A 50,264-nucleotide genomic window follows, 5' to 3' on the forward strand; every position below is an offset into this window, starting at 1 on the left:
ACAGACAAAGACACCGGAGAAAAAGAGATCAGGAAGATCCCAATGCTGAGATATTACAACGTATTTCATATTTCACAGGTTGAAGGTGTTGAGCCACTAGCGAAACCTTTTGAAGATGTGAAACCGATCGAAGAAGCGGACAGAATAATAACTGATTATGTGAAAAGAGAAAACATTGATTTCGAAGAGTGTGCAAGCAATCAGGCATATTACAGCCCGTCATTTGACAGAGTTGTGGTTCCAATGAAACAGCAGTACAAGAACATCAACGAATATTACAGCACAACATTTCATGAGCTGACACACAGCACCGGACACAAGAACAGATTAAACAGATTACAGACCGGAGCAGTTGCAGCTTTCGGATCAGAGACTTACAGCAAGGAAGAGTTGGTTGCAGAGATCGGAAGCGCATCCCTTATGAATATGTTAGGAATTGAAACGCCTAAGACATTCCGTAACAGTGCAGCATATATTCAGAGTTGGTTGAAGGTTCTCAGGAACGACAACAAGTTTATAGTATCAGCAAGCAGCAAGGCAGAAAAAGCAGTTAATTACATAACGGCAGAGTAATAGAAACAGGAGGGTCAGCAGTGATCCTCCTTTTTTAGTTCGTTGTATTCCGTTTGGTTGTGTCTGGCTGCGTTCCTGATCTCTGGTGTGGTTTGTGTTCCGGTTTGGTTTTGGATCGGCAGCAGGTTACACTTCCAGACTGAGAAAAGCATAAGGCTTGTAAGATGTTTCTATTCACTGTTAAGAATATAACGAAGTTGGCAAAGTTGACAACAAACCACAGGAGCCACAGAAAGCACAGGGATAGTATGAGGAATACAGGCCACAAGATCACAGGGATCAGAGCTATAGAGAAGGTCACAAGCTTATATCTAAAAGAGCATAGCATATAAGGATTAAAGAGCTTTGAGAGGATCAGAGAGAACAGAGAAGCCAACAGACAGCAGGAGAAGCAAAGGAAGAAGAAAAACCAGAGAGCTACAGCAGACAGCAGACCGGAACCAGATACAAACATTGTTTGTAGCAGGTACAGAGAGCTTGCAGCAGATCACACACAGGCCACCGGAACAGGCAGCAGGAGAGCCAACGGAACAGGTCACCAGATCACAGGTGTAGCAGATCAGACGTACCTCACAGTTAAGGACTTTATGAGAGATGATAGAGCAGGAACGGACGTTACCGGATGCAGTCGAACAAGTACAGGCCGGATGATCTCAGAGCCATTACAGTTCGATATACTCATCATAGAGCAGCACTATAGACGCAATACAGAACAGCAGGAAAACAAGTGCTTTTCCGGTACAGGATCAGGTAGCAGGTACAGAGATCACAGCATAGAAGGAAGAGTAAGAAAAGGCTTGTTTATCAGTGTTTAGGGCTACAGTTGCAGGAAATACAGTGCTTTTACAGGGGGACGGACTGAAGGACAGAAACGCTTTATTCTATAGCTATGGGACTGCCTGAGATGATTTTATCAGGAAAGATCAGAGAGAAGCAAGAGAACCGGAACCGGATCAGACGGAACCAGATCAGCAGGAGGGGGAGAGGGGCAGCAGGTGACAGGGGTGCTTTCAACTTAGAAAGGGCTTGTTATTTCTGGTATTGCCCGGATGTGGTATGTTTTTATACTGACCTGAAAAATAAAGCTGAAAGCATACAGAAGCCGAAAGGGTGTCCACTGAATGGACTCCCCTTTCCATAATGTGAGCGGGGTGAACGAAAAAGGATGCAAGAAATGTTTGCAACCTTTAAAACCGATCATACCAGTATTATGGACGGTTGTATGTACCCGCCTACGATAAAGGCGTGTAGCATAATTGGTAAATCTGTTCGGAATAATCTTCCAACAGGCTTTACTGGGACTTTGTTGGAAGTTGCCCCCAACATTCTTAGGGGGTACGTGTGAAATAACAATCATAAAGTTATAGATAGGTTCGGAATAATCTTCCGATCCCTCCACTATAAAAAGTCAAAGTAAATAATACTTACGCTGAAGCGTATCCGTGTATTTGGTACACCGGAAGATCCGCTGTTCCTGGCCAGAGACGTTGCAGAGTGGATTGATTACAGTAAAAGACCGGACGGAAGTTATAGGATGGACAAAATGCTTCAATCTGTAGAAAGTGAAGAGAAATTTAAATATTTTGTACCCGCTCAAAATATGAGCGGGTGCCTCCGCCCCAATACAGAATACTGGTTCCTTACCGAAGATGGCCTTTACGAAGTTCTCATGCAGTCCCGGAAACCAAAGGCTAAGGAGTTCAAGAAAGAAGTCAAGAAGATCCTGAAGAGTATCCGGAAAACTGGCGGATATATTGTGGGAAACCGTCCCGGGGGCACTTCCAACTTTACAGAATGATTACATTATATAGGAAGAAACTAGATTCAAAAAAACGAGCAGAAAAATTTTGAGAGTGCAGCAGTGTTTTCTGATCTGTAAATAAGTGCTGCCCTGTGAGTGTCCTATAGTCCTGTAAGCCGGGTTCTCTGTCAGACGATAACTTCTCCGCCGGATCAGTTAGGATGGATTACAGAGCTATCAGGTGAGCTACAGTCCACAGATCGGGGTAAGCAAATGTGCCGGGTAAGTAGAGTATCAGGAGCAGGTTGGAGAGTGATCTGATTCAGGAAAGGCGTAGCAGTTAGAGTAATAGCGTTACTCGGTCCGTCAAAATTCCACTGTGACCGGAGAAAGAGCCTGACATGGACTGGAATTTATGTGGCTGGTACTGGCGCATCAACATATCGTGACCGTTAGAAAGCAGAGAAGTTTCTTATATAAAAGGCTGAGATTGAATTTTTCAGTGACTTTATGATCGGATTGAACTATAGGCTTCTAAGGCACGTATTCGATTAGAAACAGATCAGAGGTGCTGTATGGATACTTGTTCGGAGAAGTGTACAGAGTGCCCTGTACGGGCTGCCAGATGCTCTGAAGGCCACTGTGACGGGTAAGGTTGGGACGTTGCGGAGGGTGAGTTGGGAGTGGGTGTCAGGGAAGCTGGGGTGGATGTTATGGACGTATTCTTTTGAAAAAATTTAAAAAAATTTTCATAGGCCTGTAACGCGCGTATATGGGGCTAGAATGGATTTTAAGGTTTAGACGGATAACTTCCCATTGAGAAGATTACAATGGATTTTTGTATCAAAAAGATAAAGAAAAGTCCTTAAAACATGGGTGAAAAATTGCTTGGGTAAGTGTATAGCAAAAGGTTAAAAAGACAGTTATTACAGTGATAAAAAAACCACTTTCTGACTATTGACAAATTTGCATATAAATGTTAGCATGACTTACACAACACAACAAGAACAAATGTTTGTAAAAATATATGGAGGAATGAGAAAATGAAAGAGATGGATGAATTTCAGCAGTTTGCAGAAGAACTTGAAGATGAAGAGTTTATGGATGATCTGGAAGAGTATGATGAAGATATTGAGGATGAAGAAGATACAGAGTTAAAAATCTCTGATCTTACCGAAGAAGAATTGCAGGCTTTACAACTTTTACAAGAGCTGGCAAGCGTTTCAGAGAAATTATGGAATGCTCACATAGCAAAGTTATTGGAGTACAACAAAACTCATGAAGTAAAGATGAAAGAAGAAACTGTAACAATAGAAGATGGAGAAACGTATATAGTATATTCAGCATATCTTCCAGACGAAAAGGAAGAAGATGGAATCTGGGTTCCGCTTGGAGCTATTCCGGTAGAAGCTGAAAACGTAAAAAGCAGACGAGGGCCACGAAGCTTGGCAAAGCCTACATTCTGGAAGTATATTAAGAAACCTGCAAATGCTGAGGCAAGAAAACGCTTGGAAGAACAAATTGATCCGAAGTTAATATGTCCAATGAATGCCGTAGTGAGTGTCTTTGATGAAATGGAAGAAAGATCAAGCAAAAAAAGGACTAAGACAATACCGATAGAAGAGTTTTTTGCTCCCGTTAAAGGTCGGGCGGAATCTCGTCATACTCAGAAAATTAGAGAATATGCTGAACGGTTGAATGCCATTATCACAAGAAATCGCATTGAGCAAGCAAAGAATCCTTACAAAAAAAGCAAAGATACTTATGTTCTTCTTGTCGAAGAGATAAAAGAAATTCAAAAAGATATGAAGAAATCTATTAGAAAAATGAATCAAAAAACTATGAGCCAGTCAATAAAGTTGGCAATGGGATGTGGGGAAAGAGTTACACCGGAAGTAAAAAAGACATACAGCAGAGTCGGAACACATATTTTAAAGCTTCTTTACGATTATGATAAGGATTTATTCTTGTCATGCTTTAAGAAATTAGATGATGGGAAGGAGGACATGACGGGGACGGATGCTGATGGCAGGTAGTGCAGTCACCGGAAGCTCGCAAAAAGCGCGTAGGTCAGTTGCAAAAATCGTCAAGAAACACTGATAAAATAAGGCTTTTTCGATGGTGCATTAATGAATGCTATATGAGAGGAAAACTTTTTCACTTTGACATAAGAAAATAGGACTATAATACACTGCTACAATGACGTAAACTCGTCTTTTTATGAGGAAAAGTGGAATTGTTGAATCTTACTATCGTGTTAATCGGATAGAAGAAAAATTTATATTTATCAAGATTCGAAGTGTCCTGTTGTTCCGGGCACTTCATTTAGTTTAAGGAGGAATGAGGACAATGTCAGAAAGAAAACATGTAATTCTAAAAGTATCACCGGAGTTCCACAAGGAGCTGAAGATTTTTGTGGCACTGAAGGGAACTACGATGCAGGATTATCTGTTCGATCTGGTAAAAGCAGATATGAACAAAAGTGTCAAAACTACGCAGGAATAATCAGAAAGCAGAGGTAAGAAGTAATGAAAAATCAGAGAGAACAGAAGATTAGATGCACAGCAATTAAGAGCAAAAGAATTGCCTGTAAGCTTAGAAAAGAAGGATTCCCGATTAAATCCGTGGAACCAGACAGGGATAACCCGGAACGAGATGTCTATGTCTTTGAGATGACACTGGGATTTCAGGACGCACTGGACAAGATTCTGGAAAAAAGATACGAGAATAAAGAAAAATGGCAGCAGAGAAAAGCAAACCGGGAGATGGAACAGAAAAAAACGATTCATGAAAAAAATAATAAGGAATAAAAGAAAGTTGGAGGATACAGGCCATGAGCGATTATATTTATGTAGAAGAGAAACTGATTGATAAGTTGGAAAAAGTTGGAGTTACCAACGGTAAGGTTATTATGCTGTACGCAAAGATACAGGCATTGGCAGAGGAAAGAGGTTATACAACGGCTGGTGCCCCATATTTTTGCAGGATATTGAACATAACAGACCGACAGACCAGAAGATATCTGAGTGAGTTGGAGAGTGCAGGATGTATTACAAGGTTTGAAAAGAGAAATGGAGCACATACGGAAGCAAGACTGATATATCCGAAACTTTTTGTCACGGAAGAGGATGAATATGACCTAGGACAAGATTGTCCAGAGCGGACAGAAATGACCAATGACCTAGGACAAAAATTGTCAGACCCCGGACAGAAATGTCCAAAACCTAGGACAGAAATGTCCAAAACCCCGGACAAGAATGTCCAAAACCTAGGTCAAAAATGTCACCCAGTAATAGTAAGTAATAGTAAGTATCATAATAGTACTAGAGGTACCGCTGGCGCTCAGAGGGACGCTTCGCTTGTAGAGGTCGCTGACGCTCCGGACGCTTCGCTTGATATGGTCGCTAACGCTCCTGGTAACTCCGCTAACGCTGCGCGCTTGCGCTTGCCTGTTGCACCAGAATGGCCAGCAGAATGGATTGAAAAAGATATACGGAAATTGGATCTTAGATTTGATGGAAGGATACCTGATAATGAGATGCTGGGTATTATTGCTCGTACTTATAGACAGCATATTAATAATGATGAACTTGACTACAAAGAAATTTTTATAGAAATGGTTAAGGAGTTTACAGGTGGCATTTATAATTGTAATAAGGATGAGGTTAAAAAAGTTTGTGCTTATATCTGTGGGGTTCCCGAGAATACTTTTGTTCCTAGGGTTGATCCCAAGCCAGATGATCTTTCTTCAGATACAGATATTGTAGATTCTGGATCGGTTAGTCCTGATCTGATTGATTCTGGATTGACTGATCCTTCTACAGATATGGTTTCTACAGATATTACAGATCCTGATTCAGTTATTGATCCTGTGTCGGATTCTTCTGCTGATCCGGGTCCTTCAGATATTACAACTTCTTCAGATACGAAGGATTCAGATACGATTGTACCTATTAATCAGGATAATATAGATATTTCTGGTTCTAATCCGGGTGATGCAGCATAATGGATCAGGTTTTTGTTTTTACATATGATTGGAGGTATTGCCACTATGGGTAACACATTTACATCTTGGAGTGGTTTGGTTTTGGCACTTCAACAGGAGGTTGCGGAAGCTACAGCAGAAGTAATTGACGCTTCTATGGATGATTTATTTATGAATACAGATCAGTTTTACAGTTCTTCAGAAGGAAGATATACACGTACCGGGACATTGCGTATGTCTCCTGAGAGTGAGTTTTCTGGCGGAGGTTCTGTATCTTCCGGGGAGATCCGGCTGAATACCGGGCACAGATATTCTCCTTCTGGAAGAGATACACAGACTATTTATAACTATGCTGAGGATGGAGGGCTGCTTGGTAATGGAGGATTCTGGTCACGGACGATGAATCAGGTTCCACGGCATATACAGGAATCTTTCGGTAGCAGGTTTTCCTGATTTTGGGACTGAGAACTGATTTTTTTTACATAGATTTTAACTGATAATTTTACAGATTTTATATAAGAATATAAGGAGAATACGATTATGACAAACAAATTAATGGATATGGATAAAATTGCAGACAAATACTTTGATCTTGAGATGGCTACCGATGAAATTTTTATGGATATGTTGAACCGTTGGGATGGCTTTACAGAGACTGACCGTAAGCTTGTATGTAAGGTTCTTGCGGAACAGATCAACGAGTATGCTTTATATAAGATTCTGGATGGACTGAGTTACGATCTGGATGTTGCAGATATGGAAAAAGATCTGGAAGAACAGGAACACTACGAGAGGAAAGAAGATATAAAGAGATGTGTTTGCAACCTGATTGATCTGATATAAAAATTCTTGATTAATCACGATTGGATTATAATGATTATTAATAATGAATTTAAACTTGAGGGACTGTCCGCGGTGGCAGTCCTTCTTATTATATAAGGAGTAAGATAATGGCTGATGATTTTAGAGCGAAAGTAACCGCTGAGTTAGATACGGCGGAAGCAGAGAGTAAGCTGAACGCTTTTCTGAACGAGAAGCGAAAGCTGAAGATTGATGTGGAAGTGAATCAGGATTCTGCAAAGAAGATGGCTTCCAGTATAGAAAAAGGTATAAAAGATACGAAGATTGATACATCCGGCATCTCTAAGCAGCTTGCCGGATCTTTTAATATTACGGACAAAAATGTAATCAGTAAGCTGCAATCCCAGATGGACAAGATGATATCCAGTTTGGGAAAGACATGGAATGGTAAGGAATTTGATTTTGGGAAAGCATCAGGCTTTTATTCCGGTATGGACAGCATGGTAAACACGGTCATGAAAAACGCAAAGATCGTGGAGGGTGCTACCGGAAGCTATGATGCCTTTTTTAATTACTTCAAAGATAAGAAGATTTATGTTTCTGATGAACTGAAGAAAGCCATGGGTGAAGATACCTACAAGGAACTGCTTCAGAATAACATCGGCAAGATTGTCCGGGACGCTTCAAAAGGAATATCCATAGATTCCCTGTGGGGAGAAATGCGTGATCTTTTCCCGGAACATTTTTCAGATAACATTACTAATCAGGTGGATCAGATCGTCCATGCGTTTGATGTATTGCATCAGGCAAGGGCGGATGTGGGACAGGTAACAACAGCCCAGAACATGACTGCGGAACAGCTTACAGGGATCTCAGACAGTGCAGCGGAGCAGGTTGTAGCGATTGCAGCAAAGCTGAAGGAGAGCCTACAGAGTAACATTATGGGTGCATCCGAAGCAGCTAAGACGACCATTGACCTTGATGTAAATGTAAACACAGATAAGATTTCTTCAGATATCCGGTCAGCAGTAGAAAATGCAGGAAATCAGGCTGAAGGTGCTCTAAAAGTAAACATGGAAGTCAATGAGGAACAGCTGGTTTCCAAGATCCGGGAAGCATTAAGCAGTCTTGCAACCGGAGAAGAGCCTGTAAAAGTCAATCTTCAGGTGAATAAGGAATCCTTGCAGGAGGATCTGAACCTTGCACTGAATGAAATGGATCTTCCGGTACACTTCAAGATTGATACGGAAGAAATAGAGAGCCAGATCCGGGCAGCAGTAGAAAGTATTCAGGATATGGAGATTGATCTTCGTGTGAACACCAGAGATATCCAGAATGACGTTGATACAGCAGTAAACGGAGCAACCGAAACACCGGAGATCCATGTGCCTGAAGTAGACAGCTCTGGTTTGGCACAGATGCAGCAAGCTTTGAATGGTGTAAATGCAGCAGGAATCCGGGGCCAGAGCGTGTTTCAGTCTTTAGGTGGAAGCTTCCGGGAAGCGTTTTCTGCATACAGTCTGGCAAACATGATGCAGGATGGACTGTATAAGATCGTAGATGCAGGAAAAAAAGCAGTTTCTACCGTAAAAGAGTTTGATGATCTGAAAACCAACCTTGCCATGGTAACAGGAAAAGACAAGACTTATACGGAAGATCTGATGCAGAGCTACAACGAACTGGGTCAGGAGATCGGAAGTATTACATCAGATGTTGCGGAATCTGCAAATACATGGCTGAGACAGGGACGTTCCATGGCAGATACCAACCAGCTTATCAAAGATTCCATGGTTTTGTCTAAGGATGCACAGATGAGTTCAGAAGATGCAGCACAGGTTTTGACTTCTACACTGAATGGATTTAAGCTTGGTGCGGATCAGGCCAGCAGGATCAATGATATCCTGACCAGCATTGACTTAAAGAGTGCTTCGGATGCAGGTGGAATCGGTACTTCCTTACAGAAAGTTGCATCACAGGCGAATAATGTTGGTATGAGTTTGGAGAAAACAGCTGCCATTATTGCTACGATCAAGGATGTAACACAGGGCAGTGATGAAACCATCGGTACTTCTTTAAAGAGTATTTTGTCCCGAATGAACAATATCAAAGCAGGAAAATTCGTGGATGATAACGGGGAAGCACTGAATGATGTGGAGAAAGTTCTGAATAAGATCGGTATTACCATGAGGGATAACAACGATCAGTTTCTTGATTCGGAAACAATCATTGATTCTGTGGCAGATAAATGGGACACTTTAAATAAGAATACACAGAAAGCGGTTAGTACAGCTCTCGGCGGAACCCATCAGGCCAACAGTGTGATTGCCATGCTGGATAACTATGATAAGGTAAAAATGCTGACAGAAACCGCTTATAATTCAGAAGGAACCGCAGAGAAGAAGTTTCAGGACAATTATTTAAACTCTCTGGAAGCCAAGACCAATGCCCTGAAAGCATCTCTGGAAAATCTGTCTACTTCTCTGGTATCAGATAACATGTATTCGGGATTTCTGGATGGGGCAAAAGCAATGGCGGACTTTGCAGCAAATACAGATATCTTACAGGCATCTCTGGCCGGACTTGCATCTGCTGGCGGTGTATACGCATTTCAACAGCTGATAAATCTGTTCCGGGAGTTTTCCAACATGGGACAGGCTATGGATATCAGCCGAATGACAGAGATTTCTACAGATTCTTTTGAACAGCTGTTAGGACTGACACAGGGACTAAGCGAATCTCAGACCCGGATGGTACTGTCCAGTACGGCTTTAACAGAAGCACAGAGGGCAGCAGTCCTTGTAAATCAGGGAATGAGTGAAGCAGAAGCGCAGGCTGCCGTTGCTGCAATGGGACTGACCACTGCCAATGAAGCTGCTGCTGCCAGTACCTTTACATTATCCGGTGCTATGGAGGGAATGCTTGCAACATTGATGGCAAATCCTCTGATTCTGGTTGCAGCAGGTGTTACCGCAGCAGTTACGGCCTACAGTGCTTATAAAAGATCCATTGAGGAAGCAGTAAGCTCTGCGAAAAGTGCAGGAAATACATGGGAAGAGAACACGACTTCCATACAGGATAATATCAGCAGGATTCAGGAATTAAGGACAGCCCTTGCATCCGGTACACTGACAGAGCAGGAAGCAGCGGACGCAAAGAGCGAGCTGTTATCCATACAGGAATCTTTATCCGAATCCTACGGAAATCAGGTCAGTGGGCTTGATCTGATAAACGGATCTCTTACAGAGCAGATCGCATTACTGGATCAGGTGAACGAAAAACAGTCTCAAAGCTTCTTGAATGAAAATAAAAAGGGTATTGACAAAGCCCAGAAAGAGATGGAGAAAAACCGTCATACATATTTGGGTCGGTTCTATGATAACGGATCAGAGGAATCGGAAGCAATCAAGAAATCCATTAAGAAGCTTCAGGAAACCTATGGAGAAGATGTATTTAAGCTGGACAGTGCAGACGGAATCACGATGGATATTCAGTTTAATGCGGATGCTTCTACGGCAAAAGACGCTTTGAATGATTTCATGACTGAGGTTTCCGGTATTGAGGATCAGTTTGGTGAAACGGATGTAACCGATCAGCTTGCTAACAATGCAGCATCCGGTCTGACAAAAGCGAAAGATGTACTCAGCAAGTATCAGGATATTTATAAACAGGCACAGGAAGCAGAGCTGATATCCGATGATAAGCTGTATAAATCCGGTGATACGGAACAGAAAGCTTCCAAGTGGATCTCTGATTATGCAAAAGCAGTTGAGAACTATAACAATGCGATTGCCGATGGAGATAACAGCAAGATCTCAGAAGCATCCCAGAAATTCTCAGAACTGGATAGCACAGTAAACGGTCTGGTGAAAAATACAGGCATGTCCGCTTATGCAGATCAGGTAAAAGAAGTCCGGGACGAGCTGAATGATACAGCCATTGCCAATGATAAGTTTACCAAGGCTGTGAACGGTACGGACACAAGTAAGTTTGGAAAGTCTGTCTCAGATAATGCAAAAGCACTGAAGGAATGGAATCTTTCAGATACCGATTTCCGATATGCTTTTGAGACAGAGGGGATACAGAAGGGTGAGGATCAGATCAATACTCTGGTACAGGCTGCCTTAGATGCAGGTGTTATTAGTGATACTTCTGCATCCAGTGTGGCGAATCTTGCCAGTATGCTTGCAGAGTTGGGTGTAATCTCTTCCAGTACCGGATCTTCTCTGGATGAAGCAGTGGATTCCATTGGGGATATTAGTGAAAGGATCGACAAAGCCAGTGCTGCATTAACCGGAATCCAGAAAGCAGAATCTGTTCTGGATGCACAAAGTACAGGAAAATCTATCTCTCTGGATGATTTCAACTCAGACGAGCTTGCAGATTATACTTCCGCTCTGGAATATAATAACGGAGCTTTACAGCTGAACGCAGAAAAAGTACGTGAGTTACAGAAAGCCAAGGCAGAGGAACAAATCCAGACCAACAACAGCCAGAAAGCAGAAAAACAGAATCAGTACATGCAGAACATTGCACAGATCGAACAGCTTCAGGATCAGTTAAGAGGATTAACCGATGCAAAAGGTGAGGAAGCACAGGCAATCCAGTCCAGTATTGATGCTCTTTTATCGGATAATGACGCTATTGTAAATCAGTGCAATCAGCTGGATCTGCTCTCTGCATCTCTCAGGGAAGCAACTGGGGCTTACCAGAACTGGCTTGACAAACAGAACGCTTCGGAATCGGGTGATATGTTCGATGATGCCATGGGAGCTATGGAAAAGATCGACAACGTAACCAAAAACAGTGATTCTGAGGATTACGGAAGGATTGGAACAAACTCTTATAAGGCAGCGGTGGACTTTATTGTTCCTGATACCGTGGACAGTCAGGACGCAGAAGCCGTTTCTTCTTATATGAGTTCCATTGAACATTACTTTAATCATGACGAGGACGGCAACCGGATCGGTCTTGATGTGCAGGAGTTCTGTGCAAAAGCTACCAAGGCTGGACTGATGGAACTGGATGAAGCTAGTGGCGAATATAAAGTTGCAGGCCAGAAAACCATGGAGGATTTTGCGGAGGGATTGAATCTTTCTATGCCAATGGTTCAATCCATGTTTGGTGAGATGGAAGAGTTCGGCGGAGAATTTGACTGGGCGGATGAAGCTACAAAGACGTTAGGTGATATGGCAGTTGCAGCCGGGGAAGCCAAGGGACGGATCGAGGAAATGTCTGGTGATACCGACATGAATATCCAGATTGATGTTTCCGACATTGAGAACACGGAGGATAAAGTCAAGACACTGGACAATACGATCGCTCAGATGCAGAATTACAAGACTACTCTGGATGTAGATTCCTCTCAGGTGGATGATGCCAACGCAGTGATTCAGTATTGTGTTACACAGAAACAGATGCTGGAAGCTCCTGCTGTTATGTCGGTAGATACTTCTCAGGTGGATGGGGAGCTTGGAAATGCGTTATCTTTATTACAGCAGTTTCAGGAAGCTCAGAACAGTGTAGAGCTACAGGCTTCAGTTGGTGCAGATACTTCAGAAGCACAAGGCAAAGTGGACAGTCTGGTTGGTGAGATTCAGGGATTAAGTCCTGAGATTAAAGCAACACTGGGGATTGATACCACATCCGCAGATACGATTACAGCATCTTTACAGGCATTAAGTCCTGAAATTATGGTAAAAGCTGGTGTGGATCCTTCCGCCGTAGATGCTTATGCAGCAGAAGAAAAGCAATCTTCTGGTAAAGTGACATGGGATAATGAAACCGGGGCTGTAGATGCGTTTGCAGCACAGGTACACCGTTCTTCTGGTCTTGTATCATGGGGAAACGAAACATCCAGAGTAAAGACACATTTCACAGCTACTGGAACCGTAAACTGGACAAATACAACACCACCAACAAAAGGTGCAGGTGGCGCAAATGGAACAGCTCATGCCCGTGGAACCGCTCATGCAGCAGGATCAGCACAATACAATCACCTCTCAGGCCATGCACAGGCAAGTGGTAACTGGGCTACGAAAACAGGTGGAACTACTCTGGTAGGTGAGCTGGGACGTGAGATTGTAGTCAATCCTGCAACTGGTACATGGAATACCGTAGGTGATAACGGAGCAGAGTTTGTAAATATCCCGGCAGGAAGCATTGTATTCAATCATCTTCAGACGGAAGCTTTATTGGATCGTGGATTTATAAACAGCAGAGGTCTGGCACAGGCAAGCGGATCGGCTATGGTCAGAGGTGGAATCCCTGTAAAACAGGCCAGTATTGCATCGAAGCATACGACTTACAGTGGTTCAAAATCACCTTCAAATACGGATAAAGCAGTTGCACAGGCTGCAAAAGACAGTTCCAGTGCAGCAAAAAGTGTTACGGATGCAGCAGAAAAAGTGGAATCATGGGAAGATCCATGGAAAAATGCAGTGGATTGGTTTGAACGGTTTACGACAAAATATAACAATTCCATAGATCTGAACGAAGCAAAAGCAGAAAATTATTCCAGCTATGAAAACAAAAACAAGTATCTGGATAAAGAGATTGCGGATCTTTCCAAGCTGAAGGGTGGATACCAACAGGCACAGGGATACTATAAATATCAGGCGGAAGCTTATGCAGATATGATCGGACTTTCACAGGATCTCAGAAAGAAGGTTCAGGGCGGAGAAATTAACATTGACCTTTTGGATGAAGATACGAAATCCAAGGTGGAAGCTTATCAGAAATGGTATGATAAGATTCATGAATGTGAATCTGAGCTGGAAAAACTGAAGAAGAAAGAGAAGGAAGTAGATCAGCAGAAGCTGGATAACATTACCGACCGTTTTGATGATCTGAAAAAAGTGTATTCCACAAGCAGCTCTGTGATCGAAAGCAGACTGAAGTACCGGGAAGAGAACGGGGAATCACAGGCTCCCGGCAGTAAATACTACAAGGATGTAAACAGCCAGAGAAAGGCGCAGGAAGCTCAGGCAGCACTTCTGGAAAAAGAAATGGTGGCATACCGGGCACAGATGGAGAAAATCCGTAAGAAATACGGGGAAGGACATGAACTTTATAAAAAGGCTCTGGCTGGATACAATGATCTCCGGGATGAACTATATAATTGTAAGCAGTCTGCAAAAGAGCTTTCCAATACCATGTATGAGCTGAAAGAAAAAGCTGCGGAATATAAAACTGCAATGTATCAGGGCAGATCCGACAATCTCTCTTCGTTCCGGGATTATAAAGAAGCTACCAATTACAAGGGCAGCAAGTATGGAAAACTGACAGTAAATGATTATGCTCAGGCTGCGAAAACCAATGACCAGACCATTTTGGCATTGCAGAACCAGAAAAAGATTGCTATGGCAAAGCTGAAAACACTCTCTTATGGTTCACCGGAATATAATGATAAGCTGGACGAGATCAATGGATATACACAGAAGATCCTTGATCTGGGTAAAGCCAATGCAGAACTGAAGAAATCAGCCGTGGAGATCCGGTTCAAACCGTTTGATGATACCATTGATTCTCTGGATGAACTGATTGACGATTGCGACACCTTAAAAGATATGCTGAATTCAGATACTTTCTTCTCAGATGCTGGTGAACTGACTAAGCAGGGAGCTGCGAACATTGCTCTTATCAATAAGGGACTGAACGCAGAACAGCAGAAAATTGCAGACTACCGGGCACAGCTGGAGAATGTACAGCAAGAATATAATGCAGGAAATCTTACCAAGGAACAGCTGAAGGAATACCAGAAACAGTATAAAGATAGAATCAAAGAATCTTCTCAGGCAATTTACAGCTACAATCAGGAAATGCTGAAAATGTACGAGGATCAGGTTTCAAAAGAGAACGATCTTCTGAAAGAGAACGTTGATATACGGCAGAAAGCGAAAGATGCTAAGGAAGATTACTATCAGTTTGACAAGACTATCAAGAACAAGAATAAAGATATCAATGCAATCAAAGCGCAGATCGCAGCTCTGGAAGGAACCACAAACGCTGCTGCCAAGGCCAAGCTGGAACAGTTAAAGGCGGATCTTGCAGAAAAAGAGGAAGATCTGGAAGATACCAAACACGATCATGAAATTGATCTGATATCCAAGGGCTATGATAACCTTACCGATCAGGCCGACAAAGCACTGGACAGTACCTTAAATGCAGTGAAATCCAACTCTCAGATGCAAACCGCTGTTATTGACGAGATGCTAAAAACCACAAAGCAGAAATATAAGGATGCTTATGCAGAGATCAACCAGATCATTGCAGACACAGGTTTAAAAGTTTCGGATCAGTTCAAGAGTAACATCAAGGATTCAAACCTGAAGAATGAACAGACGGATAAGAAGAAAGCTGACAAAGCAGTAACAGGAATCAAAGACACAAAGGTTTCTGGCTCTACAGGGACCGGAAGTACATCTGCGGACAAGGTAATACGAAATGCTGCCACAGATGCACAGGATAAAACCCTGAAGAAACTTTCATTAAGTCCGAAATCTGTTGTTGTGAACGTGGGAAAGACAGCAACGGTAAAGGTAAGCTTCAGCCCGGCAAGCGCAGTCAATAAGAATTTTAACTGTACGGCATCTGCAAAAGGAATCGTGAAAATCACACAGGCAGCAGACAGTATTACCCTGAAGGGATTAAAGACCGGGAAAACAGTAATCAAAGTTCAGGGAGCTGGCGGATATTGTAAGGCGGTAAGCTTAAATGTGTCTGTACTGAAGGATGCAACGAAAAACTCCAAGATCGTGAACAGTACAGCCAAGAGTAAGAAATATACTCTTACCACAGAAGAGAAAAACCGTGTCCTGAACATGTCAACCGGACAGAACGCCAATACCGTAAAGGCGAACACCAAGAAAGAAGCAGAGCTGAAGAAATGGTATAAAGCATTGCCATCTTATACAGGCGGTGACGCAGAAATCGAGAAGATCAAAGATCCGCTTGTGAAGCACTTTGCAAAGAAGGGTAAGAAAGCCAGCAACGCAAACATTATAAAGGCAGCTTCGATTTTGGGCTATAAGGACGCAAAGAATGTAAGCAAGTGGGACACCAAAAAGAAAAATGCAATGGTAAAGAAACTTCAGAGTTATGGCTTTGCCAATGGAGGAATTGTTCGTAATCTAATTCCGGCAAGTATGGGAACGCTTCTGGGAGATGCGATCATGAGAAATGGTGATACGGGATTCATTGGAGCCAAACCGGGAGAAACGGTGCTTACCCAGGATTTCACAAAGCTTCTGAAGCCAACAACAGCGACCATGCAGGAGTTTACAGAGGTTATGCAGAAAGCAGGAACTCCAAGCGTAAAAGAAACACCAGTCAGACAGGAAGTTACCATGAATAATGATTATCAGTTCGTGATAAATGGTGTGGATGTAAATGATATGTCGGAGCTAAAGAAGGTTATCCGTGGGGAACTTGATAAACACGACAAAGAACTTGCAAAAGAATTTAAGAAATTCAGATAAAGATAGAAACACGAGGGCATCTGTATCAGCTACAGGTGCTCTTATTTTATGAGTAAAAGGATAAAAAGGAGTAAATGAAAATGAGAAAATACAAAAAATATACCAGAGAAGAATACAGCAAAAAATTTGATGATCTGATGGAGAATACATTTAATTATGTTATGCAGGAAGGAGAGCAGATCGTTCAGTGCAAGGAGCCATACCCGGCATACTGGTTTATGTCTAATAAAGGTTATTTGTTCTCTGCATATGGCAGTAAGATCAAAGTAGTGAAATCAAACCACAGGTATACAGGGACAAAGAATAAAGATGGCAGTCGGACGGGACAGGACTGGTATTATGAGTACAAAGTTGCAGGACAGAAGCACAATAAGCACGTTACCATGTATCGGGTAATGAGCGACTGTTTCTGTGAAAATGAGTTTGGTTCTGAAGATAATGAGATCCACCACATCAGAAAAAAGAACCAGTATAAGCCAAGTGAAGGAAAAGAGTGCAACCGTGCGGAGAATTTGCAACTGCTGCCCCGGGAGATCCATAAAAATCTGACATATTATGCAAGCAAACCGGACGCAGAGCATAACAAAGAGCTGGAAGAGAAGATAAAAAATGCAGACTGTCCATCCTTTCAGTTTCCACAGGAACAGTTTCAGGACTTGTTAATGGCAGCTTTATATGATTGTAATGTAAGTGGAGGAAAAGCGATCATGTATACGACAACAATAACAGACAATGTGGAGGATATAGAAGCAGAAGCGCATGTTTTGGACGTAGGAAAGATACTGAAACAGAACCTGGAAGAATGCGAATAATTATATACGAAGGAAGAACAAAACAGATGTGAAGAGCATCCCCGGAACGTGACAGGATGGCAGCAGCGGCGGAAGTAGCGGCAACAGTGAGAAGAAAACTCTAGCTGGACCGGCTGTAAGAATATGTCATGTAAGAGCTGGGATGCTCTTTTTTTGGTGGAACAAAACAGTGAATAATTGGAATACAAGGAGAAAAAAATGGGTAATATGGTTGAAAATATGACACCTGAGATGGCGATGGGAATGTTGAAATACATCCAGAATAATGATATTATTGACTTGTCATATGTGCAAGAGATGAAAGAAATGGCTGAAAGAGATAAATACTTACAGCAGCACCCGTACAAAATCTGGCAAGGAAAGGACGGAAAGTGGAGAACATATCTTCCAGACAAAACGAAGGCTAATGGCCGAAAACTGATAAAGAGAACATCTGAAGAAGATATCAAGAAAGAAGTTGCTAAATATTACAGAAAAGAAGCAGAAAATCCAACAATTCAGGAAGTGTTTGAAGAGTGGAACGACAGGCGATTACAGCTGGGAAAAATTGCTGCTCCAACGCATCAGAGGAATTGTCAGATATATGAGCGGCATTATGAAAAACTGGGAAAAAGAAGAATAAGATATGTTGCACCGGATGAATTTAGTGATTTTCTTGAGATTCAAATAGCAGAACATAATCTTACAGCAAAAGCCTTTTCTAATTTGAAAACAATAACAAGAGGATTTCTGAAACGGGCGAAAAAAAGAAAACTTATTGATTGGAGTCCGGAAGAGATGCTTCAAGATTTAGATACCTCAGATTCTATCTTTAAGAGAACAATAAAGGAAGATGATGAAGCGGTATTCAATGAAGATGAATTGCCACGGTATATAGAATGCTTAGAGGATAGACTAGACGTGGTTAATCTAGGAATCTTGTTGATGTTTCTCACGGGGATCAGAGTTGGTGAGTTGGTTACTTTAAAATTTTCAGATTTTGATAACAATACTATTAAAATTAGACGTACAGAAACAAGAGTGTTTATCGAAAAAGGTAAATATGATTATCGGGTAAAAGAATTTCCAAAATCACAGGCTGGTGTTAGAACAGTGATTGTTCCGGAAGATTATATATGGGTTGTTCAAAAACTTAAAAGATGTAATCCAACACAGGAGTATGTTTTTGTAAATGAAAAAGGTAAACGAATGACGACAAATGTAATACGGCGGAGAATGGAACGAACATGTAAGCAAATACATATTAAGCCGAAGTCACCACATAAGGCGAGAAGAACTTTTGCCAGTATTCTTCTTGACAACAACGTGGATGAAAGAATGGTTATTGATCTGATGGGACATACAGATATTAAATGTACAGAGGGATATTACCATAAAAATAGGCGTTCTATAGATCGAAAAAAAGAAATTCTTAGCAACATACCAGATTTCAAAATAATAAGTGTATGAATTTTTTACAAAAAAGGTAATCAAAGGTAATCATAAGTGAAACCCGCAAAAGCGCATGAATAAAGGAAAATAGCATGTTACACACGGGTTCGATTCCCGTCAGCAGCTTTTTTTGTGTCTAAAAACAGACAATTTTTTGTTTAGATACAGGTTTTGCGGGTTTCAAAAACTCCGGATTTATGATAAGATAAAACATCAGGATGATATTTAGGAGGGAAAGCAATGGAGAACGAAACAGTTTCCAAAAACTTTATTGAAAATATTATAGACAAAGATCTTGAAGAAGGCGTTTATGACACCGTGCATACACGTTTCCCACCGGAACCTAACGGCTATCTTCATATCGGACATGCGAAATCCATTCTTTTAAATTATGGACTGGCTCAGAAATACAACGGAAAATTCAATCTCCGTTTTGATGATACCAACCCTACAAAGGAGAAATCCGAATTTGTAGAGTCCATCAAGGCTGACGTGAAATGGCTTGGTGCAGACTGGGAAGACAGACTTTTCTTTGCATCTGATTATTTTGATCAGATGTATGAGGCAGCAGTGAAGCTTATTAAGAAAGGCAAGGCCTTTGTCTGCGACCTGACTGCAGACCAGATTCGTGAGTACCGAGGAACTCTTACAGAGCCAGGTAAAGAGAGCCCGTACAGAAACCGTACTGTAGAAGAGAATCTTCAGCTTTTTGAAGAGATGCGTGAGGGCAAATACGGAGATGGCGAGAAGGTTCTCCGCGCCAAGATCGATATGGCATCACCGAATATGAACATGCGTGACCCGGTCATTTACCGTGTAGCCCGCATGACACATCACAATACAGGAGATAAATGGTGCATCTATCCGATGTACGACTTCGCTCATCCGATCGAGGATGCCATTGAGGGTGTGACACATTCTATCTGTACTCTGGAGTTTGAGGACCACAGACCGCTTTATGACTGGGTGGTAAAGGAACTGGAATATCCGCACCCACCGAAGCAGATCGAGTTTGCAAAGCTGTACCTGACCAACGTTGTTACAGGTAAACGTTATATCAAGAAGCTTGTTGAGGACGGCATCGTAGATGGATGGGATGATCCGAGACTAGTATCCATCGCCGCACTTCGCCGCCGTGGATTTACACCGGAGTCTATCCGTAAATTTGTAGAACTCTGTGGCGTTTCAAAGGCGAACAGTTCTGTAGATTATGCAATGCTCGAGTACTGCATCCGTGAGGACCTGAAGCTGAAACGTCCGCGTATGATGGCGATCCTTGATCCGATCAAGCTCGTGATCGATAACTATCCGGAAGGACAGGTTGAGTATCTTGAAGCTCCGAATAATATGGAGAATGAGGAGCTTGGAACCAGAAAGATTCCGTTCAGTGGAGAACTTTATATTGAACGTGATGATTTTATGGCAGAGCCTCCTAAGAAATACAAACGTCTCTATATTGGAAATGAAGTTCGTCTTATGAATGCATATTTTGTAACCTGCACAGGTTATGAGGCAGATGACGACGGAACGATCCGTGTAGTCCACTGTACCTATGACCCGGAGACCAAGGGCGGAAATGCACCGGACGGACGTAAGGTAAAAGGAACGATCCACTGGGTGGAAGCATCCAATGCAGGTAAAGTTGAGGTAAGACTTTACGAGAATATCGTAGATGAAGAAAAAGGTGTTTACAATAAAGAAGATGGTTCTCTTAATGTAAATCCGAATTCTCTTACAGTAACAAGTGCTTATGTAGAGCCGGAGCTTCTGAAAGCAAAAGGTTATGACAGCTATCAGTTTGTACGTAACGGTTTCTTCTGCGCAGATATCCATGACTCCAGGGAGGGAGCACCGGTATTTAACCGCATTGTATCTCTGAAGAGCTCTTTCAAATTACCGAAAGCATAAAAACTGTCAAAAAGAATACGAAACATATGACAGCAGTACACCGTGAACAGGTATCAGGGTGTACTGCTTGTTTTGTTTTATCGTCATCAGGAATAAATGGATAAGTACAAAATGCTCCTGCAACGATTTCGGTTGCGCCCATTTACAGAAACGGTTATACTGATAACACAGGAAAGAGAGGAATTACACATGAAGAAAATCGTGCTTGCTTCCGCATCTCCCAGGAGGCGGGAACTTTTAAGCCAGGTAGGAGTCGCCTTTGAAGTGAAGCCTGCCAGCGGGGAAGAACGGATCACCAGTGCAGAGCCTGCGAAAGTGGTGGAGGAACTTTCTCGTCAGAAAGCTATGTTTACGGCATACGCGCTGGAGGAAGAGGAGAACCGAGATCTGAGAGATGTGGTTGTGATCGGTGCAGATACCGTTGTATCTTATGAGGGTAAGATTTTAGGTAAACCGGCAGATGAGACAGCTGCAATAGAGATGCTCGCTATGCTGCAGGGGAATACACATCAGGTATATACCGGTGTAACTTTGTTGATAAGAGAAAAAGGGAGATGGAAAGCTCATACCTTCCATGAGTGCACAGATGTGAGCTTTTATCCGGTGACAGAGGAAGAAATAAAGGAATATGTAAACAGCAAAGACCCAATGGACAAAGCCGGAAGCTATGGGATCCAGGGCGCCTGGGGAGCCTATGTGAAGGGAATCCGTGGTGATTATAACAACGTGGTGGGACTGCCTGTGGCAAGACTGATCTATGAGACAAAAAAACTGGGAATGAACCTGAGAGGATGAAAGACAAAATGATAAAAGCTTGTATATTTGATCTGGATGGAACAATTGCGGATACACTGGAATCTATGGCATATGTGGCGAATGAGATCATGGAAAAGTTTTCCCTGAAACCACAGCCGGCAGATAATTTTCGTTATTACAGCGGTGAAGGTGCAGATATGCTGATCAGAAGATGCCTGATCGATGCAGGAGATCCGGAGCTGGTACACTACGAAGAAGTCAGGGAACTTTATCGCAGGAAATTTGATGAAGATCCGTTGTATAAAGTTGTGCCATATAAAGATATGCCGGAAACCCTTCAGAAGCTGAAACATACAGGCCTTAAGATGGCTGTATGCTCCAATAAGCCTCATGTTGCGGCGCAGAAAGTGGTAAAGGCGATCTATGGCGATCTGTTTGATGAGGTGATGGGACAGCAGGAAGGGATCCGCAGAAAGCCGGCGCCGGATGGTCCGCTGAAGATTGCAGAAGATTTCGGCGTAAAGCCGGAAGAATGTATGTATATCGGAGATACAAAGACAGATATGCAGACAGGAAGTGCTGCCGGAATGTATACCGTTGGTGCACTATGGGGATTCCGTGACAGAGAAGAGCTTGAAAATAACGGTGCAGATATTGTAGCAGCTGTACCTGGTGATCTGTTTACTATCTATGAGGAGAAGCAGCATGATTAAGATGGTTGCCAGTGATCTGGATGGAACGCTGCTTATCGGTGGAAGACAGACGCTGCCGGAAGAGATTTTTCCGCTGGTAAAGGAACTGAAAAAAATGGGAATCCTCTTTGTGGCAGCCAGTGGCAGACAGTATGCCAATATGAGGAATCTTTTTGCGCCGGTAAAGGACGAGATGGCATTTATCAGTGAAAATGGCGGGCTTGCTGTCCAGAATGAGAAGCTTCTGTACTGCGACAGCTTTGACAAAGAACTGGTCAGAGAGATCATTCAGGCAATATGGGAAAAGCCCGGAGCGGAATTTTCCTGTTCTACAAAGGATTTTTATTATATCATGCCCAAGACAGAACATTATCGCCATCTGATGATCGAAGAAGTAAAAAATCAGTGTAAGATCATAAAGAGTTTTGATGAGATCACAGAGCCTTGTATGAAGGTTGCAGTTTATGAGAGAGAAGGAATGACGGAGGAATCCATCCGGTACTGGAGAGAACGGTTCAAAGACAGATGTACTGTTGTGACATCCGGATTTGCGTGGGTGGATTTTGTTCCATTTACCACGAACAAAGCAAAAGGGATCCGTAAATACCAGGAACTTTTGGGAATCGGACCGGATGAATGCATAGCGTTCGGGGATGAATACAATGATATTGAAATGATGAAATCTGTAAAATACAGCTTTGCCATGAAGCATGCGAAGCCAGGGGTAAAGGCGGCGGCTTTCTACGAGACAGAGAAGGTGGAACCAGTACTTCGCAGACTGATCGCGGCGGGCGGAGATATAAAGGAGGTACTTTAATATGTACAAGAAAGAATATGTCCAGACATTTCTGGAAAAACAGGGTCAGCTTTTTGATGAGCCGGTAGCAGAGGATTTTGAGGAGGCAGAGGAATTTCTAGAGGATTGCATGGCAGTTGTGCTGGATTCCCTGAAGGATGTTAAAAAATATCTGGATGGAATGGGCGCAGATGTGGAGGGGATTTCCCTGAAGGAGCTGGAAGAAGAAAGTGAAGTATTCAAACTCCCGGACGGAAAATATATGATCGTAGAAGGCTGACGGAAAGCAGGGATTACACCTCTGAAAATTAAATATGATAAACTTGCATCAGCAAAAAGAAAGCCCTGCGTAGAAAGGGTAAATGTGGGGAAAATAAAATGATGTAAAGGAGGATGGGATATGAAAAAAAGCAGAGTGCTGGCAGTCGTCATGGCTGTGCTTATGATGGTAACGCTGCTTCCATCGATGGTATTTGCCACTGCAGCTCCATCGGGAACTCTTGATGGAAAGCTGAAGGTCAAAGGAACACTTGCGATCGGGTCTACCTTAAGTGCAGATTACTCAAAGGTCAAGCCGGAGGGGATCACAGATGATAATGTGAGTTTTTCCTGGTCATTAAAGGACGGAGACCTTCTTACAGAGGTAGGAACTGATAAGACTTATAAAATCGATGAAAAAGATCTGGGTCTTCCGATCGTTCTGAAGATCACCGGAAAAGAAGAGACGGGAGTCAGTGGTGAGCTTACGGTGACGACCCAGGAGGTTTCCGAAACAGAGGAGGAAGCCAAAGCACTGGCAGAAAAGAAAAAGGAAGAAGCCAAAGCAGTAGGAGAAGATCCGGATGCGGAGGAAAGTGAAGCTTCGGCAGATTCGGAGTCTTCAGAGAACACGCCGGATACAGAAGCTGGAACGTCAGAGGAGCCTGATAGTGCTCAGCCTGAGGAAACCATAGAGCCGGCAGAAGAAACGGAGTCTGCGGATGTGCAGGAGAATACAGATGTACAGGAAAATACAGATGCACAGGAACCTGCAGATACCCAGGAGCCTGCTGAAAACTCTGTTATAGAAGTAAACGGAGAACAGTCAGGGCCTCAGAATACCGATGAGGCAGATACATCTGGAGATAGTCAGACAGAGACACCGGATTCCGCAGGTACAGCAGCAGACGCTTCCGAAAAAAATGAGGAACCGACATATTCGGCATCTGCATACACGGAAGATGGAAGTGGAATTCTGGATTTTGGTTCCGTGGAAGAGGGATATACGGAAATTCCGGAAGCACAGATGGTTACTATCACAAATAACGGAACCGGAGATCTCAATTTTAAAGAGATTGCCCCGGAGAATTTCATGGCTGCGGATATTAACGATGCGCCATTAAAGAGTGGTGAAAGTGTTGCTGTGTGGGTAAAACCACGAGAAGGTCTGAAGGCTGGAGAATACAAAGATCTGATCACGTATCAGACAGAAGAAGGTGCCGATGTCTTCTTTGAAGCGGACTTTACAGTAAAAGAACCGGAAAATAAAAAAGCCGAAGATCATGAAAATAATGAGCAGACAGATCCCGGGGAAACATCGGACCCTGCAGCGGAAAAAATATACAAGCTAACTGCGGATCCGACAGAACTGCCTTTTGATGATCTGACTGCCGGTTATGAAAAGGTAGAAACAACAAGTACAGTCACGATCAAAAACGAAGGTACAGAAGCTGTGACGTTAGTACAGCCTGAGTCGGAGTTTTTTGATATTGCGCCGGTCAGTGAAGTGGAGAGTAGCGGAAATATCCAGTTGGCGCAGGGAGGAGAGCAGACCTTTACCGTACAGCCTAAGCTTGGACTCTCTGCAAAAGATGATCCATACGTGGAAGAGCTTGTATTTGCTTCTGATGAAAGCACGGAAGCATCTGCTACAGTGACGGCTTCGGTTATGGTAAAGACAGAAACACCAAAAACAGTTACTGCAACAGTGAAACCGGAAGGTCCTCTGAAGTTTGGAACACTGGAACAGGGCTATGAGACTGCGCCGGATGCACAGCCTGTAACCGTAGAGAATACAGGTACAGAGGCTATCCGGATCCAGCTTTCTGCTCCGGAGGATTATGAGGTGGGAGAGCCTTCTGCGGAAGTGCTCAATCCCGGAGATAAGGCGGCAACCTTTACCGTACAGCCCAAGACCGGTCTTCAGGTCGGAGATCACAGCGATACGATTTCTGTGACAGATCAGAATACCGGAAACACACTGGCTGAAGTCCGGCTGGAATTTACAGTTTCGGAGCCGGAACCGGAACCGGAACCCAATCCCGGTCTTTCGGTAACAGATAGTCTGGAGTTTGGAACCAAAGAGGAAGGCTATAAGGAACTTCCTGATGCGAAGAAAGTTACAGTTACCAACACCGGAAATACAAAGATCGTTCTGAAACAGCCTTCATCAAATGCATATACAATTGGTACACTTTCCGCCACAGAGCTGGAAGCAGGAGATAATGCAACCTTTAGCGTACAGCCGGTCAGCGGACTTTCACAGGGGGAATATCTGGAAGACATTGTGATCGCCAATGATGCAAATGTGGAAGCTTATGTAAATGTCCATTTCAGCGTTACAAAGAAAAAAACAGATAACGGTAAGAAGGCGAATAACCTTACAGGCATCAAAAAGCCATCCGATATCAAAGATCTACCCAATGGAACCCAGAAAACCCAGAAAGCCCTGAAGCTTCCGGGAACAGTAAAGATCACTACAACAAAGGGAGAGCAGAAGGCATCTGTTAAATGGGATGTTAAGGGATCTTCTTATGATCCGTCTTCTGCAGAACGTCAGATATTTAATGTAAAAGGTACCGTCATTCTTCCGGAGGGGGTTAAGAATCCCAACAAGATCAGTACAGTGATCGCAGTAAGTATTACAGTAAATGGATATCAGGGCACGGAAGCCGCTGCATCGGACAATAAGATCACAGGCATTGATTCCAATGGCAAGTATGATACCAATACAAAGATCACCTTTACAGCAGCTGGTGCAGGAATGGATAATACAAACCCGCGTAAGGGAGATACCAGATATCAGCCGAAGAGCTGGAAGATCACAGAGACCCGTACCTGGGATGGAGAGCCTTATACTGCAACATTCCGTGTCAGCAAGCCGGGAAAATATACTCTGAAAGTTACCTTTGGACAGCAGAAATACGACGGCTCCAGCTGGAAGGATACCGGTACACAGTCAGAAAGTACGGTTACTTTTACGGTATCACAGGCAGCAGTTCTTACTGCGACTCCGAGTCCGGCAGTGACACAGACAAATCAGAAATCTGCAGTGCAGACGGGAGACAGTACACCGATCATGACATTTGTGATCATTTTGATCGTGGCTGTGGTATGTATTGGAGGAATCCTTGTATATCGTAGAAAGAAAAAATAAGAACAGAATGTAGAAGATAGTTTTACAGCACCTTCCGTACAAAAAATGTACGGAGGGATTTTTTTGCACATAGAGATCCGTTTTATATGCTGTTACTAGCACTCTATAACGATGAGTGCTAAATTTTTCTTGACTTTTGTAAAAAGTCGTATTAGTATATATTTATTGAAAAAAACAACAGGTTTCCGGCTCTGTCGGAACATCAGAAATAAAAATAAAAACAAAAGGAGAGTGACATATATGTCAGCAAAACATGGAAGTTTATCAATCAACAGTGAAAATATTTTTCCGATTATCAAGAAATGGTTATATTCCGACCATGATATTTTTGTAAGAGAGATGATCTCCAACGGATGCGATGCGATCACCAAACTGAGAAAGCTGGAAGTTATGGGAGATTATACATTCCCGGAAGGTTACAAACCGGCTGTAAATGTTATCGTTGATCCGGATCAGAAAACTTTGAAGTTTATCGATAACGGTATTGGTATGACAGCAGATGAAGTAGAGGAATATATCACACAGATCGCTTTTTCCGGTGCCACAGAGTTTCTTGAGAAATATAAGGATAAAACAACGGATGATCAGATGATCGGTCATTTCGGACTTGGATTTTATTCTGCATTTATGGTTGCAGATGAAGTTCATATTGATACTCTCTCTTACAAGGAGGGTTCCACACCGGTACATTGGACCTGTGACGGTGGTACGGAGTATGAGATGGCAGACGGAAACAAAACAGAACCGGGAACAGAGATCACTCTTTTCCTCAATGAGGAAAGCCTGGAGTTTGCCAATGAATATCGTATGAGAGAGGTTATCGAGAAATACTGTTCTTTCATGCCGGTAAATATCTATCTTTCCAAAGCAAATGCTGAACAGGAGTATGAAACGATCGATGAGGCAGATCTCCGTGAAGATGATGTGGTAGTTGAGCATATCCATGAGGATGCCAAGACAGAGGAAAAGGAGAATGATAAAGGCGAGAAAGAAGTTGTGGAAGTTTCTCCTGCCAAAGATAAAGTAAAGATCAATAAACGGCCGGTATCCTTAAGCGATACACAGCCGCTCTGGATGAAACACCCAAATGAGTGCACGGATGAAGAGTATAAAGAATTTTACCGTAAGGTATTTATGGATTACAAGGAACCGCTGTTCTGGATCCATCTGAACATGGACTATCCGTTCAACCTGAAGGGTATCCTGTATTTCCCGAAGATCAGGACAGAGTATGATTCCATTGAGGGAACCATCAAGCTTTATAATAATCAGGTATTTATTGCAGATAACATCAAAGAGGTGATCCCGGAATTCCTTCTTCTTCTGAAAGGCGTGATCGACTGTCCGGATCTTCCACTGAATGTTTCCCGTTCTGCACTGCAGAATGATGGTTTTGTGAAAAAGATTTCTGAATACATCACCAAGAAAGTAGCAGATAAGCTCACCGGAATGTGCAAGACAGACAGAGAGTCTTATGAGAAGTACTGGGATGATATCAGCCCGTTTATCAAATTTGGATGCATCAAGGATGCGAAATTTGGTGAGAAGATGAACGATTATATCCTCTTTAAGAATCTGGATGGCAAATATCTTACCCTGAAAGACTGCATTGAGGAAAATAAAAAAGAAGAAACAAAAGCAGCTGAAGAGGAGAAGACAGAGGAGAAAGCTTCTGAAGGATCCCAGAATGAGGAACCGGAAAAAACGGTGATCTATTATGTGACCGATGAGGTACAGCAGAGCCAGTACATTAATATGTTCCGTGAAGCGGGTAAAGATGCTGTACTGCTGAAGCATGTGATCGATTCACAGTTTATTTCCCATCTTGAACAGCAGGATCAGACGATCCAGTTCAAGAGAATTGATGCAGATCTGACAGAAGAGCTTCGTGAAGACGGAAAAGCGGATGAAGCAACAGTCAAGACACTTACTGAGGTGTTCCGTAAGAATCTTGGCAAGGATAAACTTGAAGTAAAAGTAGAGAAGCTGAAAAATGAGGGAACTGCAGCGATGATCACTCTTCCTGAGGAGAGTCGCCGTATGCAGGATATGATGAAAATGTACAATATGTACGGAATGGATCCGAATATGTTCGGTGGTCAGGAAGTACTTGTACTGAACGCAAATCATCCTCTTGTAAGATTTATAGCAGAAAATCAGGGATCAGAGTATGTTCCGGTGATCTGTGAACAGCTTTATGATCTTGCAATGATGAGCCATAAACAGCTTTCTCCTGAAGAAATGACAAAATTTGTAAAGAGAAGCAACGATATCCTTATGGTCCTTACAAAATAAAACGACATATAAAATGATCGAAAGGCTTTGCCCGTAATGGGGCAAAGCCTTTGCTTTTTTTATAACAATATGTGTATCTTTAACACAATTATAGGAATTTTAAATAAAATAATAGATATTAAATAAAAATAACCTGTAAAATATGACTAAAAATTTAAATTAGTATCTAATATGTATAAAATAAATTTTCAGAAGAAAGCGAAAAATATAGATAACTGTCGTATTATACATAAGGGAGTGCTTTTAAAAAGAGAAAAAAATGAAATGGAGGAACAAATGTATGAAAAAGGTGTATGGATTGATCAGAAGACTTGGTGCAAATTCGAAATACAAAGGATATTTTTTCGTTGCGGAAGCGGTAAAGATTTCCATGGGGTATCAGTATAAACCATTGCGGATCACAAAGGACATTTATCCATGCCTGGCGCGGAAGTACAGATCAACACCTACCAATATTGAGCATGATATCAGAACAATGGTAAATGTGTGTTGGGAAGGAAATAAAAAACTGCTGGATGAGATTGCAGGATATCCTCTGGAATACAAGCCTACCAACAGTGAATTTATTGATATGCTTGCGTATTACCTGAGGGAAATAGAAGAAGAGAATTGACTATAGCCTTTCAAAAAGAATCTGATTCCTGGACAGAAAGCTCAGGATCATATCATCCCAGAGCTGCTCTGGGCGTTTATCCATAGAGAATGTTTTAAGAGAGGTTCCGGTAGTACAAAGAAGGCTGTTATTTTTAAATTGAAGATTTAAGAATAGTCCGTCTATCTGTTCGGAGGAAATTCCGAAATCTGTATTTCTCATTGCGGCTTCAACTCCACTCCGACTTAAATGCAGCACGATCCTGAAGCTTAAGGGCGTACGCTTACCGCGGATCACAGACCAGCAGAAAGGTCTGATGTCCTTCCAGAGAGAATGTGTCCGGCCGTGCTCTGTGAGTCTGTTCATGCTGTCTGTATCAAAAAAATCTTTCTGAAGCCTGCCATCAATGGTAAAAGTATTAAAAGTAGTCACAGTCGCTTCGGACAGACAGAATTTGTCAAATACTTCTCCTATAAAAAGTTTGTTTGTGAAATCCCGGATATCTGTGATCTTTAATGCAAGCATGCCGCACTTCCTTTCTTTTATGTGATCGCGTGTAGACATTATATCTCAGATAAAGAAAAAAGGACAGACTTTTTAAAAAACTCTTTTCAAATATCTGTTTATGTGATACGATAGATGTGGTATTGAATACTACATATAATGGAAAAGAGGACGATATAATTGAGCTATAAGATTGCGATAGATAGCTGTGGGGAGCTTTTAGATGAATGGAAAAATGACGGCAGGATTGAATCCATACCACTGACGCTGACGGTGGGCGGTGAGAATATTATAGATGATGAGAATTTCAATCAGAAAGATTTTTTAAAGAAGGTTGCGGCCTGCCCGGAATGCCCCAAGTCTGCATGCCCTTCTCCGGAACGCTATATGAAGGCATATGAGTGTGATGCGGAACACATTTATGCGGTGACGCTATCGGCAGAATTGAGTGGTTCCTATAACAGTGCGATTCTTGGAAAAAACCTGTTCCTGGAAGAGCAGCCGGAGAAAAAGGTTCATGTATTTAATTCCAAATCTGCATCCGGTGGTCAGAGTCTGATTGCCATGAAGATCGTGGAGTGTGAAGAAAAGGGACTTTCTTTTGAAGAAGTAGTAAGTGAAGTAGAGAAATATATTGAAGAGATGAACACATTTTTTGTGTTGGAGAATCTGGAAACTCTGCGCAAGAACGGACGTTTGGGCAGAGTGAAAGCTCTGGTGGCCAGTGCACTGAAGATCAAGCCGGTTATGGGAGCTACTCCGGAAGGAACGATCTGTCAGCTGGATCAGGCCAGAGGCATGAATAAAGCAATCGTAAAAATGGTGGATCACATTGGAGAGAAGGGGATCAACATCCCGGAAAAGACAGTTGCCATCACTCATTGCAACTGTCCGGAAAGAGCGAAGATGCTGGAGGAGGCTATCCGTGAGAAACTGCACCCAGCAAAGATCGTAGTTATGGATACTGCCGGTGTCAGCAGTATGTATGCCAACGATGGTGGCGTTATCGTAGCAGTCTGATCAGAGAAAATCTCCAGTTCAGAAAATTATCACATTTCTTCAGGGAGTTGCCGCTTTTCTTTTGAAAACAAGTGTGCTATAATGTACGAAGTACTGAAGCGGCAAAGGAGAAAGACAATGAGCCAGAAGAAAGTTGACAAATATAAAAACAACAAATACTCGCGAAACAGTGCCCTGAAGAAGGAACGCGCAGAATTTGTACTTGAGATGGCGGCATGGATCCTCATCGCGGTTCTGCTTGTAGGCTGGATCGGATATTCCGCATATGCCAAGATCCAGGCGAAGGAAGCCAGTGTGAAGGTGGATACTGTGATGGATACTTCTGCATTGACAGATTATATTTCCGGATTATCTTCAGACAGTGCGGAATAGAAAACACATATGAAATGATGGGTTCCCGGGATGTGTTGAAGCATCCCGGGGATTTTTATATACAGGATAAATACAATGCAATAAAAAACGGGTCTGCCATAAAGCAGCCCCGTTTTGACTTATACGTTTTTTATGGTTATAGAATTATAACTTTGTAACGTTAGCAGCCTGCATTCCGCGAGCGCCCTCTGTTAAGTCGTAGGATACAGCCTGTCCTTCTTCAAGAGATTTGAAGCCTTCACCGTTGATAGCGGAGAAGTGTACGAATACATCCTGTCCGTCCTCACCTGTGATAAAACCATAACCTTTTTCTGCGTTGAACCATTTTACAGTTCCCTTGTTCATTTTGTGTTACCTCCATAAAAATAAAAAAAATTAAAATAGCCTTCTGATGATAATAAAAAATCACCAGATTTTACAGACTATATTCATGTAAATATAATCTCTAAAAACTAGTGATTTTACATTAAATATTTTGCCATGCTCTGATTATATAACCCGTGTTTTGAAATGTCAAGGAGAAAATTCCAACAATTCCGGGGTGTAAAAAGGGGCGAAATTGCTTTGTAAAAAAAATCTTTATAAATAGAGAGATTTCGTGTATGATATAGGAGAATACAAGCGGATTGAAGGATCGGCTTTGAAAATACAGGATGAGAGGAGAACAGAAATGGGGATTCTGATTCGAGGAGGCCGGATCGTCGATGCGGCTACAGATACGGATAAAACAGGCGATATTTATCTGGAAGACGGAATCATTGCGGAAATAGGCCAGAAGCTGAAAAAGAAAGACGGCGACCGTGTGATCGATGCGAAAGGAAAGCTGGTCATGCCGGGAATTATCGACCTTCATGTCCATTTTCGTGATCCGGGCCAGACACATAAGGAAGATATCAAGAGTGGTGCTGCTGCGGCAGCACGTGGTGGTGTGACAACTGTAGTTGCTATGCCAAATACAACTCCCACTATTGATAATCCGGACCGGGTAAACTATGTACATAACAAGGCGGCACAGGTTTCCGGTATTCATGTACTTCAGGCAGGTGCAGCCACCATGGGAGAAAAGGGTACTGAACTTGCAGATATTGCCGGAATGGTGAAAGCGGGGATCCCGGCAGTGTCCGAGGATGGTAAATCTGTGATGAATACAGCACTTTGTAAAGAAGCAATGAGGATCGCAGCAGAATGTGGCGTGCCGTTTTTTGACCATTGTGAAGATATCGATCTGCGTGGAGATGGATGCATGAATGAGGATGAGAACGCCAAAAGACTGGGGCTTCCCGGAATCTGCAATGCAGTAGAAGATACCATTACAGCCAGAGATATCATTCTGGCGCTGGAGACAGGAGTCCATCTTCATCTCTGCCACTGTTCCACTTATGGGGATGCTCAGATGATGAAGATCGTAAAAGAGAAAGGATACGACAATATCACAGCTGAAGTATGCCCGCACCATTTTATCCTTTCATCCGATGATATTAAAACAGATGACCCGAATTACAAGATGAATCCGCCACTCCGTACACCGAAGGATGTGGAAGCGCTGAAACAGGGCCTGAAGGACGGTACCATCGAGGTGATCAGCACGGACCATGCACCGCACAGTGCACAGGAAAAAACAGGTTCTATGAAGAATGCACCATTTGGGATCGTAGGTCTGGAAACAAGCCTTCCGCTCACCTATACAGAGCTGGTGGAAAAAGATGTGATCACACTGAAACAGATGGTTGAGAAGATGTGCCTGAATCCGGCGAAAATCCTCGGGCTTGACAGAGGAACTCTCCAGAAAGGCCATCCGGCAGATGTGATCATCGTGGATACGGAGCAGGAGTATGCTATCGATAAAAATAAATTTGTTTCCAAAGGACATAACACACCGTTTGATGGCTGGAAAGTAAAGGGAAAAGTGCTTTATACCATCTGTGACGGAAAAATTGTATTTAATAACCAGGAGGAGAAAGAATCATGATTAACAAACTGATCAGCAATATCCGCAAAACAAATGCACCAATCGTTGTAGGACTGGATCCTATGCTGAATTATATTCCGGAGCATATCCAGAAGAAGGCTTTTGCAGAGTTCGGGGAGACTCTGGAAGGCGCTGCAGAAGCAATCTGGCAGTATAACAAAGGAATCGTGGATGCAACCTGTGATCTGATCCCGGCAGTGAAACCACAGATCGCCATGTATGAGCAGTTTGGTATCCCGGGACTGATCGCATACAAGAAAACGGTTGAGTATTGTAAATCCAAAGATCTGGTTGTGATCGGTGATATCAAAAGAGGTGATATCGGTTCCACATCTGCAGCATATGCAGTTGGTCATCTGGGACAGGTTCAGGTAGGCTCAAAAAAATATGCAGGTTTTGATGAGGATTTTGCAACAGTCAATCCATACCTTGGTTCTGATGGTGTGAAACCCTTTATGGATGTATGCAAGGAAGAGAAAAAGGGTATCTTTGTTCTGGTCAAAACTTCTAATCCATCAAGTGGTGAGTTCCAGGATCGTGTCATCGACGGTCGCCCGCTCTATGAGCTGGTAGGTGAGAAGGTTGCACAGTGGGGCGATGAGCTTATGGGTGATGGATATAGTTATGTTGGTGCTGTTGTAGGTGCGACCTATCCGGAAATGGGAAAGGTATTAAGAAAGATCATGCCGAAGACATTTATCCTTGTTCCCGGATATGGTGCTCAGGGTGGAAAGGGCGCAGATCTTGTCCATTTCTTTAATGAGGACGGACTTGGTGCTATCGTAAACTCTTCCAGAGGAATCATCGCTGCATATAAGCAGGAGAAATATAAAGAGTTTGGCGCTGAAAATTACGCAGATGCTTCCAGAGCGGCAGTAAAAGATATGATCGCGGATATCAGCGGTGCGCTGGAGAACAGATAATACAGGAGGCATTTTATGAGTACATCAGAAAGTAAAAAAACAAAAAAGCCCTGTAAGATACTCAGCCAGGAATGTATTGGTACAGATATTTACAGTATGTGGCTGGATGCAGGTGAGATTGGAAAAAATGCAGTGCCGGGACAGTTTGTATCACTTTACAGCCGCAATGGCGGTAAGCTTCTGCCAAGACCCATCAGTCTCTGTGAGATCGATAAAGCAGAAGGAAAACTGAGACTGGTATATCGCGTTACAGGAAAAGGAACCGGTACGGAGGAATTTTCCAGACTTCATGCAGGGGTCCCCATTGAGACTATGGGACCTCTGGGAAATGGTTTTCCGCTGGATGCAGTAAAAGGCAAAAAAGTGTTTCTCATGGGTGGAGGAATCGGAATCCCGCCAATGTTGGAAACTGCTAAACAGCTGGACGCAGAAAAGATCATGGTTCTCGGATACAGAGATGAGCTGTTTTTAAATAAGGAATTTGAAGCTTATGGAGATGTCTATGTGGCAACAGAAGACGGCTCTGCAGGAACAAAGGGAAATGTTATGGATGCCATCCGTGAGAACGATCTTGAGGCAGATGCGATCTTTGCCTGCGGACCTGCCCCGATGCTCCGTGCCATCAAGGCATATGCCCTTGAAAAAGGAATTCCGTGCTGGATCTCCATGGAAGAGCGTATGGCCTGTGGCGTAGGCGCGTGTCTTGCCTGTGTGTGCAAATCCAAAGATGTGGATTCTCATTCTCATGTCCATAACAAGAGAGTATGTAAAGACGGACCTGTATTCCTGAGCACGGAGGTAGAGCTATGAGCAGAATGAATGTAAATCTTGCCGGCGTAGAACTTAAGAATCCGGTGATGACAGCGTCCGGAACATTTGGTTCCGGAGCGGAATACAGTGAATTTGTGGATCTGAACAGACTTGGCGCAGTTGTGACAAAAGGTGTGGCAAATGTACCGTGGCCGGGAAATCCTACACCGAGAGTGACAGAGACAGCATCCGGAATGCTCAATGCCATTGGTCTTCAGAATCCGGGAATTGATGTTTTCTGTGAAAGAGATATTCCGTTCCTTAAAAAATATGATACAAAGATCATCGTCAATGTCTGTGGAAAATCTGCAAAGGATTACTGTGAGGTTGTAGAACGCCTTGGAAACGAGCCTGTGGATATGCTGGAGATCAATGTTTCCTGTCCGAATGTCAAGGAAGGCGGAATTGCCTTCGGTCAGAATCCGAAAGCTCTTGAAGAGATCACAAAAGAAGTAAAGAAATATGCAAAACAGCCGGTGATCATGAAGCTGAGCCCAAATGTAACCGATATTACCGAGATGGCGAAAGCAGCAGAAGCTGGCGGCGCAGATGTTCTTTCTCTTATCAATACCCTGACAGGAATGAAGATCGATATCAACAGACGTACATTTGCACTGGCAAATAAAACCGGTGGAATGTCCGGTCCTGCAGTAAAACCGGTAGCTGTCCGTATGGTATATCAGGTGGCAAATGCAGTATCCCTTCCTATCATCGGTATGGGAGGAATCGCAACTGCTGAGGATGCCCTGGAATTTATTATGGCAGGTGCTACTGCAGTGTCTGTGGGAACTGCAAACTTTTTTAACCCTTATGCTACTGTGGAGATCGCAGATGGTATTCAGGCATTTCTTGAAAAACAGAAAGTGGAAGACATCAATGAGCTGATCGGAGTAGTGAAATAACGGAGGATTGCCGTATTTGCAATTCTGTTGTTCATATGTTAGAATTAACAGGATAAATAAAGGGATTTTACACTGGGATTGCAGCAGAGTGTGGATCCTGGGTTTGTCGTATATATGAAAAACATGGAGGATTAGATAAATGGAACAGTATAAGCAGGAATTTATTGAATTTATGATTGACTGTAATGTCCTGAAATTTGGAGATTTTACTACGAAATCAGGAAGAAAGACACCATTTTTTGTAAATACAGGATTTTACCGTACCGGTGCGCAGCTTCGCAAGCTGGGACAGTATTATGCAAAAGCGATAGAAAGCAAATTCGGACTGGATTTTGATGTGCTGTTTGGACCGGCATACAAAGGAATTCCGCTTTCTGTAGCAGCAACTATGGAGATCAGTGAAATGTACGGAAAGGATATCCGTTACTGTTCCAACCGTAAGGAAGTGAAAGACCACGGAGATAAAGGAATTCTTCTTGGCAGCCCGATCCAGGATGGGGATAAGGTAGTGATCATTGAGGATGTTACGACTGCAGGAACATCCATTAAAGAAACACTTCCGATCATCAAAGCGCAGGGAGATGTAAATCCGATAGGTCTTGTGGTTTCTGTTGACCGTATGGAACGTGGCCAGGGAACAAAGAGTGCGCTCAAAGAGATCGAGGAAACCTACGGCCTTCAGACTACAGCTATTGTAACTATGGCGGAGGTTGTTGAGCATCTCTACAACAAAGAATACAAAGGCCGTGTTGTGATCGATGATAAGCTGAAAGCTGCCATTGATGCATATTATGACCAGTACGGCGCAGAATAATATTGTTATAAAAGGTCATAAAAGAGCGGCGGATTCCGAAGGTCCGCTTTTACTGGGAGGACGCAGCCTTATGAATGAAAAAATTTATAAAACTATGGCGAGCAGCGGGGCGGGAAGCCTTGCACTCGGTATTGTCGTTCTGGTGACGGGACTTGTCACAGGAATTCTGATGATCGTGAACGGTGCGAGACTGCTCAGAAGAAAATCAGAGATATTAATCTAATATGATCTGAAAAGCCGCACGTTGTTCCGTGTGGCTTTTCGGACTATTTAAGCAGGGGAGAATATTGGAAAAAGGGACAAAACGCAGAGTAAAAAAACTCGGGACAGCTTTTTTTGTATTGTATGTTCTTGTTCTTGTGTATCTTCTGTTCTTTTCGGAAGGATACGGAAGAGTGGCGGATGCAGAAAGAGAATACCGTTACAATCTTGTTCCGTTTGTGGAGATCAGGCGTTTCTGGACTTATCGAAAAATAGTGGGTACATTTGCGCTTTTCACAAATGTTTTTGGAAATGTGCTGGGATTTGTGCCATACGGATTTATTCTTCCGGTAATAACCGGAAAAATGCGAAATGGCTTTTTTATCATATTATCCGGCTTTTTTATCAGTCTGACGATAGAAGTGATCCAGCTGCTTACAAAAGTTGGCTGCTTTGATGTGGATGATATGATATTGAATACTCTGGGCGCAGCGCTTGGATATGGGATTTATGCAGTCTGCGACAGGATTAGGAGAAAAATTAATGGCAAGAAGATATAGATATGCATTTGCAAAAAAAAGAGAAGCTTCCAAGGGAAAATGGTCTGTAGGACTTGCGGCGGCTTCCCTCGTGCTGTTTATCGCGGCAGTTGTGCTTGCACTCTTTTTTGATGGAAAGCTCGGGGGCCTGATCGGCGGAACCGGGCTTTTTGCCATGCTACTTTCTGCATATGGCTTTACACTGGGGCTTTCCAGCTTTTCGGAAGAAAACCGGAAACACAGGACGAGCATGGTCGGGTCTATTTTGAATGGAGTGATCCTGGTTATCTGGCTGGGACTTTTTTTATCGGGGGTATAACAGATGGATAAAAAAGAACGCTTAAAAAAACAGCTGGACTTTATTATGGAAATAGATAAAGTCAAGAATATTTTTCGTCAGACATATCTTGCAGACGGAAAGCGGAAAGAGAATGATGCGGAGCATTCCTGGCATCTGGCGTTGATGGCAGTGCTTTTAAAGGAATATTCCAATGAGGAAGTGGATCTTTCGAAGGTGATTCCTATGGTACTGGCGCATGATCTGGTAGAGATCGATGCAGGTGATACCTATGCATATGATGAAAAAGGAGCGACAACCAAGGAATACAGGGAGAAGCAGGCAGCAGAACGGATCTATGGACTATTGCCGGAAGATCAGGGACAGTGGTTAAAAGCATTATGGGAGGAGTTTGAGGCTTACGAAACCCCGGAGGCGAAATTTGCCCATGTGCTAGATAATTGTCAGCCATTGTTTCTAAATGATGCTTCCAACGGAAAAAGCTGGGAAGAGCATCAGGTGAAGAAAAGTCAGATTTATAAGAGAAACCGGAAAACAGGAGAGGGTTCTGAAGTGATCTGGGAATATATGAAAGAACTCGTTGACAAACACATTGCCCTGGGGCATGTGATCAATGATGAAAAAGATGGGAGATGAAGTCTTGGAAGAATGCATGAAAGAACGTTATGGACTTGCGAAGGAACGGATCCGTGAGATCATAACAGAAGAAACCGTAAAAAAACCGTTTGGAGATTTTTTCAGAAACAGGGCAAAGTTTCTTTCCATGGCAGCAGATGTGATGGATGAGAGCGCAGCAGAGCTTACGATGGAGGCGTTGAAAGAGAGAAATCATTGCTTTTATCAGGATATCCTCCCGGAAAATTATGAAAGCAGCTATGGAAATCCGGCGTATGCAGTACAGCAGATGGGAGAATATGGAAAAGCCTTCAGTTTTCTGTATGCAGAGATCGCAGGAACTGTAGCTTATGCTCATGAGAAAAGGCTGTGGGATATGACTGTATCCATGGAACTGTTTCTGGAAGTATATTCTGCATTTTGTGAGGAAGAACTTCCAGAGGCGGCAACAGTGGAGGGGATTCTCCGTTCCTATGTAAATGATTACTGCCAGGATATGATGGAGCAGAGGATACGGGAAGGTGTAGATCCGGAGCTTGACTTTGCAGCAGATATCATCATGAATTCGGATCTTTCGGATCTGAGATATCTGTATCGCTATGGCGAGTTTGTTTCAGAGAATGAAACAGGAGTTGCAGAGTTTCTGAACTCCCTTTCTCAGGAAGAGATCGATAAGATGGCTTCTACCTATACAGAAGGCTATCGGATCGGATTTATCACCGGACGGAAGGATATCACAAAAAAGAAAACAGTAAATATCCGATATAGTCTTGGTTTTGAACGGATGGTAAAAGCAGCAATCCTCCAGTTTGAAAAAATGGGTCTGAAGCCGGTGATCTATCGCCATGCAACGCATGTGGTAAATAAGAGAGGCGCCGTGAGAGTAGGCTATACAGGCGGCGTTGCCAATCCGCAGTACGATTACGATCATCGTCAGGACAGTGCATTGTTCCTGGATGGGGATTTTGTTCAGCGAAAACTTCGTGCTATGCAGACCTCCTATGAGAAGTACAGAGAACTGGCAGAAGTACATGGCGGTCCGGCCTGCATTGATACATTTGGAGAAAATCCTTTCTCTCCGATAAGTAAACCGGAAGCTTATGCATTAAGCGAGATACAGCAGAAGCTTCAGACAGAACTTGACAATGAATCCGGACAGATCGTAAACCGATACATCAAAGGTGATGAGAGAAGTTTTACGATCATTGCATATCCGGTTCCTGAGATTGGTGGAAATTATGAGGAAATTTTCCGTGAGATCGTAAAGATCAATACATTGGATTACCATCTCTATCAGGAAATCCAGCAGACGATCATCAATACCCTGGATACCTGTGAGTGGGTGGAAGTCAAAGGACGTGGAGACAATGAAACGGATCTTCTGATTCATCTTCATGAACTGACAGATCCGGAGAAACAGACGAATTTTGAGAACTGTGTGGCAGATGTGAACATTCCGGTGGGCGAAGTCTTTACATCTCCGCAGCTGGCAGGCACAGGCGGAATCCTTCATGTGAAAAAAGTATATCTGAACGGTCTTCAGTTCCGGGATCTGAAGCTGGTATTTGACTGCGGCCAGGTTATTGATTACACCTGCTCGAATTTTAAAACCGAAGAAGAGAACCGGAAATATATTGAAGATAATATCCTCCACCACCATCCGAAGATCCCCATGGGAGAGTTTGCCATCGGTACAAATACCACAGCTTATGTGGCGGCGCTGAAATACGGAATTGCGGATAAGCTTCCGATCCTGATCGCAGAAAAAATGGGACCGCATTTTGCTGTGGGCGATACCTGTTACAGCTGGGCAGAGGATACACCGGTATATAATCCGGATGGAAAAGAGATCATCGCCAGGGATAATGAGATTTCCGAGATGCGAAAGGATGACGTAAGCCTTGCTTATTATGGCTGTCATACAGATATTACGATACCTTATGATGAGCTTGGAAGTATCCGGGTGATCGATGATGAGGGAGAAATGATCTCCATTATCGAAAACGGAAGGTTTGTTCTTCCCGGAACAGAGGAATTTAACCGTCCTTTTGAGAATCTTCCATTAAATAATAATATAAGTTAATTAGTAAATTTACAGTTTTTTCGATCGTATTGACAGAAAGTGAGAATATACGTAGAATAACCATAACAATAGTCAAAGGACACAGGCTAATATTCAGTTAGTGTACCATGAAAGGAGAACACAATGGCAAAAGTAGGAATTGTAATGGGTAGTGATTCAGATATGCCGGTTATGAGCAAAGCAGCAGATATCCTGGAGAAACTGGGGATTGATTATGAAATGAAGATCATTTCCGCACACAGAGAACCGGATGTATTTTTCGAGTATGCAAAGACAGCAGAAGAAAAAGGCTTCAAAGTTATCATCGCAGGCGCAGGAATGGCAGCTCATCTTCCGGGAATGTGTGCGGCGATCTTTCCGATGCCGGTGATCGGTATTCCGATGCATACAACCTCTCTGGGAGGAAGAGATTCCCTTTACTCAATCGTACAGATGCCAAGCGGTATCCCGGTTGCTACAGTAGCGATCAATGGTGGCGCCAATGCGGGACTTCTTGCTGCCAAGATCCTTGCAACTTCCGACGCAGAGCTTCTTTCCAGACTGAAAGCCTACAGTCAGGATCTGAAGGAGCAGGTTGAGAAGAAAGACGCAAGGCTTCAGGAAGTTGGATATAAAAATTACTAAATAAATCTTTTACCATAAAAATAAAAAGGTGTTGTCATAAGGAGGACATTATGGATTACAAGACTTCAGGCGTAGATATTGAGGCAGGATACAAATCAGTAGAGCTGATGAAAAAGCACATTGCCAAGACAATGAGACCGGAGGTACTTGGAGGAATCGGTGGATTCTCAGGTGCATTTTCCATGGAGAAATTCAAAGATATGGAAGAGCCTACTCTGGTTTCCGGAACAGACGGATGTGGAACCAAGGTTAAGGTAGCCATGGTTATGGACAAGCATGATACCATCGGAATCGATGCTGTAGCCATGTGTGTAAATGATATTGCATGTGCAGGCGGCGAGCCATTGTTTTTCCTGGACTACATTGCCTGCGGCAAAAATTATCCGGAAAAGATCGCAGAGATCGTAAAAGGTGTTGCAGAGGGCTGTGTACAGTCTGAGGCAGCTCTGATCGGTGGTGAGACAGCAGAGCATCCTGGACTTATGCCGGAAGATGAGTATGACCTTGCCGGATTTGCAGTAGGAGTCGTTGACAAAAAAGATCTTCTTACAGGAGAGGCCCTGAAACCAGGAGATGTCCTGATCGGTATGGCTTCCACAGGAGTTCACAGCAATGGATTTTCTCTTGTACGTAAAGTATTTGACATGACAAAAGAGTCTCTGGATACTTATTATGAAGAGCTTGGAACAACTCTGGGAGAGGCACTGATCGCACCGACCAGAATCTATGTAAAAGCGCTGAAGAGCATCCGAGAGTCTGGCGTGAAGATTCATGCATGCAGCCATATCACAGGTGGTGGATTCTATGAGAATATCCCGCGTATGCTGAAAGAGGGAACCAGAGCTGTTGTCAAAAAAGACAGCTATCCGGTACTTCCGATCTTTAAGCTCCTTGCTGAAAAAGGAAATATTGATGAGCATATGATGTACAATACATATAATATGGGTCTTGGAATGATCCTGGCAGTAGATCCTGCAGATGTTGACAAAACAATGGAAGCTATCCGCAAAACCGGTGATAAGCCATATGTGGTAGGAACCATTGAAGAGGGAGAAAAGGGAGTGACCTTATGTTAAAGATCGGTGTTCTTGTTTCCGGTGGAGGAACAAATCTTCAGGCGATCCTGGATGCCATTGATGCAGGAGAGATCACAAATGCAAAAGTGGATATCGTGATCAGCAATAATGCCTCTGCTTATGCTCTGGAAAGAGCCAGAAAGCATGATATAGAGGCGGCATGCATCGCACCGAAAGACTATCCGGATCGAGAAGCTTTCCATAAAGCATTACTGGCGAAGCTTCAGGAAAAAGAGGTAGATCTGATCGTTCTTGCAGGATATCTGGTTGCGATCCCTCCGATGATGGTGGAAGCGTATCCCAACAAGATCATCAATATCCATCCATCTCTGATCCCGTCTTTCTGCGGAAAAGGTTTTTATGGACTTAAGGTCCATGATGCAGTTCTTGCAAGAGGAGTGAAAGTAACAGGCGCTACGGTTCATTTCGTAGATGCCGGAACGGATACAGGTCCGATCATCCTTCAGAAAGCAGTAAAGGTAAAAGACGGAGATACATCCAAGGAGCTTCAGAGACGTGTAATGGAAAAAGCAGAGTGGAAGATCCTTCCGGAAGCAATCAATCTTATCGCCAATGACAAGATCACAGTGACAGATGGAATTGTTTCTTTAAAGTAATCAGCAGACAGATGAAACAAAGGAGTAAACAGATGAAAGTATTAATCGTAGGAAGCGGCGGAAGAGAACATGCAATTGCATGGAGTGTTGCAAAAAGCCCGAAAGTTGACAAGATCTATTGTGCACCTGGAAATGCAGGAATCGCAGAGTATGCGGAATGTGCAGATATCGGAGCAATGGAATTTGAAAAACTGGCAGCCTTTGCCAAAGAAAAAGAGATCGATCTTACTATCGTGGGAATGGATGATCCTCTTGTGGGAGGAATCGTAGATGTATTTGAGGCAGAGGGACTGCGTGTGTTCGGACCGCGCAAAAATGCTGCTATTCTGGAAGGCTCCAAGGCTTTTTCCAAGGATCTTATGAAAAAATACGACATTCCTACAGCTGCTTATGAGAATTTTGATGATCCGGAAAAAGCTCTGGAATATTTAAGAACCGAGGCAAAATTCCCGATCGTTTTGAAGGCAGATGGCCTTGCTCTTGGAAAAGGTGTTCTGATCTGCCAGGATCTTGCAGAGGCAGAAGCTGGCGTAAAAGAGATCATGGAAGACAAAAAATTCGGAAATGCCGGAAATACCATGGTAATTGAAGAATTTATGACTGGCCGTGAGGTTTCCGTACTTTCTTTTGTAGATGGAAAGACGATCCGTACCATGACATCTGCGCAGGATCACAAGCGTGCGAAGGATGGGGATCAGGGACTGAATACAGGCGGAATGGGAACATTTTCTCCAAGTCCGTTCTATACTCTGGAAGTAGATGAATTCTGTAAGAAATATGTTTATCAGAAAACAGTAGATGCCATGGCAGCAGAGGGACGTCCGTTTAAGGGAATCATTTTCTTCGGACTGATGCTTACTGCAGATGGCCCGAAGGTTCTGGAATATAATGCAAGATTTGGGGATCCGGAGGCACAGGTTGTTCTTCCGCGTATGGAGAATGATATCATTGAAGTAATGGAAGCCTGTGTAGACGGCAAACTTGATCAGATCGATCTGAAATTTGAGGACAATGCAGCAGTTTGTGTTGTTCTTGCAAGTGATGGATATCCGGTAAAATACGAAAAAGGTATCCCGATCCATGGATTTGAGAATTTTAAGGACAAAGACGGATACTACTGTTTCCATGCGGGAACCAAATTTAAAGATGGAGAGATCGTTACAAACGGTGGGCGTGTTCTTGGCATCACTGCCAAAGGAGAGACATTAAAAGAAGCCAGAAAGAATGCATATGTTGCTACAGAGTGGATCAGCTTTGCAAATAAGTATATGCGTCACGATATCGGAAAAGCTATCGACGAGGCTTAAGTTGGTCATTTTTCACAGGCACAGCTTGACGAAAACAGGGATTTCATTGTACAATAGTAACAACTATGAAACACAGTGAGTAGTTACGAACATGAAAAGCTGGATGCTGACAGGGCACAACAGGAACCAACCATTTTCCTTGATGAGGTGTCGCATCCAAGTGATGAGGCAGAGAGGACAGAAAAATGGGAATCAGTGTAGAAGAAGCAATCCATGAGCTCAGAAACAGAGAGGAAGTATTTGTTGCATATTCACAGGCAACCAGACTTCCATATGTGACCTGTGATGAAGAAACATTTAATGACCAGGCAAGGATTTTTGCCACAGAAGAAGAGATCAAAGAATATGGTAAACAGCTCCTTGAGGATAAGATCCTTCTTATGGGCATGAAATATGAGAAAAAAGACTATCCAAGACTGTATGGTACGCTGTACGCAATCGGAGTGAACAGTGTGATCTGGATCGACGGAGAAGAGAAGATCGAGATTGAGATCGGAAAGATCGCAAATCAGAGAGATATGAGTAAGATCGAGCCGTCAAAGAGACCGCTTCTGAACCCGTCTCTTGAACTTTCCGGAATCTATTTTATGCAGGAATTGCGTCGCCCGGTAAAACAGGAAGAGCATAAGAATATCCGTGAGTTGGAAGAAGAGCTGATAGCAAACCTGCGTAAGGCAGAATTCCTGATCGCGATCAATGCAGAGCAGGAAGAAGATGGAAAGCTCCATATTCCGTATCTGAAAAATAAAGAGGATAAGATCATGCAGCCTGTGTTTACAGATGTTATGGAATTTGAGAAATTTGGAAGAGGCAAGAATCTCCGTGTTGCGAAAGTGACTATAGACAAACTTCCGAGCCTGATGATTCCGCAGGCAAACGCTTATGTGGTAAATCCAATGGGATTTAATCTGGTTCTTAACAAAGAACAGATAGAGAAGATTGCAGGGATCAGTAAATAAAAACAAAAATCACAGCAGGCTGCCAGGATGAAACTGTGCAGCCTTTTGCTGTTGTAGAGGAGAGATTACCCTATGGTGATAGAAATCGATTTTAACAGTGATGAGGCAATCTATATGCAGATCACCAATCAGATCATAATGGGGATCGCTACATCAAGGCTTCATGAAGGGGATACTCTGCCTTCTGTACGGCAGCTTGCAAGCATTGCAGGAATCAATATGCATACTGTGAATAAGGCATATGCGCTGCTTCGTCAGGAAGGCTTTGTGACTATTGACAGGCGAAAGGGAGCGGTGATCTCCATAGATGCAGATAAGGTCAGAGCACTGGAAGAAATGAAACAGAATCTGACAGTAGCAATGGCATGGGGATGCTGTAAAAATGTAACAAGAGAAGAAGTCCATCAGCTGGTGGACGAGATTTTTGACGAGTATGACACAGACAGATAGGAGGAGACATCATGCAGGAACGATATACAAAACAGGCAGAGAATGTTCTTGCTCTGGCAAAAGAGGCAGCCAGCTCCTGCGGACATAGTTATATCGGCACGGAGCATCTGCTGGTCGGGCTTGTAGAAGAAAAGGAGGGCACAGCAGGAAGAGTTCTGGAGGAGTTTGGAATCCAGGCTGATAAAGCGATGGCTCTGATCGATAAACTGATCGCACCGCCGGGAAATACGGCTGTTTCACAGAAACCGGGATTCAGTCCGAGAACCAGAAGAGTTCTTGAGGGTGCATATGCAGAAGCAGAATCCATGCGTTTTGAGGAAGTCGGGACAGAACATATTCTGCTGGCAATGTTGAAAGAAACAGACTGTGTGGGTACCAGACTGCTGTACACAATGGGTGCCAATATCCAGAAGCTTTATGCGGCAGTGCTGACAGCTATGGGAATGGACAGCGATGCCATTGCGGAAGAATTCCAGGCTGTAAAAGCTTCAAAGGGAAGAAACAGCAGTGTAACACCAACTCTGGATCAGTATAGCCGAGATCTGACGGCCATGGCAGAAGAAGGTAAGCTGGATCCTGTAGTGGGAAGGGATAAAGAGATTGCCAGACTGATCCAGATCCTGAGCAGAAGAACAAAGAACAATCCCTGCCTGACTGGAGAGCCGGGAGTAGGAAAAACGGCTATCGTAGAGGGACTTGCACAGCGGATCGTCACAGGAATGGTACCGGATACTGTGAAGGATAAGCGGGTTGTAGTTCTGGATCTTTCCGGAATGGTCGCAGGAAGTAAATATCGCGGTGAGTTTGAAGAACGTATCCGAAATGTGATCGATGAGGTAAGCGAACAGCAGGGAATATTGCTCTTTATTGATGAGATCCATACGATCATCGGAGCAGGTGGAGCGGAAGGTGCACTGGATGCTTCCAATATCCTGAAACCGTCTCTTTCCCGTGGAGAGATCCAGCTGATCGGAGCAACGACACTGGAAGAATATCGGAAATACATTGAAAAGGATGCAGCGCTTGAACGGCGTTTTCAGCCTATCATCGTGGAAGAACCTACAGAAGAGGAGGCTGTTGAAATCCTGAAGGGGCTGCGCCCATATTATGAAAAACATCATGGTGTAGAGATTCTGGATGAGGCCCTTGAGGCGGCTGTAAAAATGTCCGTTCGTTATATCAATGACCGGTTTCTTCCGGATAAAGCCATTGACATTATTGATGAGGCAGCGTCGAAAGTACAACTGGCGGGATATCGTCCGTCTCCGAAAGCAGAAGCACTGGAAAGAGAGATCCACGATATTCTGAAACAAAAAGAACAGGCAGTCATAAATGCAGATCTTGAAGGTGCAAAAGCAGCACAGGCAAAGCAGAATGAGGCGGAAGCAGAATTGGAAAAGATCCGAAGAAAGGCGGAGCGGAAAAATCGGAAAAATCCACTTACAGTTGATGAAGAGGCAGTTGCCGGTATTGTGTCTGACTGGACAAAAATACCTGTACAGCGTCTGACAGAGGGGGAATCCCGTAGGCTTGCAAATTTGGAAAAGGTTCTGAAAAAACGTGTGATCGGACAGGATGAGGCAGTTTCTGCAGTTGCCCGTGCGGTAAAAAGGGGAAGAGTAGGATTAAAGGATCCCGCAAGGCCTATAGGTTCTTTCTTATTCCTGGGACCTACCGGAGTGGGAAAAACGGAGCTTTCCAAAGCGCTGGCGGAAGCTGTATTTGGAAGTGAGCAGGCAATGATCCGTGTAGATATGTCCGAATATATGGAAAAACATAGTGTTTCTAAAATGATCGGATCGCCGCCCGGATATGTAGGCTATGAAGAAGGTGGACAGCTCAGCGAAAAAGTGCGCAGAAATCCATACAGTGTCATTCTTTTTGACGAGATTGAAAAGGCTCATCCGGATGTGTTTAATATTCTTCTGCAGGTACTTGATGATGGTCATATTACAGATGCTCAAGGCAGAAAAGTGGATTTTAAGCAGACGATCATTATCATGACTTCCAACGCAGGTGCGCAGATGATCATGGAACCGAAACATCTTGGATTTATGTCCGGAGATACGGAAAAGCGTGATTATGAACGGATGAAGTCCGGAGTGATGGAAGAAGTGCGGCGGATGTTTAAACCGGAATTTCTGAACCGGATCGATGAGATCATGGTATTCCATTCTCTGAATAAAGAAAATATCAGGAAGATTGTTACTATTCTTTTGAAAAACCTGGAAAAACGCTGTCAGGAACAGCTGGATATCATACTGAAAGTTACCGGAGCAGCTAAAGATCTTATCGCAGATGCAGGCTTTGACAGTAAATACGGTGCAAGACCGCTGCGTCGTGCGATCCAGACAAAGATTGAGGATGAGATGGCAACAGAAATCCTTGAAGGTCGGATCAAAGCCGGTGATACCGTACAGGTGAAGGTCAAAGACAAGAAAATCTGCTTTGAAGTAAAAGATGCGGAGAAAGCGTAAGAATTTTATTACTTTCTATAGCCAAAAAAACAGAAATAAGTTATAATTAACAAAATTAAAACTATACAACGAAAGATTTCAGGAGGACATAAGATCATGGCAGTGGTACAGGAATTGATCCGCACAGAAGATAATGGGACTATCAGTTTTGGAGATTATGAATTAAATCAGAAATCCAAATTGTCGGATTATCAGTATCAGGGAGATATGTATAAAGTAAAAACATATAAGGAGATCACCAAACTTGAGCGTAATGGAATGTTCGTATATGAGTCTGTTCCGGGAACCAGTGTGTTCCATCTTCAGCAGGATGGAACAGCAATGAGTTTTGAGGTTCAGGGCTTTGAGGATTCTCAGATTACTGTTGAACTTGAAGCTGAGACAGAGTATCAGGTATTTATTGATGATGTAAGTACAGGTACAATGACCACAAACCTGGGCGGCAAGCTTTCTTTCAGTGTTGAACTGGATGCGAACACCAAAGCAGAAGTTAAAATTGTAAAATGCTAAAAAATAAAAAAACGGTTTATTTCTGTCAGGAATGCGGGTATGAATCAGCCAAGTGGATGGGGCAGTGCCCGGCATGCAAGGCATGGAATACTTTTGTGGAGGAAACGGTTTCTTCCAAAAAATCTTCCTCAGGGAATATTAAAACTACACAAAAGAAAACGGAGCCTGTAGTTCTGAAAGATATCAGTCTTTCTTCAGATGAACGTCAGAGCTGCGGAATCGGTGAACTTGACAGGGTGCTGGGAGGCGGAATCGTCCCCGGCTCCCTTGTTTTGGTAGGTGGAGATCCTGGTATTGGCAAGTCTACATTGTTGTTGCAGGTGTGCAGAAATTTATCTTCACAGGGGATTTCTGTTTTGTATATTTCTGGTGAGGAGTCTCTCAGACAGATTAAGCTCCGGGCAGATCGGCTTGGAACGTTTAATGATAAACTGAAACTGCTCTGTGAGACGAATCTTGAAAATATCCGGGAGATCATTGAGCGGACGAAACCAGATGTAGCTGTTGTGGATTCTATCCAGACGATGTTTCATGAAGATATTTCGTCTGCACCGGGAAGTGTTTCTCAGGTGAGGGAATCTACCAATGTACTGATGCAGATCGCTAAGGGTATGGGAGTGTCCATTTTTATCGTGGGTCATGTGACCAAGGAGGGAAATGTGGCAGGTCCTCGTGTACTGGAACATATGGTAGATACTGTGCTTTACTTTGAGGGAGACAGGCATGCTTCTTACCGGATCCTGCGTGCGGTGAAAAATCGTTTTGGTTCTACCAATGAAATTGGTGTTTTTGAGATGCAGAATTCCGGACTTGAAGAAGTGAAGAATCCTTCCGAGTTCCTTTTGAATGGAAGACCTGAGAATGCTTCGGGGTCTGTTGTTGCATGTTCTATGGAGGGGACGAGACCGATTTTGGTGGAGATCCAGGCTCTGGTGTGTCAGAGTAATTTTGGAATTCCGAGAAGAACAGCAGTTGGTACGGATTTTAATCGTGTGAATCTTTTGATGGCGGTTCTGGAGAAGAAGGCGGGAGTTCATCTTGCTGCTTCGGATGCTTATGTGAATATTGCGGGTGGCATGAAGATGACAGAGCCGGCGATCGATCTGGGTATTTGTCTTGCTATTATTTCCAGTGCGAAGGAGATCGTGATCCCGGATTCTGTGATGGCGTTTGGTGAAATTGGTCTGAGTGGCGAGGTTCGTGCAGTGAGTATGGCCGGACAGCGTGTGCAGGAAGCGAAAAAGCTTGGATTTGAGACGGTGATACTTCCTGAGGTGAACCGGACGGCTACAGAGAGTATTAAAGGAATTAAATTGGTTTATGTGGCTGGGATCCGGGATGCGATTTCTTTTATCAGAGGGTTGTGAGTTTCCGGCAGGTTATTTTGAATAGGATCATGTGGTCAGCCGCTGTATGGTTTGTACGGCGGCTGTGTTTGGGTTAATAGATAAAAAAACATAGATGATAGTAAGGGAAAGGCTGGTGTTGGTTATGGGTATTGGTAATATTGGAAATATGATGAAGGTTATGAATGCATGGAATACATTTAAACAGAATCATCCGAAGTTTCCGGCATTTTGTAGTGCGGTTTCCCGGCGTGGGATTCGTGAGGGGAGCATTCTTGAGGTGACGTATATTAGCCCTGAGGGTGAGAAGCTGACTACGAATATTAAAGTGCAGGCCAGCGATCTTGAGTTGCTGAGAGAACTTTCTGGTGGTAATTGAGTTGAGCAGATAGCGAATGTTGATTATATATTGTATATGTCTGTTTGACGGGTGTTTTGGTTCCGGTGTCTGGCAGTGTTGGAACTGCCGGGTGCCGTTTTTTTTGTTGGGATGGAGAGGGACGCCAGAGGAAGGTGGCATCGCTCCGGGCAGGGACTCCGTCGGGGGATACTACTAGGGCTCCGTGAGACGGCTA

Annotated in this window: 44 protein-coding genes; 42 read left to right on the forward strand and 2 right to left on the reverse strand. The window is 43.3% G+C overall.

Annotation, left to right across the window (positions count from 1 at the left end; translation table 11 throughout):
• From GPK58_RS07515 to GPK58_RS07610, 20 genes are all read left to right on the forward strand, one after another.
• On the forward strand, window positions 1-573 hold a 573-nt coding region (locus GPK58_RS07515; protein ID WP_215638443.1), incomplete at its 5' end, for an ArdC family protein.
• A 345-nt stretch (window positions 574-918) separates the two neighbouring features.
• Window positions 919-1,128, forward strand: a complete 210-nt coding sequence (locus GPK58_RS07520) for a hypothetical protein (protein ID WP_215638444.1) — start codon at window positions 919-921, stop codon at window positions 1,126-1,128.
• An 883-nt stretch (window positions 1,129-2,011) separates the two neighbouring features.
• Complete coding sequence (locus tag GPK58_RS07525; protein WP_330627221.1) at window positions 2,012-2,371, forward strand: BRO-N domain-containing protein; 360 nt, start codon at window positions 2,012-2,014, stop codon at window positions 2,369-2,371.
• Window positions 2,372-3,357: 986 nt separating this feature from the next.
• Window positions 3,358-4,350, forward strand: coding sequence for a hypothetical protein (locus tag GPK58_RS07530; RefSeq protein ID WP_215638445.1), 993 nt, complete (start codon window positions 3,358-3,360; stop codon window positions 4,348-4,350).
• Window positions 4,351-4,663: 313 nt separating this feature from the next.
• Window positions 4,664-4,819: a hypothetical protein gene (locus GPK58_RS07535; RefSeq protein ID WP_215638446.1), complete on the forward strand. Its 156-nt coding sequence runs from the start codon at window positions 4,664-4,666 to the stop codon at window positions 4,817-4,819.
• A 23-nt stretch (window positions 4,820-4,842) separates the two neighbouring features.
• Window positions 4,843-5,124: a hypothetical protein gene (locus tag GPK58_RS07540; RefSeq protein WP_215638447.1), complete on the forward strand. Its 282-nt coding sequence runs from the start codon at window positions 4,843-4,845 to the stop codon at window positions 5,122-5,124.
• 23 nt (window positions 5,125-5,147) lie between these two features.
• A complete protein-coding gene (locus GPK58_RS07545) occupies window positions 5,148-6,320 on the forward strand; it encodes a hypothetical protein (RefSeq protein ID WP_215638448.1) in 1,173 nt (390 codons plus the stop codon).
• Between the two features lie 45 nt (window positions 6,321-6,365).
• A complete protein-coding gene (locus GPK58_RS07550) occupies window positions 6,366-6,752 on the forward strand; it encodes a hypothetical protein (protein WP_118608297.1) in 387 nt (128 codons plus the stop codon).
• Window positions 6,753-6,839: 87 nt separating this feature from the next.
• Window positions 6,840-7,142: a hypothetical protein gene (locus GPK58_RS07555; RefSeq protein ID WP_215638449.1), complete on the forward strand. Its 303-nt coding sequence runs from the start codon at window positions 6,840-6,842 to the stop codon at window positions 7,140-7,142.
• 107 nt (window positions 7,143-7,249) lie between these two features.
• Window positions 7,250-16,576, forward strand: coding sequence for a phage tail tape measure protein (locus GPK58_RS07560; protein ID WP_215638450.1), 9,327 nt, complete (start codon window positions 7,250-7,252; stop codon window positions 16,574-16,576).
• An 80-nt stretch (window positions 16,577-16,656) separates the two neighbouring features.
• A complete protein-coding gene (locus tag GPK58_RS07565; RefSeq protein ID WP_215638451.1) occupies window positions 16,657-17,388 on the forward strand; it encodes an HNH endonuclease signature motif containing protein in 732 nt (243 codons plus the stop codon).
• Between the two features lie 198 nt (window positions 17,389-17,586).
• Window positions 17,587-18,837 (forward strand): tyrosine-type recombinase/integrase, encoded by a 1,251-nt coding sequence (locus GPK58_RS07570; protein ID WP_252195781.1) that lies wholly within the window; start codon window positions 17,587-17,589, stop codon window positions 18,835-18,837.
• A gap of 222 nt (window positions 18,838-19,059) precedes the next feature.
• Entirely contained in the window at window positions 19,060-20,727 is a 1,668-nt protein-coding gene (locus tag GPK58_RS07575; RefSeq protein WP_015525883.1) for a glutamine--tRNA ligase/YqeY domain fusion protein, read from the forward strand.
• A 189-nt stretch (window positions 20,728-20,916) separates the two neighbouring features.
• The gene (locus GPK58_RS07580; protein WP_022426223.1) at window positions 20,917-21,522 is read left to right on the forward strand and encodes a Maf family protein; all 606 of its coding nucleotides are present in this window, start codon (window positions 20,917-20,919) and stop codon (window positions 21,520-21,522) included.
• An 8-nt stretch (window positions 21,523-21,530) separates the two neighbouring features.
• Window positions 21,531-22,196, forward strand: a complete 666-nt coding sequence (locus tag GPK58_RS07585) for an HAD family hydrolase (protein ID WP_044961208.1) — start codon at window positions 21,531-21,533, stop codon at window positions 22,194-22,196.
• Window positions 22,189-22,992 (forward strand): Cof-type HAD-IIB family hydrolase, encoded by an 804-nt coding sequence (locus GPK58_RS07590; RefSeq protein ID WP_021650974.1) that lies wholly within the window; start codon window positions 22,189-22,191, stop codon window positions 22,990-22,992. The genes GPK58_RS07585 and GPK58_RS07590 overlap by 8 nt, the downstream gene beginning before the upstream one ends.
• Window position 22,993: 1 nt before the next feature.
• Window positions 22,994-23,251 carry a hypothetical protein gene (locus GPK58_RS07595; RefSeq protein WP_015525887.1) on the forward strand — a complete coding sequence of 86 codons (258 nt, stop codon included), beginning with the start codon at window positions 22,994-22,996 and terminating at the stop codon, window positions 23,249-23,251.
• A 120-nt stretch (window positions 23,252-23,371) separates the two neighbouring features.
• A complete protein-coding gene (locus GPK58_RS13085) occupies window positions 23,372-26,386 on the forward strand; it encodes a hypothetical protein (protein WP_235812322.1) in 3,015 nt (1,004 codons plus the stop codon).
• Between the two features lie 240 nt (window positions 26,387-26,626).
• On the forward strand, window positions 26,627-28,681 hold the full coding sequence (gene htpG / locus GPK58_RS07605) for a molecular chaperone HtpG (protein WP_059085170.1): 2,055 nt from the start codon (window positions 26,627-26,629) through the stop codon (window positions 28,679-28,681).
• Window positions 28,682-28,961: 280 nt separating this feature from the next.
• Window positions 28,962-29,294, forward strand: coding sequence for a sporulation initiation factor Spo0A C-terminal domain-containing protein (locus GPK58_RS07610; protein ID WP_022426218.1), 333 nt, complete (start codon window positions 28,962-28,964; stop codon window positions 29,292-29,294).
• Here GPK58_RS07610 and GPK58_RS07615 read toward each other — a convergent pair whose 3' ends face one another.
• Window positions 29,295-29,798: a DUF5721 family protein gene (locus tag GPK58_RS07615; RefSeq protein ID WP_022426217.1), complete on the reverse strand. Its 504-nt coding sequence runs from the start codon at window positions 29,796-29,798 to the stop codon at window positions 29,295-29,297. It abuts the gene before it with no gap.
• Window positions 29,799-29,957: 159 nt separating this feature from the next.
• Here GPK58_RS07615 and GPK58_RS07620 point away from each other — a divergent pair, with 159 nt between their 5' ends.
• Together GPK58_RS07620 and GPK58_RS07625 are read left to right on the forward strand one after the other, a co-directional pair.
• A complete protein-coding gene (locus GPK58_RS07620) occupies window positions 29,958-30,797 on the forward strand; it encodes a DegV family protein (protein ID WP_059085169.1) in 840 nt (279 codons plus the stop codon).
• 117 nt (window positions 30,798-30,914) lie between these two features.
• Window positions 30,915-31,169 (forward strand): hypothetical protein, encoded by a 255-nt coding sequence (locus GPK58_RS07625; RefSeq protein WP_015525893.1) that lies wholly within the window; start codon window positions 30,915-30,917, stop codon window positions 31,167-31,169.
• Window positions 31,170-31,313: 144 nt separating this feature from the next.
• Here the strand turns inward: GPK58_RS07625 and GPK58_RS07630 are convergent, their stop codons facing one another.
• Window positions 31,314-31,514: a cold-shock protein gene (locus GPK58_RS07630; RefSeq protein WP_015525894.1), complete on the reverse strand. Its 201-nt coding sequence runs from the start codon at window positions 31,512-31,514 to the stop codon at window positions 31,314-31,316.
• Between the two features lie 325 nt (window positions 31,515-31,839).
• On the opposite strand from GPK58_RS07630, the gene GPK58_RS07635 reads away from it, so the two are divergent.
• From GPK58_RS07635 to GPK58_RS07730, 20 genes are all read left to right on the forward strand, one after another.
• Complete coding sequence (locus GPK58_RS07635) at window positions 31,840-33,138, forward strand: dihydroorotase (RefSeq protein ID WP_015525895.1); 1,299 nt, start codon at window positions 31,840-31,842, stop codon at window positions 33,136-33,138.
• Window positions 33,135-34,061 (forward strand): orotidine-5'-phosphate decarboxylase, encoded by a 927-nt coding sequence (gene pyrF, locus GPK58_RS07640; RefSeq protein ID WP_118516102.1) that lies wholly within the window; start codon window positions 33,135-33,137, stop codon window positions 34,059-34,061. The genes GPK58_RS07635 and pyrF overlap by 4 nt, the downstream gene beginning before the upstream one ends.
• 15 nt (window positions 34,062-34,076) lie before the next feature.
• Window positions 34,077-34,871 carry a dihydroorotate dehydrogenase electron transfer subunit gene (locus GPK58_RS07645; protein WP_021650964.1) on the forward strand — a complete coding sequence of 265 codons (795 nt, stop codon included), beginning with the start codon at window positions 34,077-34,079 and terminating at the stop codon, window positions 34,869-34,871.
• Window positions 34,868-35,773 (forward strand): dihydroorotate dehydrogenase, encoded by a 906-nt coding sequence (locus GPK58_RS07650; RefSeq protein ID WP_015525898.1) that lies wholly within the window; start codon window positions 34,868-34,870, stop codon window positions 35,771-35,773. The genes GPK58_RS07645 and GPK58_RS07650 overlap by 4 nt, the downstream gene beginning before the upstream one ends.
• Before the next feature lie 139 nt (window positions 35,774-35,912).
• Window positions 35,913-36,587, forward strand: a complete 675-nt coding sequence (pyrE, locus tag GPK58_RS07655) for an orotate phosphoribosyltransferase (RefSeq protein WP_015525899.1) — start codon at window positions 35,913-35,915, stop codon at window positions 36,585-36,587.
• 70 nt (window positions 36,588-36,657) lie between these two features.
• Window positions 36,658-36,810, forward strand: a complete 153-nt coding sequence (locus tag GPK58_RS07660; RefSeq protein ID WP_022426215.1) for a hypothetical protein — start codon at window positions 36,658-36,660, stop codon at window positions 36,808-36,810.
• A gap of 64 nt (window positions 36,811-36,874) precedes the next feature.
• A complete protein-coding gene (locus GPK58_RS07665; RefSeq protein ID WP_022426214.1) occupies window positions 36,875-37,348 on the forward strand; it encodes a VanZ family protein in 474 nt (157 codons plus the stop codon).
• Window positions 37,332-37,646: a hypothetical protein gene (locus GPK58_RS07670; protein WP_015525901.1), complete on the forward strand. Its 315-nt coding sequence runs from the start codon at window positions 37,332-37,334 to the stop codon at window positions 37,644-37,646. The genes GPK58_RS07665 and GPK58_RS07670 overlap by 17 nt, the downstream gene beginning before the upstream one ends.
• Before the next feature lie 3 nt (window positions 37,647-37,649).
• Window positions 37,650-38,261 carry an HD domain-containing protein gene (locus tag GPK58_RS07675; protein WP_118752432.1) on the forward strand — a complete coding sequence of 204 codons (612 nt, stop codon included), beginning with the start codon at window positions 37,650-37,652 and terminating at the stop codon, window positions 38,259-38,261.
• Window positions 38,242-40,323 (forward strand): aminopeptidase, encoded by a 2,082-nt coding sequence (locus GPK58_RS07680; protein ID WP_442860553.1) that lies wholly within the window; start codon window positions 38,242-38,244, stop codon window positions 40,321-40,323. Before GPK58_RS07675 ends, GPK58_RS07680 begins: the two co-directional genes overlap by 20 nt.
• A gap of 123 nt (window positions 40,324-40,446) precedes the next feature.
• Window positions 40,447-40,947, forward strand: a complete 501-nt coding sequence (gene purE, locus GPK58_RS07685) for a 5-(carboxyamino)imidazole ribonucleotide mutase (RefSeq protein ID WP_015525905.1) — start codon at window positions 40,447-40,449, stop codon at window positions 40,945-40,947.
• A gap of 50 nt (window positions 40,948-40,997) precedes the next feature.
• Window positions 40,998-42,023, forward strand: a complete 1,026-nt coding sequence (gene purM / locus GPK58_RS07690; RefSeq protein ID WP_173740908.1) for a phosphoribosylformylglycinamidine cyclo-ligase — start codon at window positions 40,998-41,000, stop codon at window positions 42,021-42,023.
• A complete protein-coding gene (purN, locus tag GPK58_RS07695) occupies window positions 42,017-42,640 on the forward strand; it encodes a phosphoribosylglycinamide formyltransferase (protein WP_173741671.1) in 624 nt (207 codons plus the stop codon). The genes purM and purN overlap by 7 nt, the downstream gene beginning before the upstream one ends.
• A gap of 32 nt (window positions 42,641-42,672) precedes the next feature.
• On the forward strand, window positions 42,673-43,947 hold the full coding sequence (purD, locus tag GPK58_RS07700) for a phosphoribosylamine--glycine ligase (protein ID WP_215638453.1): 1,275 nt from the start codon (window positions 42,673-42,675) through the stop codon (window positions 43,945-43,947).
• Window positions 43,948-44,132: 185 nt separating this feature from the next.
• Window positions 44,133-44,906 (forward strand): SseB family protein, encoded by a 774-nt coding sequence (locus GPK58_RS07705; RefSeq protein ID WP_015525910.1) that lies wholly within the window; start codon window positions 44,133-44,135, stop codon window positions 44,904-44,906.
• Window positions 44,907-44,978: 72 nt separating this feature from the next.
• The gene (locus GPK58_RS07710; RefSeq protein ID WP_015525911.1) at window positions 44,979-45,356 is read left to right on the forward strand and encodes a GntR family transcriptional regulator; all 378 of its coding nucleotides are present in this window, start codon (window positions 44,979-44,981) and stop codon (window positions 45,354-45,356) included.
• Between the two features lie 11 nt (window positions 45,357-45,367).
• Window positions 45,368-47,833, forward strand: coding sequence for an ATP-dependent Clp protease ATP-binding subunit (locus tag GPK58_RS07715; protein WP_252195782.1), 2,466 nt, complete (start codon window positions 45,368-45,370; stop codon window positions 47,831-47,833).
• Between the two features lie 96 nt (window positions 47,834-47,929).
• Window positions 47,930-48,343, forward strand: coding sequence for a hypothetical protein (locus GPK58_RS07720; protein ID WP_015525913.1), 414 nt, complete (start codon window positions 47,930-47,932; stop codon window positions 48,341-48,343).
• A complete protein-coding gene (radA, locus tag GPK58_RS07725; protein ID WP_173741673.1) occupies window positions 48,337-49,710 on the forward strand; it encodes a DNA repair protein RadA in 1,374 nt (457 codons plus the stop codon). Before GPK58_RS07720 ends, radA begins: the two co-directional genes overlap by 7 nt.
• Window positions 49,711-49,834: 124 nt before the next feature.
• Window positions 49,835-50,068, forward strand: coding sequence for a hypothetical protein (locus GPK58_RS07730; RefSeq protein ID WP_173733054.1), 234 nt, complete (start codon window positions 49,835-49,837; stop codon window positions 50,066-50,068).
• Window positions 50,069-50,264 lie beyond the last annotated feature (196 nt).

The sequence above is a fragment of the Blautia sp. MCC270 genome, from assembly GCF_018785605.1.
GTDB lineage: Bacteria > Bacillota > Clostridia > Lachnospirales > Lachnospiraceae > Blautia_A > Blautia_A fusiformis.

Coding starts and splice junctions, on each gene's coding strand:
- GPK58_RS07530 (WP_215638445.1), top strand. CDS start 3,358: ATGAAAGAGATGGATGAATTTCAGCAGTTTGCAGAAGAACTTGAAGAT.
- GPK58_RS07535 (WP_215638446.1), top strand. CDS start 4,664: ATGTCAGAAAGAAAACATGTAATTCTAAAAGTATCACCGGAGTTCCAC.
- GPK58_RS07540 (WP_215638447.1), top strand. CDS start 4,843: ATGAAAAATCAGAGAGAACAGAAGATTAGATGCACAGCAATTAAGAGC.
- GPK58_RS07545 (WP_215638448.1), top strand. CDS start 5,148: ATGAGCGATTATATTTATGTAGAAGAGAAACTGATTGATAAGTTGGAA.
- GPK58_RS07550 (WP_118608297.1), top strand. CDS start 6,366: ATGGGTAACACATTTACATCTTGGAGTGGTTTGGTTTTGGCACTTCAA.
- GPK58_RS07555 (WP_215638449.1), top strand. CDS start 6,840: ATGACAAACAAATTAATGGATATGGATAAAATTGCAGACAAATACTTT.
- GPK58_RS07560 (WP_215638450.1), top strand. CDS start 7,250: ATGGCTGATGATTTTAGAGCGAAAGTAACCGCTGAGTTAGATACGGCG.
- GPK58_RS07565 (WP_215638451.1), top strand. CDS start 16,657: ATGAGAAAATACAAAAAATATACCAGAGAAGAATACAGCAAAAAATTT.
- GPK58_RS07570 (WP_252195781.1), top strand. CDS start 17,587: ATGGGTAATATGGTTGAAAATATGACACCTGAGATGGCGATGGGAATG.
- GPK58_RS07575 (WP_015525883.1), top strand. CDS start 19,060: ATGGAGAACGAAACAGTTTCCAAAAACTTTATTGAAAATATTATAGAC.
- GPK58_RS07580 (WP_022426223.1), top strand. CDS start 20,917: ATGAAGAAAATCGTGCTTGCTTCCGCATCTCCCAGGAGGCGGGAACTT.
- GPK58_RS07585 (WP_044961208.1), top strand. CDS start 21,531: ATGATAAAAGCTTGTATATTTGATCTGGATGGAACAATTGCGGATACA.
- GPK58_RS07590 (WP_021650974.1), top strand. CDS start 22,189: ATGATTAAGATGGTTGCCAGTGATCTGGATGGAACGCTGCTTATCGGT.
- GPK58_RS07595 (WP_015525887.1), top strand. CDS start 22,994: ATGTACAAGAAAGAATATGTCCAGACATTTCTGGAAAAACAGGGTCAG.
- GPK58_RS13085 (WP_235812322.1), top strand. CDS start 23,372: ATGAAAAAAAGCAGAGTGCTGGCAGTCGTCATGGCTGTGCTTATGATG.
- htpG (WP_059085170.1), top strand. CDS start 26,627: ATGTCAGCAAAACATGGAAGTTTATCAATCAACAGTGAAAATATTTTT.
- GPK58_RS07610 (WP_022426218.1), top strand. CDS start 28,962: ATGAAAAAGGTGTATGGATTGATCAGAAGACTTGGTGCAAATTCGAAA.
- GPK58_RS07615 (WP_022426217.1), bottom strand. CDS start 29,798: ATGCTTGCATTAAAGATCACAGATATCCGGGATTTCACAAACAAACTT.
- GPK58_RS07625 (WP_015525893.1), top strand. CDS start 30,915: ATGAGCCAGAAGAAAGTTGACAAATATAAAAACAACAAATACTCGCGA.
- GPK58_RS07630 (WP_015525894.1), bottom strand. CDS start 31,514: ATGAACAAGGGAACTGTAAAATGGTTCAACGCAGAAAAAGGTTATGGT.
- GPK58_RS07635 (WP_015525895.1), top strand. CDS start 31,840: ATGGGGATTCTGATTCGAGGAGGCCGGATCGTCGATGCGGCTACAGAT.
- pyrF (WP_118516102.1), top strand. CDS start 33,135: ATGATTAACAAACTGATCAGCAATATCCGCAAAACAAATGCACCAATC.
- GPK58_RS07645 (WP_021650964.1), top strand. CDS start 34,077: ATGAGTACATCAGAAAGTAAAAAAACAAAAAAGCCCTGTAAGATACTC.
- GPK58_RS07650 (WP_015525898.1), top strand. CDS start 34,868: ATGAGCAGAATGAATGTAAATCTTGCCGGCGTAGAACTTAAGAATCCG.
- pyrE (WP_015525899.1), top strand. CDS start 35,913: ATGGAACAGTATAAGCAGGAATTTATTGAATTTATGATTGACTGTAAT.
- GPK58_RS07660 (WP_022426215.1), top strand. CDS start 36,658: ATGAATGAAAAAATTTATAAAACTATGGCGAGCAGCGGGGCGGGAAGC.
- GPK58_RS07670 (WP_015525901.1), top strand. CDS start 37,332: ATGGCAAGAAGATATAGATATGCATTTGCAAAAAAAAGAGAAGCTTCC.
- GPK58_RS07675 (WP_118752432.1), top strand. CDS start 37,650: ATGGATAAAAAAGAACGCTTAAAAAAACAGCTGGACTTTATTATGGAA.
- GPK58_RS07680 (WP_442860553.1), top strand. CDS start 38,242: ATGAAAAAGATGGGAGATGAAGTCTTGGAAGAATGCATGAAAGAACGT.
- purE (WP_015525905.1), top strand. CDS start 40,447: ATGGCAAAAGTAGGAATTGTAATGGGTAGTGATTCAGATATGCCGGTT.
- purM (WP_173740908.1), top strand. CDS start 40,998: ATGGATTACAAGACTTCAGGCGTAGATATTGAGGCAGGATACAAATCA.
- purN (WP_173741671.1), top strand. CDS start 42,017: ATGTTAAAGATCGGTGTTCTTGTTTCCGGTGGAGGAACAAATCTTCAG.
- purD (WP_215638453.1), top strand. CDS start 42,673: ATGAAAGTATTAATCGTAGGAAGCGGCGGAAGAGAACATGCAATTGCA.
- GPK58_RS07705 (WP_015525910.1), top strand. CDS start 44,133: ATGGGAATCAGTGTAGAAGAAGCAATCCATGAGCTCAGAAACAGAGAG.
- GPK58_RS07710 (WP_015525911.1), top strand. CDS start 44,979: ATGGTGATAGAAATCGATTTTAACAGTGATGAGGCAATCTATATGCAG.
- GPK58_RS07715 (WP_252195782.1), top strand. CDS start 45,368: ATGCAGGAACGATATACAAAACAGGCAGAGAATGTTCTTGCTCTGGCA.
- GPK58_RS07720 (WP_015525913.1), top strand. CDS start 47,930: ATGGCAGTGGTACAGGAATTGATCCGCACAGAAGATAATGGGACTATC.
- radA (WP_173741673.1), top strand. CDS start 48,337: ATGCTAAAAAATAAAAAAACGGTTTATTTCTGTCAGGAATGCGGGTAT.
- GPK58_RS07730 (WP_173733054.1), top strand. CDS start 49,835: ATGGGTATTGGTAATATTGGAAATATGATGAAGGTTATGAATGCATGG.